Source organism: Virgibacillus sp. CM-4 (genome assembly GCF_000445495.1).
Taxonomy (GTDB): domain Bacteria; phylum Bacillota; class Bacilli; order Bacillales; family Amphibacillaceae; genus Virgibacillus; species Virgibacillus salexigens.
Window position 1 is genome coordinate 57,672 of record NZ_AUQA01000002.1, and the last position, 57,671, is coordinate 115,342.

At 37.1% G+C, this 57,671-nt stretch carries 61 protein-coding genes, 1 pseudogene and 2 riboswitches (1 of these 64 only partly in view); of the genes and pseudogenes, 10 read left to right on the top strand and 52 right to left on the bottom strand.

Going from position 1 to position 57,671, the window contains the following annotated elements; genetic code table 11:
- Both M948_RS24175 and M948_RS24180 read right to left on the bottom strand, forming a co-directional pair.
- On the bottom strand, positions 1-368 hold the start of the coding sequence (locus M948_RS24175; protein ID WP_021288922.1) for a TIGR01457 family HAD-type hydrolase. 412 nt of this gene lie to the left of the window's left edge; only the first 368 of its 780 coding nucleotides appear in the window; the start codon lies at positions 366-368; its stop codon lies off the left edge, out of view.
- An 86-nt stretch (positions 369-454) separates the two neighbouring features.
- On the bottom strand, positions 455-895 hold the full coding sequence (locus tag M948_RS24180) for a DUF86 domain-containing protein (protein ID WP_021288923.1): 441 nt from the start codon (positions 893-895) through the stop codon (positions 455-457).
- Between the two features lie 113 nt (positions 896-1,008).
- Between M948_RS24180 and M948_RS24185 the strand changes: the two genes are divergently transcribed.
- The 3 genes from M948_RS24185 to M948_RS24195 all read left to right on the top strand — a co-directional run bounded on the left by M948_RS24185 (position 1,009) and on the right by M948_RS24195 (position 3,177).
- On the top strand, positions 1,009-1,278 hold the full coding sequence (locus M948_RS24185) for an SAV0927 family protein (protein ID WP_021288924.1): 270 nt from the start codon (positions 1,009-1,011) through the stop codon (positions 1,276-1,278).
- Positions 1,279-1,323: 45 nt separating this feature from the next.
- Positions 1,324-2,766, top strand: coding sequence for an amidase (locus tag M948_RS42475; protein WP_021288925.1), 1,443 nt, complete (start codon positions 1,324-1,326; stop codon positions 2,764-2,766).
- A gap of 150 nt (positions 2,767-2,916) precedes the next feature.
- Positions 2,917-3,177, top strand: a complete 261-nt coding sequence (locus M948_RS24195) for a hypothetical protein (RefSeq protein ID WP_031334941.1) — start codon at positions 2,917-2,919, stop codon at positions 3,175-3,177.
- Positions 3,178-3,185: 8 nt separating this feature from the next.
- Here M948_RS24195 and M948_RS24200 read toward each other — a convergent pair whose 3' ends face one another.
- Positions 3,186-3,470, bottom strand: a complete 285-nt coding sequence (locus M948_RS24200; protein ID WP_021288927.1) for a YutD family protein — start codon at positions 3,468-3,470, stop codon at positions 3,186-3,188.
- A gap of 271 nt (positions 3,471-3,741) precedes the next feature.
- Here M948_RS24200 and M948_RS24205 point away from each other — a divergent pair, with 271 nt between their 5' ends.
- A complete protein-coding gene (locus M948_RS24205) occupies positions 3,742-4,311 on the top strand; it encodes a YhcN/YlaJ family sporulation lipoprotein (RefSeq protein WP_021288928.1) in 570 nt (189 codons plus the stop codon).
- 148 nt (positions 4,312-4,459) lie between these two features.
- Positions 4,460-5,422, top strand: a complete 963-nt coding sequence (locus M948_RS24210; RefSeq protein ID WP_021288929.1) for a M23 family metallopeptidase — start codon at positions 4,460-4,462, stop codon at positions 5,420-5,422.
- Positions 5,423-5,450: 28 nt separating this feature from the next.
- Here the strand turns inward: M948_RS24210 and M948_RS24215 are convergent, their stop codons facing one another.
- The 17 genes from M948_RS24215 to M948_RS24290 all read right to left on the bottom strand — a co-directional run bounded on the left by M948_RS24215 (position 5,451) and on the right by M948_RS24290 (position 23,480).
- Positions 5,451-6,194: an SDR family NAD(P)-dependent oxidoreductase gene (locus M948_RS24215; protein WP_021288930.1), complete on the bottom strand. Its 744-nt coding sequence runs from the start codon at positions 6,192-6,194 to the stop codon at positions 5,451-5,453.
- A gap of 30 nt (positions 6,195-6,224) precedes the next feature.
- A complete protein-coding gene (locus tag M948_RS24220) occupies positions 6,225-7,208 on the bottom strand; it encodes an NADPH:quinone oxidoreductase family protein (RefSeq protein ID WP_021288931.1) in 984 nt (327 codons plus the stop codon).
- 20 nt (positions 7,209-7,228) lie between these two features.
- On the bottom strand, positions 7,229-8,833 hold the full coding sequence (locus M948_RS24225; RefSeq protein ID WP_369759828.1) for a long-chain-fatty-acid--CoA ligase: 1,605 nt from the start codon (positions 8,831-8,833) through the stop codon (positions 7,229-7,231).
- Positions 8,834-8,860: 27 nt separating this feature from the next.
- A complete protein-coding gene (locus M948_RS24230) occupies positions 8,861-10,531 on the bottom strand; it encodes a long-chain-fatty-acid--CoA ligase (protein WP_021288933.1) in 1,671 nt (556 codons plus the stop codon).
- Between the two features lie 43 nt (positions 10,532-10,574).
- Complete coding sequence (locus tag M948_RS24235) at positions 10,575-11,327, bottom strand: 2-phosphosulfolactate phosphatase (RefSeq protein ID WP_021288934.1); 753 nt, start codon at positions 11,325-11,327, stop codon at positions 10,575-10,577.
- The gene (locus M948_RS24240) at positions 11,324-12,394 is read right to left on the bottom strand and encodes a phosphotransferase family protein (protein WP_021288935.1); all 1,071 of its coding nucleotides are present in this window, start codon (positions 12,392-12,394) and stop codon (positions 11,324-11,326) included. Before M948_RS24240 ends, M948_RS24235 begins: the two co-directional genes overlap by 4 nt.
- A 15-nt stretch (positions 12,395-12,409) precedes the next feature.
- Positions 12,410-12,976 (bottom strand): TetR/AcrR family transcriptional regulator, encoded by a 567-nt coding sequence (locus M948_RS24245; protein ID WP_021288936.1) that lies wholly within the window; start codon positions 12,974-12,976, stop codon positions 12,410-12,412.
- Positions 12,977-12,997: 21 nt separating this feature from the next.
- Positions 12,998-13,777 (bottom strand): SDR family oxidoreductase, encoded by a 780-nt coding sequence (locus tag M948_RS24250; RefSeq protein ID WP_021288937.1) that lies wholly within the window; start codon positions 13,775-13,777, stop codon positions 12,998-13,000.
- Positions 13,774-15,000 carry an acyl-CoA dehydrogenase family protein gene (locus M948_RS24255; protein WP_021288938.1) on the bottom strand — a complete coding sequence of 409 codons (1,227 nt, stop codon included), beginning with the start codon at positions 14,998-15,000 and terminating at the stop codon, positions 13,774-13,776. The genes M948_RS24250 and M948_RS24255 overlap by 4 nt, the downstream gene beginning before the upstream one ends.
- Positions 15,001-15,166: 166 nt before the next feature.
- Positions 15,167-15,268: a methionine/alanine import family NSS transporter small subunit gene (locus M948_RS42695; RefSeq protein ID WP_021288939.1), complete on the bottom strand. Its 102-nt coding sequence runs from the start codon at positions 15,266-15,268 to the stop codon at positions 15,167-15,169.
- A gap of 1 nt (position 15,269) precedes the next feature.
- Positions 15,270-16,808, bottom strand: coding sequence for a sodium-dependent transporter (locus M948_RS24260; protein ID WP_021288940.1), 1,539 nt, complete (start codon positions 16,806-16,808; stop codon positions 15,270-15,272).
- A gap of 219 nt (positions 16,809-17,027) precedes the next feature.
- Positions 17,028-18,587 (bottom strand): Na+/H+ antiporter NhaC family protein, encoded by a 1,560-nt coding sequence (locus M948_RS24265; RefSeq protein WP_021288941.1) that lies wholly within the window; start codon positions 18,585-18,587, stop codon positions 17,028-17,030.
- A gap of 175 nt (positions 18,588-18,762) precedes the next feature.
- Positions 18,763-18,938, bottom strand: a riboswitch (Lysine riboswitch).
- Positions 18,939-18,987: 49 nt separating this feature from the next.
- A complete protein-coding gene (yunB, locus tag M948_RS24270) occupies positions 18,988-19,761 on the bottom strand; it encodes a sporulation protein YunB (protein ID WP_021288942.1) in 774 nt (257 codons plus the stop codon).
- A gap of 96 nt (positions 19,762-19,857) precedes the next feature.
- The gene (locus M948_RS24275; RefSeq protein ID WP_021288943.1) at positions 19,858-20,166 is read right to left on the bottom strand and encodes a YunC family protein; all 309 of its coding nucleotides are present in this window, start codon (positions 20,164-20,166) and stop codon (positions 19,858-19,860) included.
- A gap of 66 nt (positions 20,167-20,232) precedes the next feature.
- Positions 20,233-21,636, bottom strand: a complete 1,404-nt coding sequence (locus tag M948_RS24280) for a bifunctional metallophosphatase/5'-nucleotidase (RefSeq protein ID WP_021288944.1) — start codon at positions 21,634-21,636, stop codon at positions 20,233-20,235.
- A 13-nt stretch (positions 21,637-21,649) separates the two neighbouring features.
- Positions 21,650-22,468: a sulfite exporter TauE/SafE family protein gene (locus M948_RS24285; RefSeq protein ID WP_031334946.1), complete on the bottom strand. Its 819-nt coding sequence runs from the start codon at positions 22,466-22,468 to the stop codon at positions 21,650-21,652.
- Between the two features lie 595 nt (positions 22,469-23,063).
- On the bottom strand, positions 23,064-23,480 hold the full coding sequence (locus tag M948_RS24290; protein WP_231378647.1) for a YbaN family protein: 417 nt from the start codon (positions 23,478-23,480) through the stop codon (positions 23,064-23,066).
- Between the two features lie 509 nt (positions 23,481-23,989).
- Here M948_RS24290 and M948_RS24295 point away from each other — a divergent pair.
- From M948_RS24295 to M948_RS24305, 3 genes are read left to right on the top strand one after another with little or no spacing between them, the layout of a single operon-like run.
- On the top strand, positions 23,990-24,373 hold the full coding sequence (locus tag M948_RS24295) for a GntR family transcriptional regulator (protein WP_021288948.1): 384 nt from the start codon (positions 23,990-23,992) through the stop codon (positions 24,371-24,373).
- On the top strand, positions 24,363-25,238 hold the full coding sequence (locus M948_RS24300; RefSeq protein ID WP_021288949.1) for an ATP-binding cassette domain-containing protein: 876 nt from the start codon (positions 24,363-24,365) through the stop codon (positions 25,236-25,238). Before M948_RS24295 ends, M948_RS24300 begins: the two co-directional genes overlap by 11 nt.
- Entirely contained in the window at positions 25,235-25,948 is a 714-nt protein-coding gene (locus M948_RS24305; RefSeq protein WP_155974743.1) for a hypothetical protein, read from the top strand. The genes M948_RS24300 and M948_RS24305 overlap by 4 nt, the downstream gene beginning before the upstream one ends.
- A 427-nt stretch (positions 25,949-26,375) precedes the next feature.
- On the opposite strand, the pseudogene M948_RS43940 reads toward M948_RS24305, so the two are convergent.
- The 6 genes and pseudogenes from M948_RS43940 to M948_RS24335 form a co-directional block, all read right to left on the bottom strand.
- Positions 26,376-26,589 (bottom strand): annotated as a pseudogene (locus M948_RS43940) (hypothetical protein); the annotation flags it as partial.
- Between the two features lie 522 nt (positions 26,590-27,111).
- Complete coding sequence (locus M948_RS24315; RefSeq protein WP_337969991.1) at positions 27,112-27,342, bottom strand: DUF1697 domain-containing protein; 231 nt, start codon at positions 27,340-27,342, stop codon at positions 27,112-27,114.
- Positions 27,343-27,438: 96 nt separating this feature from the next.
- The gene (locus M948_RS24320) at positions 27,439-27,837 is read right to left on the bottom strand and encodes a VOC family protein (RefSeq protein ID WP_021288954.1); all 399 of its coding nucleotides are present in this window, start codon (positions 27,835-27,837) and stop codon (positions 27,439-27,441) included.
- A 98-nt stretch (positions 27,838-27,935) separates the two neighbouring features.
- Positions 27,936-28,910 carry a helix-turn-helix transcriptional regulator gene (locus M948_RS24325; protein WP_021288955.1) on the bottom strand — a complete coding sequence of 325 codons (975 nt, stop codon included), beginning with the start codon at positions 28,908-28,910 and terminating at the stop codon, positions 27,936-27,938.
- A gap of 326 nt (positions 28,911-29,236) precedes the next feature.
- A complete protein-coding gene (ppsA, locus tag M948_RS24330; RefSeq protein ID WP_021288956.1) occupies positions 29,237-31,849 on the bottom strand; it encodes a phosphoenolpyruvate synthase in 2,613 nt (870 codons plus the stop codon).
- 413 nt (positions 31,850-32,262) lie between these two features.
- Entirely contained in the window at positions 32,263-32,715 is a 453-nt protein-coding gene (locus M948_RS24335; protein WP_021288957.1) for a VOC family protein, read from the bottom strand.
- Between the two features lie 472 nt (positions 32,716-33,187).
- On the opposite strand from M948_RS24335, the gene M948_RS43555 reads away from it, so the two are divergent.
- Both M948_RS43555 and M948_RS43560 read left to right on the top strand, forming a co-directional pair.
- Positions 33,188-33,736, top strand: a complete 549-nt coding sequence (locus M948_RS43555; protein WP_231378648.1) for an IS110 family transposase — start codon at positions 33,188-33,190, stop codon at positions 33,734-33,736.
- The gene (locus M948_RS43560; RefSeq protein ID WP_231378649.1) at positions 33,685-34,158 is read left to right on the top strand and encodes a transposase; all 474 of its coding nucleotides are present in this window, start codon (positions 33,685-33,687) and stop codon (positions 34,156-34,158) included. Before M948_RS43555 ends, M948_RS43560 begins: the two co-directional genes overlap by 52 nt.
- Positions 34,159-34,429: 271 nt before the next feature.
- Here M948_RS43560 and M948_RS24345 read toward each other — a convergent pair whose 3' ends face one another.
- From M948_RS24345 to M948_RS24460, 26 genes are all read right to left on the bottom strand, one after another.
- Positions 34,430-34,936, bottom strand: a complete 507-nt coding sequence (locus tag M948_RS24345) for a DinB family protein (protein WP_021288958.1) — start codon at positions 34,934-34,936, stop codon at positions 34,430-34,432.
- 243 nt (positions 34,937-35,179) lie between these two features.
- A complete protein-coding gene (locus M948_RS24350; protein ID WP_021288959.1) occupies positions 35,180-35,743 on the bottom strand; it encodes an NADPH-dependent FMN reductase in 564 nt (187 codons plus the stop codon).
- Between the two features lie 135 nt (positions 35,744-35,878).
- A complete protein-coding gene (locus M948_RS24355; RefSeq protein ID WP_021288960.1) occupies positions 35,879-36,217 on the bottom strand; it encodes an antibiotic biosynthesis monooxygenase in 339 nt (112 codons plus the stop codon).
- A 19-nt stretch (positions 36,218-36,236) separates the two neighbouring features.
- Positions 36,237-36,380 carry a hypothetical protein gene (locus M948_RS43100; protein ID WP_155974746.1) on the bottom strand — a complete coding sequence of 48 codons (144 nt, stop codon included), beginning with the start codon at positions 36,378-36,380 and terminating at the stop codon, positions 36,237-36,239.
- 48 nt (positions 36,381-36,428) lie between these two features.
- Complete coding sequence (locus M948_RS24360) at positions 36,429-37,019, bottom strand: TetR/AcrR family transcriptional regulator (RefSeq protein WP_021288961.1); 591 nt, start codon at positions 37,017-37,019, stop codon at positions 36,429-36,431.
- A gap of 201 nt (positions 37,020-37,220) precedes the next feature.
- A complete protein-coding gene (locus tag M948_RS24365) occupies positions 37,221-37,628 on the bottom strand; it encodes a VOC family protein (RefSeq protein WP_021288962.1) in 408 nt (135 codons plus the stop codon).
- 153 nt (positions 37,629-37,781) lie between these two features.
- Entirely contained in the window at positions 37,782-38,153 is a 372-nt protein-coding gene (locus tag M948_RS24370) for a hypothetical protein (RefSeq protein ID WP_021288963.1), read from the bottom strand.
- Between the two features lie 174 nt (positions 38,154-38,327).
- The gene (locus tag M948_RS24375; RefSeq protein ID WP_021288964.1) at positions 38,328-38,816 is read right to left on the bottom strand and encodes a DinB family protein; all 489 of its coding nucleotides are present in this window, start codon (positions 38,814-38,816) and stop codon (positions 38,328-38,330) included.
- Positions 38,817-39,284: 468 nt separating this feature from the next.
- Complete coding sequence (locus tag M948_RS24380; protein ID WP_021288966.1) at positions 39,285-39,950, bottom strand: hypothetical protein; 666 nt, start codon at positions 39,948-39,950, stop codon at positions 39,285-39,287.
- A gap of 264 nt (positions 39,951-40,214) precedes the next feature.
- A complete protein-coding gene (gene sufB / locus M948_RS24385; RefSeq protein WP_021288967.1) occupies positions 40,215-41,612 on the bottom strand; it encodes a Fe-S cluster assembly protein SufB in 1,398 nt (465 codons plus the stop codon).
- Positions 41,613-41,663: 51 nt separating this feature from the next.
- Complete coding sequence (sufU, locus tag M948_RS24390) at positions 41,664-42,098, bottom strand: Fe-S cluster assembly sulfur transfer protein SufU (RefSeq protein WP_021288968.1); 435 nt, start codon at positions 42,096-42,098, stop codon at positions 41,664-41,666.
- Complete coding sequence (locus M948_RS24395) at positions 42,088-43,308, bottom strand: cysteine desulfurase (protein WP_021288969.1); 1,221 nt, start codon at positions 43,306-43,308, stop codon at positions 42,088-42,090. The genes sufU and M948_RS24395 overlap by 11 nt, the downstream gene beginning before the upstream one ends.
- Positions 43,308-44,615 carry a Fe-S cluster assembly protein SufD gene (gene sufD, locus M948_RS24400; RefSeq protein ID WP_021288970.1) on the bottom strand — a complete coding sequence of 436 codons (1,308 nt, stop codon included), beginning with the start codon at positions 44,613-44,615 and terminating at the stop codon, positions 43,308-43,310. Before sufD ends, M948_RS24395 begins: the two co-directional genes overlap by 1 nt.
- A gap of 17 nt (positions 44,616-44,632) precedes the next feature.
- On the bottom strand, positions 44,633-45,418 hold the full coding sequence (gene sufC / locus M948_RS24405) for a Fe-S cluster assembly ATPase SufC (RefSeq protein WP_021288971.1): 786 nt from the start codon (positions 45,416-45,418) through the stop codon (positions 44,633-44,635).
- 254 nt (positions 45,419-45,672) lie between these two features.
- Positions 45,673-45,843, bottom strand: coding sequence for a hypothetical protein (locus M948_RS43415; RefSeq protein WP_021288972.1), 171 nt, complete (start codon positions 45,841-45,843; stop codon positions 45,673-45,675).
- 250 nt (positions 45,844-46,093) lie between these two features.
- On the bottom strand, positions 46,094-46,924 hold the full coding sequence (locus M948_RS24410) for a MetQ/NlpA family ABC transporter substrate-binding protein (RefSeq protein WP_021288973.1): 831 nt from the start codon (positions 46,922-46,924) through the stop codon (positions 46,094-46,096).
- Between the two features lie 31 nt (positions 46,925-46,955).
- Positions 46,956-47,624 (bottom strand): methionine ABC transporter permease, encoded by a 669-nt coding sequence (locus tag M948_RS24415; RefSeq protein ID WP_021288974.1) that lies wholly within the window; start codon positions 47,622-47,624, stop codon positions 46,956-46,958.
- The gene (locus M948_RS24420) at positions 47,614-48,645 is read right to left on the bottom strand and encodes a methionine ABC transporter ATP-binding protein (RefSeq protein WP_021288975.1); all 1,032 of its coding nucleotides are present in this window, start codon (positions 48,643-48,645) and stop codon (positions 47,614-47,616) included. The genes M948_RS24415 and M948_RS24420 overlap by 11 nt, the downstream gene beginning before the upstream one ends.
- Before the next feature lie 107 nt (positions 48,646-48,752).
- Positions 48,753-48,862: riboswitch (SAM riboswitch) on the bottom strand.
- Positions 48,863-48,932: 70 nt separating this feature from the next.
- On the bottom strand, positions 48,933-49,247 hold the full coding sequence (locus M948_RS24425) for a thioredoxin family protein (RefSeq protein ID WP_021288976.1): 315 nt from the start codon (positions 49,245-49,247) through the stop codon (positions 48,933-48,935).
- 23 nt (positions 49,248-49,270) lie between these two features.
- On the bottom strand, positions 49,271-49,627 hold the full coding sequence (locus M948_RS24430; RefSeq protein ID WP_021288977.1) for a toprim domain-containing protein: 357 nt from the start codon (positions 49,625-49,627) through the stop codon (positions 49,271-49,273).
- 187 nt (positions 49,628-49,814) lie between these two features.
- On the bottom strand, positions 49,815-50,198 hold the full coding sequence (gene gcvH, locus M948_RS24435; protein ID WP_021288978.1) for a glycine cleavage system protein GcvH: 384 nt from the start codon (positions 50,196-50,198) through the stop codon (positions 49,815-49,817).
- A 79-nt stretch (positions 50,199-50,277) separates the two neighbouring features.
- Complete coding sequence (locus M948_RS24440) at positions 50,278-50,634, bottom strand: arsenate reductase family protein (protein ID WP_021288979.1); 357 nt, start codon at positions 50,632-50,634, stop codon at positions 50,278-50,280.
- Positions 50,635-50,793: 159 nt separating this feature from the next.
- Entirely contained in the window at positions 50,794-52,578 is a 1,785-nt protein-coding gene (locus M948_RS24445) for an acyl-CoA dehydrogenase family protein (RefSeq protein WP_021288980.1), read from the bottom strand.
- 47 nt (positions 52,579-52,625) lie between these two features.
- Complete coding sequence (locus M948_RS24450; protein ID WP_021288981.1) at positions 52,626-53,801, bottom strand: acetyl-CoA C-acetyltransferase; 1,176 nt, start codon at positions 53,799-53,801, stop codon at positions 52,626-52,628.
- Between the two features lie 19 nt (positions 53,802-53,820).
- On the bottom strand, positions 53,821-56,220 hold the full coding sequence (locus M948_RS24455) for a 3-hydroxyacyl-CoA dehydrogenase/enoyl-CoA hydratase family protein (protein ID WP_021288982.1): 2,400 nt from the start codon (positions 56,218-56,220) through the stop codon (positions 53,821-53,823).
- 333 nt (positions 56,221-56,553) lie between these two features.
- Positions 56,554-57,474 carry a proline dehydrogenase family protein gene (locus M948_RS24460; RefSeq protein ID WP_021288983.1) on the bottom strand — a complete coding sequence of 307 codons (921 nt, stop codon included), beginning with the start codon at positions 57,472-57,474 and terminating at the stop codon, positions 56,554-56,556.
- Positions 57,475-57,671: the final 197 nt, after the last annotated feature.

Below are 57,671 nucleotides of genomic sequence, written 5' to 3' on the forward strand. Positions count from 1 at the left end.
TCAATTCCAATAACTACAAAGTCACAATCTTCATTTTCTGTTATTGTAAGCCCCTTCTTCTGAATAGCTTGATGAATTCCTTCTTCCCCAATAACATAACAACTTGCATTATGTTTTTGTGCTTTAATATAATTAGCTGTTGCAATACTTGTAGTAACAACTTGATCCTTATTAGCGGTAATTCCCATATACGTGAGTTTTTCAGCAACAGCTTCTTGGGTTTTTGAAGAATTATTAGTGACATACACATAAGGGATTTGTTTTGCATTTAAAGCAGCAACGAAATCAGCAGCAGCTTCAATTGGTTCCTCCCCCTTATACATTGTCCCATCTAGATCAATTAAGTAACCATGGTATGATTTTGTCATCGTAACCCTTCTTTCTTGTTGAACATAATAGAAGACAGATAAATATTGTCATCTGTCTTCTATTAAAACAACGATTTTTATCGTTATCATGATTCATTTGAAAAGGCGTTTGCTACACCTAGCTCATTATCCAAATAGGTTCTTACATGACTAGAGAACTGCTTATAGATATGATAATTACGTTGTACAATTTGTTGCAGCTGTCGATGATCCACAGCATGATAAGAGGACATCAACATCTTTCTAAGCTGAATTAACTGTTTATACGGAGTTTCTTCCTGTAATGGAAGAACTTTTTCATCGATTAAGATGTCAATAATATCATCATAACTACCAGGATCGCGCATAATAAAACCATCGATCATCATATTTCCAACATCTATTGTACATTCTATTACTATATGCACAGCTCTTTCTAACCCTAATTTGTCAATCAATGTATCTGGATCATTCATCTTCAATACATCCAACAATTGATCTAAGTATTCAAGTGTCTGTTCTATCTTACTTCTTTCTACAAAATACATGTAACAAACCTCCAAAATGGAATACATTATTTATCATACCATATCATATGGGATTTTTGAGTAGAACATGGTATAGTAAAGGAAAATGTCAATATTCGGAAAAGAGGGAAATGATGAGTACGAACTATGAACTAATTAAAGATGAAACCATAACCAAGGAAGTACGCTATATTAGCTTTATGGGCAATTTACAGCGTTATGATTTTGCATTTATCCAGAGTGAAGAATGCCCAAATAAAACCATTATCATTAACCTTAGAAAAAATCGGTTTACCGAAATAACGAAGGAGGATTTACAGGATAGAGGGAGAATTGAACATATCTTCCAAGAAACAAATATGGAAGCAGATGAGATCAGAAATTTTCTCAAAGAAGTACTTTGATTGTTACTCCAATTTAAAATTGGCAGATAAGGAGAAGAATGACATATGATGGGATCTGTTGTTTCTTCCAGTGAGGAAGATATACTTGACTTGGATATTACTGCTATATCCCATGCAATTAAAGAAAAGAAATTCTCGATAACATCCATTGTAGCCGCTTATATTCAAAGACAACAACAAATCAATCCGATTTTAAACGCTGTTATTGAAGACCGATATGAAGAAGCTATGGAAGAGGCACAGGAAATGGATAGATATTTAGAGAATCATCCCCCTACTTCCCCTCTGTTCGGTATCCCAATTAGTATTAAAGAATCGATACATGTAGCAGGGATGAAAACAACTGGAGGACTGGAGCACAGGAAGGATCTTATTGCTCGCCATGATGCGGAAGTGATCACGAAATTAAAGCAATCTGGAGCAATAATTTTAGGTAAGACAAATACCCCAGCCTTATGTTTTTGCCAGGAAACGGATAATAAATTATACGGAAGAACGAATAATCCTTGGGATATAACACGAACTTGTGGTGGTTCTAGTGGAGGTGAAGGTGCACTGTTAGCAGCAGGAGGTGCTGTCGCTGGAATTGGTTCAGATATTGGAGGCTCCATACGCTTTCCAAGTCACTTTAATGGTGTAGTGGGATTTAAGCCTGGGTGTAATCAAATACCTTCCAATGGCCATTTTCCATCTGTCACAAATGATATGCAAGCTCGAATGCTAACCATAGGACCGATGGGGAAGACGGTAAGAGATATGGAACTTTTATATTCCATCCTATCATCTTGCGAACCAGAAGACCACTCACTGCGAGAGTTTAAAATAGATATTCTTCCAAGTAATATCTCGCTGCCTCTAAGTTTAGAAACAAAAAATTTACTGAATGATGTGGAAAAAGTAGTCATGCGCTCCTTTTCTACCTATCGTCGAATTCCTCCTTTATTTGAGGAAAGCACGCAGTTATGGCAAGAGATGATATCAAGTAATGGCAGCGATTTAATTGAAAAAGCCGCTTATCATAATGATCGGTCAAATATAATAAAAGCTTTTCTAAAAGAAAAGGTTACCGAGCGTACTAGAATTCGGCCATATTTATCAAAAGCAATTTTAGGATCCAAATTATTCCAACCATCGATTAGCAGAATAAACGAAATCAAAGAGATTATTTCCAATGGCGATCAAAGAATTCACGCCTACCTTAAAAACCGCTTGTTAATCTTCCCAGTATATCATACTGGAGCGTTACCACATGGGAAGGTGTATCAGCAAGTATTCTCGATACGCAGGAAATTTCTTACCTACATGCCTTATGTTGCTTATGCAAATGTATGGGGATTGCCATCACTAACCTTACCAATCGGGAAAGATGACAATAACATGCCTATAGCCATACAAATTATGAGTAACATCGGAAATGAAAATGCCGTATTCCGACTGGGCAAAATGTTAGAAAAGAAATATGGCGGATATCACCGATGTCCCTTATAAATTAATTTATCAATTGCGATTCCTACTAATTAGTATCCAAATTCTAGTTTCTTTTATTTACCAGCCATACGTTTAACAATTAAACAAAAAATACAAACCAACAACCTTTTTGTTTGTATTTTTTAGTGAAGGAGTGATATGAATTTGACGATGCGAAAGAAGAAAGATTATGATAACTTTTCCAATGTAGAAAACGCGCATGATAAATTAATCCCAGAAGAATTTCCAGAAGGCTCATTTGGATCCCCGATAAACAAAGACGAAGCCGTTGAAGGAAAATCAACGCCATGGGAAGAAGGACAGCGAAGAGATAGCGCATTTGTCTATCCAGATAGGGAACAGCATGAGAAAGTACCAAGAAGAATACCTGGTTCACATATCATTCACGATGAAAAAGATGAAGAGCAGTAGCAAGAACGCTACTGCTCTTTTGAAGTCACTTTCTCTAGCACAAAATAGGCACAGCCAAAATTACAATATTCATAAAGATAATCATCCAGCGCACCAATTTTCGCATCAAATGCTGCTTTTTGGTTTTTATCTGTATAAAAACCCTTCAATCGTAATTGTTCATAACCCCAATCTCCGACTATGTAATCGTATTTCGCTAATATATCTGAATATCGCTCTTTGATGACTTCTTCTTGAAATCCTTCTTTATGATTTTCTATAAGCTGATACTTTTTACCTTGCAGCTCAATCATATGAATCCCCCCATACTGTAACTTATTTGTGGGTGTTTTTAGGTTCTACTAAATATTAATCGTCCAAGGCTATAAGACAAGATCGGTCCACCTAGCTTCTCTACTTACAAAAACATCTTTTTATTAAAACAAAACTTCCGTTATTCTGCCGATAAATGTCTTTTTCAGTTTATCATCTTTTTATAAAAGCCACCAGAAAAATACGGGTATGAATTTCACCGAGTATTACAAACTAATGATGATAAAACAACTTAGAGAATGGAGGATAGCCATGGATTGGAAAAGGATGCTTCCCATTGGATTCATGACTATGTTGCTAATAACTGGCTGTGCCAATGATGATACCGCAAAAAATGAAAGTGAGCAAATAAAAGATGAGCTTGATCCAAATAATGAATTACAAGAATCAGAAGATGGCACAGATGATAAGCTGGGCTATGTACGCTATACGAAGGATCAAATGGATAATAATTCCGAGAGAAATCATTCCATAAGCATGGATCGTACTGAAATGGCAAATATGATTACTCGAATTATGTTGCGGAGTGACGCCTTTGAAGAAGTAGCAACGTTAGTAACAGATGAGGAAGTCTTAATTGCATATCAAAAATCGGATGCATATGATGAAGCAAAATCTGCACAAATGGCTAAGAAAACTGCTATGTCTGTAATGCCAAGATACTTTAAGGTATATGTTTCCGATAATGAAACCCTGATGAATGATATCCACAGTCTTCATAATTCAAGAACCACCGATGGAAATTATGATAATACAATCCAACAGATCATCGATGAAATGAGAAAATCACCACAAGGTATGACTGACGAGATGAACGAATAATCGTAATACAGGACTAGCTGGATATTTCTAGCTAGTCCCTTTTTTTCGATTGTGCATAATCCGGTAACTTTGTGGAAAAGTTATAAGCAGTACGTTCAATAATTATAGCAGCATTCCTATTTTATGAATAAGAGTAAGGGTGAGTTTTTTGTATTTAAAACGGATTTTTATGTTATTTATTGTTTTATTCGTTCTGTTAATAAATAGTTCAGTGAATGCTGAAGAATCTGTATACGATGAGCGAATGGCGCTTTTTAAAAAGACAGAAGCCTTAACACAGATTCCTTGGTATTACTTTGCTGCTATTGATAACTATGAACGAAACATAAAAAAGAATGCAGATGATGAGAAAGTGGTATCAATCGATGTTCCACCAGAATTATGGTTTGGACTAGGTAATTCTTCCATGATTCATGATGAACGACTAATTATGTTTTTTAATGGTAAAGGAAAAGACGGAAATGGTGATGGAAAGGCAGATCCAGAAAACCCAGAGGACATTTTACAAACGATCGGTAATTACATTTTGGAATATGGGCAGACAAAAGACGATATAAAAATTGCCTTATGGAATTATTATAATCGCGATTTGTCCGTTCAGACGATCATGAATACAGCAAAGGTCTTCCAAACGTTTCAGGACATAAATCTTACTGACCGCGATTTTCCTGTATCTATTTCTCATAATTACAGTTATCGGAGTACATGGGGAGATCGAAGAGGTTTTGGCGGATTACGGATCCATGAAGGCACGGATATTTTTGCAGGGTATGGAACACCAGTAAAATCAACTACCTATGGCGTTATTGAAATGATGGGCTGGAACTTATATGGAGGCTGGCGCATTGGAATTAGAGATATCTATAATATTTATCATTATTATGGGCACATGAATGGATATGATGATGACATAAAAGTTGGTCAAGTAGTAAAACCAGGAGATGTTTTAGGGAGTGTCGGTTCAACTGGATATGGCCCACCTGGAACATCAGGGAAGTTCCCTCCGCATCTGCATTATGGCATGTATAAAGATAATGGTACAAGTGAATGGTCCTTCGATCCATATCCTTACTTAAAAAAATGGGAACGGATTGCGAAACAGAAAGACTAAAAGAGCAGGGACATCCTTCCCCCTGCTCTTATATGTTCAAGGTGCCTCCATCTACTACTAAGGTCTCGCCAGTAATAAATGAAGATTCATCCGATGCCAAAAAAAGAACAACGTTTGCAATTTCCTCGGGTTTCCCAATTCTCTTTAAAGCATTCGATGTTGATAAGATCGGCCATTTTTCCGACTGTTTCCAATCCTTAATCATTTCCGTATCAATAATTCCTGGAGCAATTGCATTCACTCGAATATTTTTTCTGCCAAACTCCGTTGCTGCCGTTTTCGTAAGCGCAATAACGCTACTTTTTGAAGCTGAGTAAGCAGCAACTAATTTCTGTCCCTTTATCCCTGCAATACTTGCTGTATTAATGATAGAACCCCCAGATTCCATATGAGGAATACCATACTTCATTGCTAGAAAAACACCATTCTGGTTAATGTTTAACACTTGTTGCCACTCATCTATTGTTATATCTGGAATTTTCTTCTCTACACTATTTACGCCTGCATTATTAAATAAAACGTGAATACTTCCATATTTATCGATCGTAGCTTGAAATAAGCTTTTCATTTCCTTCGGATCTGTAATATCTGTTTGTATATAAGTTGCTTCGACACCAGCATCAATGAGTTCATCGATAAACATTACTTCCGACCTGCTTACTCGATCAGCTAAAATAAGATGTGCTCCTTCTTTTGCAAAGCATTTTGCGGTTGCTTCTCCAATCCCACCAGCACCACCCGTTATAACAGCAACTTTATTTACTAATCGCATTTCTTCTCTCCTTGTCCATCGTATACTTATTTATGGAGTGACAATTAATTTCCCATAAGTTCCTCTGTCTCCTAATACTTCTAATGCATGAGGTACTTCTTTAAAATCAAATTCTTGATAAACCAATGGTTTTATAAGACCTTGATCATACAATTTCATCAAGGATTGATGAATAGCGACAACATTGTCCGGATGTTTTTTTCTAAAAAGCCCCCAATGCACACCAACAATGGAATAATTCTTTACTAATGCATGATTCACTGGAGCTTCCGGAATGCGCCCTCCAGCAAATCCAATAACCAGTATGCGCCCATCAAAGGCAACACATTTTCGTGATCGATCAAATACATCAGCACCAACAGGATCAAATATAACATCTGCACCTTTGCCATTTGTTTCTTGTTTAACAATGTCGACGAAATCATCTTTAGTATAATCTATCGCAACATCTGCACCTAGTTCTTTACAAACTTGTACCTTCTCCATTCCTCCTGCAGTAGCAATGACTCTACAACCAATTGATTTCCCTAATTGAATAGCTGCAGAACCTACGCCACCTGCCCCAGCATGAACTAATAGCACGTCATCTTCCGCGATGCCTCCTCGGTGAAATAATGCATAATAGGATGTTTGATACGTGATAAACATTCCAGCAGCCTCAGCAGCAGATAAATTATCCGATATAACATAAACAGCAGCTTCTTTCACGCATACTGTTTCTGTGAGACCGCCACTTGGGAGCTCAGGTGTAGCAATGACCAATTGACCAACTTTTAGCTTACTTACCTCCTCCCCAACAGCACGAATAATACCACAAACTTCCGCTCCAGGAGTAAACGGAATAGGAGGGCGTTCTTGGTATTTGCCTTGACATAGTAATATATCAAAAAAATTGAGCGAAGAAGCCTGAACTTCAATTAAGACATCTCCAGCTGCAGGAACCGGTTCTACTTCTTCTTGAATCTCTAAAACATCTTTTGGTTCTCCTAATGTAGTTACTTTCCAACTACGCATGTTACTTATCCCCCTTTAATTTAATGTAACTCTTCTCTAATTTTGCGACGAAGAATTTTGCCTACTGATGTTTTCGGTAGTTTTTTTCGAAATTCAATAACCTTTGGAACTTTATAAGGTGCTAGGCTACTTTTGCAAAAATTAATTATTTCCTGGTCTGTACATTGACTACCTTCTTTCAACACAATAACCGCTTTTACTGTTTCTCCACGATATGGGTCAAGTATACCAACGACTACAGCTTCTTGAACTGCTTCATGTTGATAAATAACTTCTTCTATATCCCTTGGATAAACATTGTATCCACTTGCGATAATTAATTCTTTCTTTCGATCAACGATATATAAATAACCGTCTTTATCCATGTAAGCTATATCCCCCGTATAAAGCCAGCCATCTCTTAATGTTTGTGCTGTTTCTTCTTCCATATTCCAATAACCTTTCATTACCTGTGGACCTTTAATAACGATTTCTCCAACTTCCCCAACTGGTAATTCCTCTGTACCGTAAACTAAATCCACGATTTTATAGTCCGTTGATGGAAAACCTATGCCGACACTGCCTGGTTTTCTTTCTCCGAAAAGAGGATTACAATGGGTTGTTGGTGAACTTTCAGATAGACCATATCCTTCTAGAATTTTTGCACCAGTTTTACTTTCAAATTCTTTCATGATTTCTCCAGGCATGGGGGCGCTTCCACTATTACAAATCTCAATACTGTTAACTGCATATTCCTTCACTTTTGGATGGTTTATTAAAGCAATATACATGGTCGGGACACCAGGGAAAGAAGTTGGCTGCACATCTTTTATGGTCTGTAATACTTCCTCAATATCAAATTTGGGTAAGAGAATATTCATTGCTCCAGTATATATTGATAAATTCATACAAGAAGTCATACCGTAAACATGAAATAGCGGGATAACACTTAAATATCGTTCCATGCCGAAATCAATATGATCTTTAAAAAATTCATATGATTGCATGACGTTTGCTAAAAGATTTCGATGTGTCAGCATTGCTCCTTTTGATCTCCCTGTCGTGCCACCTGTATATTGAAGTATTGCTATATCTTCACTAGGATCAATCTTGACAGGAGTAAATGATTGATTCACGGATTGCAGAAATGTTGCAAATCCAATTGCTATTCCATCTTCAACCTCGTATCCACTTAGGCTTACTTTTATTACATGTTTAATTGGTGTTTGGTCGATAATTTGATTTAAACTCGGCAATAATGCATCATATATGATAATTGTCTCTGCACCGGAATCATTTAGTATTTCTTCCATTTCTTTCGCAACAAGCATCGGATTTAGTTGGGTAACAATTCCTCCGGCTTGTAAAATCCCATAATAACTAATAACATATTGTGGGCAGTTTGGTAACATAATAGCTGCTCTGTTGCCTTTTTTTAGACCCTGTTGTTGAATCGCACTGGTAAATCGATCTACTTGAACTCCTAATGCTTGATATGTTGTTTCCTTACCATAAAAACACAAGGCTGGTCTTTCACCATAGTTACCAATTGTATCTGTTAGCATGTCTGGTAATGTTTTATTAGGAATTACTATCTCCTTGGCAATATGATCTGGGTAATGCTTATGCCAGACTTTCTCCATTATCATTCCTCCATCCCATTAAGAATACGCTTACATATTCAAGCTAGATGATTCACCTTGTTCTTGTAACTGACGCCATAATATTTTTCCACTACTAGTGGTAGGAAAATGATCAATAAACTCGATAACTCTAGGATATTTATAAGCTGCCATCTGTTGTTTAGACCACTCAATTATTTCCTTTTCTGTTACATATCCTTTGTAAGTCTCCTTGATGATAATGAAAGCTTTTACCGTTTCTCCACGCTTTTCATCCGGTGTACGAACCACACATGCTTGTTGTACAGCTGGATGATTATATAAGATTGATTCTACTTCTGTTGGCCAAACTTTATAACCCGAAGCATTAATCATCCTTTTTAACCGGTCAACTAAAAAATAGTATCCCTCATTGTCCATTTGTACAATATCACCCGTACGAAAGAATGTTTTCCCATCGATTTGAATATGCGCCTCCTCGTTCTCTTCCACACGATTATAATAGCCTTCAAACACTTGTGGTCCAGAAACAACCAACTCTCCATTTTCATAAGGTCCCAGTATTTCCTTGGTATGCAAATCAATGATTCTAGCATCCAGATCAAAAGTTGGGATTCCTAAACATTGCAGCTTGGAACGATGCGGGGGATTAAAATGAGTATGTGATATGGTTTCTGAAAGTCCATAACCCTCTATATATCTTAGTCCAGTTCGATTAAACAAGGCTTCCCCTACTGCCTCGGGTAATGGCGCTCCTCCTCCACCAATAGACTGTAAGGATGATATATCATAGGTACTCAGTTTAGGATTGGCTAAAAAATCAATCAGCATGGTACTTATATTTGTCCAATGCGTACAGTTATATGTTTCGATTACCTTTCCTGCCACATCTCGATCCCATCTCGTCAAAATCACCATGCTGCTCCCACCAAAAATCGGCGTAAGAGCACTATGCACCAAACCGGTAACATGATATAACGGCAAGGTCGTTAACACGACGGTATCTGATGTAAAGTTCATCCAATGATAAGCACTAACTGTATTTGCTTGCACAGTGCGATTTGTATGCTTGCATCCTTTAGGGAGCCCAGTTGTTCCAGATGTATATGGAATAACCGCAAGATCATCGCTTTTTCCATGATATGAAGAAGCTTGATAGTTATAAACTAATGCCTCCTCCCACCAGACATCTTGCTCAAGGGTAATTACAGGTAAGGTAACTTCTGAGGGCAAATCTTCTAAATGATGATTAGGGTGAATATAACTAGCATAAGAAGTGACAAGAATGTTTTTAAGAGAAGTTGTCTCTTTTAATGGAAGTACTTTTTCATATAGTTCCATTCCTACAATTGCATGGCTAATTTGGCAATCTTCTAAATAAAAATGGAGATCTTTTGTTATACTCATGGGGTTAATTGGTACAACCACTGCACGCAATCGTAGGATAGCAAAAAAGCTGATAAGAAATTGTGGAGAGTTTTGCATAAATAGTAAGATTTTATCACCTTTTGCAACATGACATGTTTGTTCCATATATCCTGCAAGTGCTTCAACTTCTTGTAATAACTTCTTATAAGTATAAGATTGACCATAATAATAGATGGCAACTTTTTCAGGATATTGTTTACTAGTAAACAATAGGTTATCAAATAAGGTAGTTTCCGGGACTGTTAGCGTTCTAGATAAACGTTCTGGCCAATACGCAAAATGATTTGTATACATGTTCCTATCGCCCCCTTATTGATTACATTTACTTTGTCGTTCCTCAATAGGCATGATCTACAACTGTATCTTCTAACATTACATATTTTTGCTTCCATAACTTAGGAACAATTTGATACACTCCACAACGGCTTATATATTCAACAGCATCATAAGCATTACTTTCCAGCATTTTGCCGATTCGAGTATGAAGGAGCAGTTGGACGCTGGAATCTACTGTATTTTCAAAAAACAGCTTTGCTGCCAGCGCGCTATCCGTCAATTCCACATTTTCAAAACCTATTTGCTTTACCATACAGCTGATAAAGTAGCCTGCACCATAGAAGTCCTCTATACAAAATTGATTTTTAGATCCCGAACACACTGCAACAATAGTTTCATTTGTATAAGTAGTTACAATGTGATTACTAACAGCATCAGCATTTAATAACGAAGCTACGTATATGCTTTTAGCGGAAGTTGATTTACGTATTGCCACGGTACCATTTGTCGTTGAAAGAATCACCTTTTTCCCTTTCACATGCTCTTGTAATCTAGTTGGATTGGGATCATGGAATCCATCAATGGTTATGCCATTATATTCCCCTACTAACAGTATTTCTTCAGGTGAATGCCTTTCCGCTTCTATTAAAGCTTCTTCCTCATTTAATACAGGAATGATACTTTTAGCTCCTGCTTTTAAACAAGCTGTTATTGTCGACGTGGCTAACAATACATCAAAGACAACGGCGAGTTTTTCTTGATTCATTTGTACAGGATCTATTTCTTCCTTTTTTAAAAGGAGGTGAATTTTCATTTCACCACACCCTTGCTATAACTTCGAGCATATTCAATTAAACTTGCTACATAATGATTAAGATGACGAAATCGTTCATCATTCGTTTGACCTTGATGATAACGGTAATAGATTTGTTGGCAAATAACAGCAAGTTTAAAGTAGGCGAAGGTAAGGTAGAAATGCATATTTGATAAATCTTTCCCGCTTTTCTTTGCATATTCATTCATAAATTCTTCTCTCGTAAAGAACCCTTCCTTTATTGTCACAGGCGGCTTGCCAAAACCATTTTTTATCATTTCTGGATCGGTAGATTCCATCCAATATACTAAAGCAACTCCTACATCTGCCAATGGATCACCAACAGTTGTCATTTCCCAATCAAATAACCCTTCTAATGTTGTAAAATCTTCCGAATACATCGCGTTATTCATCTTGTAATCATAATGGATAATCGCTGGGTTTTCAGAAGTGGGAATATTTAATTTCAACCAATTTGTTAATTCATCTACACCTGGAATTTCTTCTGTTTTAGCTCGTTCATATCGCTTTGTCCATCCACCTACTTGCCTTTCCATAAATCCATCAGGTTTTGACATTGTGACTAAATCCGTTTTCGTATAATCTATTTGATGTAATTCAGCCAACTTTTCTACCATTAATTTGGAAATACGTTTTCCGATCGCCGGGGTATACGTAATATTATCTGGAAATTCAGTATCAACCACAATTCCTTTCCGTCTTTCCATGATAAAGAAATTACTCCCGACAATTGATATATCATCAGAAAAAATGTATGGTTTAGGAGCAGCGGGATAGAAAGGATGTAAGCTAGCTAATATCTTACATTCTCTTTGCATATCATGAGCTTTGGGAGCGACCGGACCAAGGGGAGGACGACGTAATACAGCCTCCCAATCGCCAATTCGCAATAAATAGGTCAAATTTGAATGACCCGCGCCAAATTGCTCAATTTGTAACTCACCCTCAGGTACCTCAGGAAGATGACCTGTAATAAATGCAGCTAACCTATCTTTATTTAGTTCTTCCCCTTTACGGACTTGAATCGTTTCCTGTGAAGCTTTCATACTATCCCTCCCTAATCATTCGTTTAAAATACCATGTAAAATCATTTGATAATATATTCTAGCTAATTCTTCTGGGGTAACATCCCCATCTGGATTAAACCAGTTATAACTCCAATTGGTAATGCCAACAACACCAAATGCGACCATATCTCCCCGAAGTGTATTTGTGAATTCCCCTTGATTTATACCTTCTTGCACTACATTCTTTACATTTTCAAGAAATTCCCTGCGAACCTTTTTAATTGCTGCTACATTGCCCTCAGATAAATGTCGTAATTCACGGAAGAAAACTCTTGCGCTAGACCCATGATCTTGAATATCTATAATTAATAACCGAATAATCTCAATCAGCTTTTCTTTTTGGGACAGCGATGACCTACTAATAATTTTTAATTGACGATCTAGTAGATTCGTAATGTAGTCATCGTGAATTTCCATTAGCAGCTGCTCTTTACTTGTGAAGTAATAATAGAACGTTCCTTTTGTAACATTTAACTTTTTCACAATATCTTGAATAGATGTTGCATTAAACCCTTGTTTTTCAAACAATAATATGCTTTGTTCAATTAATTTTTCTTTCACATATATCCCTTCTCGTTTCGCTTAAGCATAAGCACTCGATCCACCATCTACTCGCAATATATCACCTGTTACAAAGTCAGATGCCCGTGAGGCCAAAAACAGTGCAGCTCCTTTAATATCTTCATCTTTACCAAAACGATTCAACGGGGTACCTGCCAAAATTTTGTCTCCTCCTTTATCTAACAAACCTTTGGACATTTTCGTTGGAAAAAATCCAGGCGCAATTGCATTTACCTTAATATTATATTCACCCCATTTAACAGCTAAATCCTTTGTAAAAGTCATCACAGCCCCTTTACTTGTATTATAGCCAATGGTATTCATAACAGTTGGGTCAGACCCACCAAAGCCTGCAACCGACGCAAGATTTATAATTTTCCCTTGTTTTTGTTGAATCATGATTTTTCCTACTTCCAAGCTCATCAAATAGGTGCCTGTTATATTTACATTTATCACCTTTTCCCATGCCTCAAATGGCATTTCAATAACTGGAGCGCCCCACGTTGCCCCACTATTATTTACTAAAATATCAATCCTTCCAAAGTGTTCTACTGTTGCCTCTACAACTTTTTTAACATCTTCTTGTTTAGAAATATCGCATTCACATGCTAGTGCATCGATGTCAAAGCGTTGCATAAGTTCTTCACTTTTTTCCTTACAAGCATCTATCTTTCGAGAACATAAGATGACATTTGCTCCACTTTCTGCATAAGCCTCGGCAATATGTGCACCAAGTCCACGCCCTCCTCCGGTAATAATCGCTGTTTTCCCTGCAAGATTGAATAATTCAGTAACACTCATGACAACTCCACCTTTTGTTTATATTTTCTCATTTCTAATTTAGCTATCTGACGCCGATGAACTTCATCTGGCCCATCTGCTAATCTAAGTGTACGTGCATTTGCCCATCCAGCGGCTAAGTGGAAATCATCACTCACTCCGGCAGCACCAAATGCCTGGATAGCTCGATCAATCACCTGTAAAGCCATATTAGGTGCTACAACTTTAATCATTGCAATCTCAGCTTTTGCATCTTTATTTCCTACCGTATCCATCATATAAGCTGCTTTCAACGTTAATAGCCTGGATTGTTCTATCTCAATGCGTGAATTAGCCACCCATTCTTGAATAACGCCCTGCTCTGCTAATTTTTTTCCAAAGGTTTCACGCTCTTGAATACGCTTACATAATTGTTCTAGTGAACGCTCTGCTAAACCAATTAATCGCATACAATGATGGATTCTTCCTGGTCCTAATCGCCCTTGAGCAATAGCAAATCCTTTTCCCTCTCCCCATATCATATTTGCTTCAGGAACTCTCACATTATCATAGGTGATTTCAGCATGGCCATGCGGTGCATCATCATAACCGAATACAGGAAGCATCCGTTCAACTTTCACACCTTCTGTATTTAAAGGTACAAGGATCATTGATTGTTGTTCATGTTTTCGAGCTGTCGGATTCGATTTCCCCATAACAATAGCAATTTGGCAACGAGGATCTCCAGCACCTGACGACCACCATTTTCGACCATTGATAACATACTCATTTCCTTCTTTTTTAATACTCGTACCAATGTTCGTTGCATCACTTGAGGCAGCATCTGGCTCCGTCATAGAAAAACAAGATCGTATTTTCCCTTCTAATAATGGTTGTAACCATTCTTCTTTTTGAGCTGGGGATCCATAACGTTCAAGTACTTCCATATTTCCAGTATCTGGAGCACTGCAATTAAATACCTCGGGTGCGATCGAGGACCTTCCCATAATCTCACATAGAGGAGCATATTCTAGGTTGGTTAATCCCCCACCAACATCACTATTAGGTAGAAATAAGTTCCATAATCCCCTTTCCTTCGCCCTTTCTTTTAACTCTTCCAGGATTGGCGGGATACGAGACCAACGGTTTGCTTGGGATTTAAGTTGTTCCTTGTATACTTGCTCATTCGGGTAAATAAACTCTTCCATAAACTGATGTAGCTTGGTTTGTAAATTTAGTACCTTATCAGAATACGAAAATTCCATTTTCTTTCCTCCCATCCTCATATATAAAATAACATACCTACCGAATAGTATGTTCTGAATCTTATGTATATTATAACAAAATAATGACGATTGGCAATACCTATTCCCAACCTAAAAAAAGACTGTACTGATTTTGCTCAAGTTCAGTACAGCCTTTATGTTTAATCTATTGCTTCGATTTTTTAACCGCATAGGTAATACTAGCAGCTAAACCTCCCCAAATAATTACAACTGAAAGAATCATAAGTAAGATGGCACTACCACTCATATTATTTGGCCTCCCTTTTATCTGACTGTTGATTCGCTTGGGTTCCATTTTGCTTCCATTTCGTCAGGGACATAATGACACCAATTATCAATGCAGCTGCTGCAACAGCCCAACCACCATATAGAATAAACACATCTGGATAACCTTCATAGTTGCCTGTTGGAGTATCAAATTGCTTCATCAAATTTTGACGGAATAAATCAAACATCATATATCCTAAAACAATGGGTGTAATAACATTTAGACTTAAAGTCCACCACCAGCCTAAACGAATATCGGAGACTTCGTCTGCATGTGCTTTGATATTCTTCACTTCACGGAGTATCCATGCAATAAGCACAACTTCTACTAATCCAACTAATGCCACGCCAAATTGATTAATAAAATAATCTGCTGCATCTAGGAAGTATAACCCACCTTGCGTAGCAAATAGTAAGGAAATAATGGCAGCTGTTCCACCACCGAATAATACTGCTTTCGTTCTAGAGATTTTAAATTTATCAACTAAACCTGCGATATACGTCTCTGTGATTGACATTAACGACGTTAGGCCGGCTAAAACCAACGATGCAAAAAATAAGAATCCAAATAATCCATTTAGTCCAGGAAATTCATTAATAATAGCTGGGAATACGACAAATGCTAATCCCACTCCACCGGAAACAACCTCATCTACCCCCACCCCAGATTGTGTTGCCATAAAGCCTAGTACAGAGAATACCCCTATACCTGCAAGTAACTCAAAGCTTGAATTACCAAATCCAGTGATAAATGCATTATTTGTAATATCTGATTTCTTAGGTAAATAGCTTGAATAAGTAATCATAATCGCAAATGCAATCGAGAGACTGAAAAATATTTGACCGTATGCTGCTACCCATACTTCCCCAGACCAAATCTTACTAAAATCTGGTGAAAAGAAGGCTTCCAATCCAGCCAAAGCACCGTCTAAAGTTACGGCTCGAATAACAATAATAAGGAAAATAATTACTAATGCAGGGATAAATATCCGATTGGCTACTTCTATTCCTCTCTTTACACCTTTGAATAAAATACCCAATACCACAATCCACACAATAATAAGCGGTATTAGTACTCCTGGCACAAGACTTCCTGCTTGACCTGGGTCTACCGTTCGATTTAAAAAGTCATTCATTAAAAATCCTTCGGTGTCTGATCCCCAGCTTAAATTAAAGGAAAAAACGGAATAAGATATTGCCCAGGCAATAATAACAGAGTAATAGGTAGATATTACGAAGGCTACTAAAACAGCCCACCAACCAACGAATTCGGTTTTTTTATTTAATCGCTTATAGGATAATGGTGCAGATCCACGGTATTTATGACCTAGTGTGAACTCCATAATAAGTATAGGAATTCCAGCGGTTAATAATGCAAATAAATATGGAATGATAAATGCTCCTCCACCATTCTCATAAGCAACCGCAGGAAAGCGCCAAATATTACCTAAACCGATTGCTGACCCAACAGCAGCCATAATAAACCCTGCTCTTGTTCCCCACTGTGAACGAGTATCCATACGAAGACTTCCCCCTTTTCCCCTTTTTAAACTATTTATATGTTCATAGTTTAAAGGAATGTTTTAAAAGTTTGTTTTTTTCTGATATTTATGCTTGTATTATAACGGTACTTTTCGCCTATGTCAAAGAAATTATTTAAAATTCAAGATATTGCCAATTGACCGATATTGATCTTGACAAAAACATCCATCCTCTTGAAGAAAAGGATGGATGTACGATTAATGTTTACTTGATTTTGTATTTTTCAGGAAATGAATAAGTACAGCAAAGGCTGTAATGATAGCAATTGTTACTAATAACGGCAGGATCACTTGGTTGGTAAACCCAATTAATAAATATCCTACTGCAGCCGAAACTGCTGCTAAAATAGCATATGGCAACTGTGTAAGCACATGATCTATATGATTGGAGCCGGCACCAGTAGAGGATAAAATTGTCGTATCAGATATTGGTGTACAATGATCGCCAAATACAGAACCTGCAAGTACGGCTGCCATGGAAGGTAATAACATATCTATATCTGTAATCACAGTCACTTCTGCTGCTATTGGCAGCATAATTCCAAATGTTCCCCATGACGTTCCTGTTGCTAATGCCATAAAGCCTGCAATAATAAAAAATAAGAATGGCAATAGTGAAGGGCTAATGGATGAATTATTCACAATTTGTGCCAAGTATTCTCCAGTTTTTAATGTTCCGATAATCGACCCAATCATCCAAGCCAATAAAAGAATATAAATTGCTGGCAGCATCGTCTTTATACCTTCAACGATAATTTTTTCTGCATTATTTTTTGGTTTCCCTTGTACTGCATGGAAGATATAGGCAGTTAATACTGCTGTAAGCCCACCAATAAATAGAGAAAGGTTTACGTTTGTATTTGCAAAAATAGTTAATATACTTATTTCACCTTCACTAGCATTTGCTCCAGTTATTAGCATTGAAATGATCGTGGCTGCAATAAGTACTCCAATTGGAACAAGCAAATGATATATTTTCCCAGATTGATGAGCTTCAAATGTATCACTTAAATCTCCTGGTACATTATCTTGTTCTGGATCTATTAATGCTCCAGTTTTAACCGCCCTTTTTTCATGTTTCCTCATTGGGCCAATATCCATCTTGAGATAGGCTACAAGAAACACAAGTAAAATAGCTCCCAAAGCGTATAAATTAAAAGGTATCATTTTAATAAATGCTTCTAATGGTTCCATTGATGTGATACCATTTGCTGCAAGTAATCCACCTATAATACCGATGATATATGCTCCCCAACTAGAAATTGGTGAAATAACAGTTACCGGTGCTGAAGTTGAATCGATAATGTAAGCAAGCTTTGCTCGAGAAATTCGATGTCGGTCTGTTAACGGACGAGCTATTTGTCCTACTGCTAAACTGTTAAAATAATCATCAATGAAAATGATAATACCTAGCACTGCACTCATCGCTTGTGCACCAACACGCGTCTTCACTCGTTTAATCATCCACTCTCCAAAAGCACGGCTTCCTCCTGAGGCTTGTAGAAAAGCAGTCATCATTCCAAGTAAAAGGAGAAATCCTAATAACAGTAGATTACCAGTATTTGGAGCCCCGTCTGTAACAAAAATAGTATATAAATTATTTCCTATTTCTTTTAGCGAATCCCAAATTGCAAAATCATGAATGAGTAACGCTCCTACTACAATTCCTGTCCCTAGAGACAGTAAAACATTTCTCGTTAATAGTACAAGTACCAGCATTAATACTGCTGGGATAAGTGAAAAAATGGTTCCTTCCATTGCTGTTACCTCCATATAAGATTGTTTACAAAAGGAAAGAAAACATACTGTTCAAGAAAATGGGATAAGTAACTGTGGGGGGTGTCCGTTAGAAAGGTAGCTTTTGTAGACAGAAAAAAAGACAATGATAGAAAATAACCTACCATTGCCTTTACAATATACGTTATCCTCCATTTCGATCAGTAGTTCTCCATGCGACTTCTTTGCATGACAGTATACTTCTTATTCAAAAGCATACCAGTAACAATAAGCCTGACACCTATTGTACTTCGGCAGTAAATCCTTTCCTCCATCATCCTAGTTGTCATCCTCCGACTGAGTACTCATATCTATTGCACCTCTACCTCACCGATCTGATAAGGTTTATTATTCAAATTATTATATTAAGTATAGCAAGGTTTTAATTATTATTCAAGTCATCTTTTGGTACTGAGATATTTGGTCCATCCTCGTCACCCCCATAAAAGTCAGGGACATCTCCCATTAATACTCGAGAGTCAACATAGACCCTAGTACTTATCTCCGATGGTTCAGTCGTAAATGGAACAACAATTTGTGCATTGACAGTGACTGGGATATAAATCTCAATTAATACTGCGTTTATCCCAAATTTCTTTACCTCATACTCTACATCTGATTGAATACTACCGACAATTTCAAAATGGACAGGAACTTTTGGACCTAAATTAGATAATATTGTACTTCCTGTAGCTTGCCCAATCGGAATCTCTACCACAGTAGGATCTTTATCAGCTAAATCATTGGCTGTATCCCCATAGTCCTGCGGCTCCATATCCGGATCATCTGTGTTCAGCGTTTCACCTTTATTCATTCCATATAAGAAGTATTCTGCTCGTTTTGTAGCTGTTCGTAAGGCGCGATTGACAGCAGATGATTTCCAGCCAACAATTGCTGGACTGCCATTATCCTTTGTCGTTACTTCCATTAAATCATCGAAGCTAATATTTTCCGTTGATTTAACTGCTTCATTGATTGTCCGTGTCGCAAACTCTTGTGTTTTTTGATTTGCTATCTCCATTAAAGGCGGGGTTATCCCTTTATCCACGATGATGATACTAAGGGAGGTCAAGATTACAAAAGCAATTGTCGTCATTAAAAAAACAACCTTTACTGGAGATGTTGTTCGCAGTTTAAATCTTGGTCGTCTACCCATACGAAAACCCCCTTGAAACAAACTTATGCTTGTTTCAAGTTAGTTAGAATTTAAAATCTACATAAATAAAATGCCTCCCTCTTAGGAGACACTAACTTAAGATATTCGTATTAAGGCATCCTTGCCAATCATACCTTCTTCCCAACCATATTGTTCCTTTGCAGAATGAGTTACCTTCTCTAGTGGTGCATGTAGTAAATCATCAATCGTACGAACACCTACTGCACGACCTGCAATAACTTCTCGATCTGCCAATTTTTCACTTAACAAATCCACATCTAATGCAGCACACATAATGTAGCCAATTTCATTCGAGATAATTAATAAATTCGTCTTAGGCAACTCAACACAAATAGCTGTAAAGAACATACCATCCTCTACTTCTAATGGATTTACTGTAATCATAAGTGTAAACGGCCTCCCCTTCATCCTAGTCACCATATCTATATGCAAAAGGAGGCCATGGCGTCACTACCCTTCGTTAACAAATTGTTGCAATGTTTCCGCTAGTATGTCTCTTAAAAATGCGGGTAAATAATATTGTTTTACTTCCGACTTAGCTACTTCTGGCAACAATCTACCAAATGTAAAGGTATCTGCAGTGGCTACTCTATACGTTTGATTAGCCTCTAAGGCTGATTGTCCATCAAGGAACGCTTGCCTTATAAAAATATCTCCATTCGTTAATTCTTCGGTAGCGAGTTCTATTCCAGAGAATGTCATTTTCCCTAAAACTTTTCCACGAAAACCAAAGCCTTTCAGTTGAAAATTCATAAAGTCTTCTGTTTGTGAAGTACGAATAACTTCTAATAATTCATTACCGGTCAATTCAACAACACATGTATTAATTGGATGTGGGCAGATTCGATGAATATCTCCATACGTTACCTCCCCTTCAGGAAGGCCCTCTAACAATACACCGGCATTGAGCATAGAACAATCGGCGTTTGTCTGCAATTTTATTGAATCTGCCAAAGCCTTAATAATCGGTGTTTCTTCCCACCAATTAACTGCTAGCGGTTCGGTTAAGTTTACCACTGGTTCGGCTAAATGAACGGTTGCTTGCTCTAAAAGCTTGGTAACCTTGTCTTCCGTTTGGTTATCTTGCGGTAAGTGTGAAATATTTGTAGTATAGGCTTCTTTATTTACGAGTTTTTGTGTTTGATGATCCCAAGTTAATATAACTTCACCAACATAATTACAATGCTTTCCTGCTGCTGTAATTAATGTATCATTTATATATTCTCCTGTTCGTAACAGGTGGTGCGTATGGCCACCAATAATCACGTCAATTTCTGTAAATCTATCAGCAATTTCTTGATCTTCACTGAAGCCTAAATGAGACAATAAGATAATAATATCTACTTTTCCCCTAATATCATCTATGATTTTCTCTAATTGTTCATATGGTGGAGAGACGTGCCAATCCAATAGTTCATAAAAAGCATTAAATGGTGCCGTGAGCCCAACTACACCAATGGTTACATCATGAACAGTTTCTAGTACTACGCTAGGCTTCAACCAGTCCGGCTCCACCTGATCCATACTATGTAAATTACCACAAACGACATCAAATTGAGCATGATCGTAAAGCTGAAACAATTCATCATGTGATAGGGTTATCCCCTCGTTATTTCCTAAGGTAATTACATCATAATCAGCTTCATTCATTAATTCGACATTTGCCTTCCCCTTGAAGGCATCTGCAATAGGATGCATACGATCCACATGATCTCCAATGTCAATTCTCCAACTCGAATTCCCCATTGCTTCACAACGTTTTTTTGCATCCTTTAAATAACTTGTAACACGAGACCAGTTATTAAAGTTGCTATGTAAATCATTTGTATAATAAAAATAAATTTTCTCTTCCATTTTGTTATGCTCCTTACGACAGCCCTTGAGAAATCATTCGAATTCCTATTATAATTAATAAAATCCGCAAGATCCATACAAGCACCTTTCCTGTTAATCGTTGATTAACCCAAGCACCAAGTTTCCCACCAACCCATGCACCTGGTATAAAAAAGAGAAGATACTCCCACTCGATATGGCCGAGGGCAATATGAGTTGCCGCTCCAATTAAGCTAATAAAAAATATCATAAACATCGATGTAGCTGTAGCAATGTGAGCTGGGAAACCAAATAATAAAATCATAGCTGGAACCATAATAGAACCGCCGCCTATACCAAACAACCCAGATAATATACCAACGGCTAAAGATAAACCAAAGGCTATCCATTTTGAAACGGTATAGTGATAAGTAGTTCCATTAAGATGAAACGTTCGTACACCTTTTAATTCACTATTCATGTGAATAGATGGTTCTTTCCGTTTTATAAAAAAAAGAAGAGATATGACAATGGTAATGCAACCAAAATATAAAAGAAATTCATCAGCTTCTACAAATTGATTTAACCACGATCCGAGTATCCCGCCAGGTATACTTCCAGTTAAAAATAAGATCCCTGTTCGAACATCAACACGACCACGTTTATAATAAGATACTGTCGAAGACATTGCTGTAAATACCATTGATACTAAAGAAATACCTACGATTGCTTGTGGTGTTGCCCAGGCAAAAGCATCTGAGGCTTGATTCAGGAACAGCAAACTAGGTATAAGTACAATCCCCCCGCCTAATCCCATTAAACCTCCTACAAATGCTGTTATAATCCCTATAACTAAACAAACAACAAAGACCAATATCTATCCCTTCCATCTACATCAAAATACGTTCTTCATTTAATACTAGCATTGATTTTTAACATTTCCCACATGTATACCTTAGCTTTTAATAAACATTTACACATAGGAAAACCAATTATAACATGAGACTTTTTAAAACCTTGAACCTCAAAAAAATTCTCTTAATAAAAATAGCACTTAACCATACATAGGTCCAGTGCTATCATTACAAGGTTTTTAACTAAATAACGATTTTTTTCCATACAGAACTTCTTTCTCCTCCGAATCAAACAACTCATTTCTGGAGATAATAAATACAAAAGGAGGGAAAGGAGGGATGTGAATGATCTATATTCAAGTTAAAGAGAATATTATATTTATAAAGACCTGGCCCATAATTATGACAATCCTACTCATCAAACAATTATGGGCACTACTTTGAAGAGGGGCATGTCCCCTCTTTTCACTTATAGTATGGATGAATTTAAATATAATTATACTAAAAGAATGAAATTTACTAGAGAAATTCATTTCAACGACTGGTTATCCCTGCTGCAACGCTCTAGTAAATCTATCAGTCTTAAATATTTATCCTTTAATTAATACCTTTCCTCTATTCAGAAACATAATTGTTTGCATTCTCTTTTTCAGGTTTAATCGTCTTCATTTTATAAATAAAATAGTAATGCTTATAGATGGCCAGAAGCGCTAATAGAACCTGAATGAAAAGGATGTCCATATACCAAATTGAAAACAAGATAAATGCATCTGCTATGAGATTAATTCGAATTTTTTCTTTCCGAGACATCCCTTTTTTCTCTTTGAATCGGACAACGTATTTCTTATAGAAAGCGGTCTGTTTAAACCAATTATCCATACGTTTAGAACTTTTGCCAAAACAAAAAGCTGCAAATAGAAAAAAAGGGCCTCCCGGCAAAACAGGGAGTATAATCCCACCAATTCCTATCCCCAGTGATATACACCCAAGTAGAAAAAACAACATACTTTTTATATTTTTAATGGTAATCACCTTACTTCATTATTTTTCACGATCATAGGAGCGCTCGACCAAATCAACACATAGAAATGGAATCTCAAACAATAGTATGCACGGACGATAATTTTTAAACGTTCAAGATGAGAGCTACTTCAAAATAACTATACTCCTATTATACAATCGCATTACTACGTTCAACAAGCCGTTTACTTTCCATTAACTCCCTTCGTCTGCAGATAGAAATCACACCGTAACCTCCCTCCTTCGTAATCTAGCAAAAACTAATTTTTTCACGTGCTGTTATTTACACTGCTTGTACGTTTACCCTTTTATACCATTGCTGTTTCTACAACATTTGTTAACGTCAACACAAAACAATATTGATCTATACAGTATAAAAGTTAAACCTTAGAGCTTTTGGCAAAAACATAATTTATTAGAGAAACAAACGAACGTTAAATTATTATAAATTCACACTTGCATTTATATGGTTATATAGCTTACTATATAACCATATAACAAACAATAAAGGCGTTGATGATATGGCTCAACATTTTCAATCGGAAAAACCAATATTTATACAAATTCGAGAAAAAGTAGAGGATCAAATAGTTCGAGGGTCTCTCAAAGAAGGAGAACAGGCACCTTCCACAACGCAACTCGTAAATTTCTATAAAGTGAATCACGTTACTGTTGCAAAAGGTATGAATCAATTAGTCGAAGCAGGGATCCTTTATAAAAAACGAGGAATTGGTATGTTTGTCGCAAAAGGAGCACAACAGAAATTGCTCCAAAAAAGAAAGGAAAATTTTGCTTCTGTCTATTTAATAAATATGATCCTAGAAGCTGAAAAACTGAAACTTTCAGAAGAAGAACTATTTGATTTAATCAAGAAAACAAAGGAGGAAATCCATAATGACGCATAAACTTGAACTAAAAAATATCTCTTTAACTTATGGAAAACAACAAAGTCTTAATGATGTTACAACTGTATTGGAATCTGGAAAAATCTACGGCCTAATCGGAAGAAATGGAGCTGGAAAAACATCATTGTTATCATTAGTTGCTTCTTATCGCCTTCCTACATTAGGTACCATTACCTTTGATGGTAATGAGCTGTTTGAACACCCTAATCATATGAAAAATATTCACTTTGGTTACGACCGTGTTTATAAAGATGAGGCAATTGAAAATGCAAATAAATATCTCGAATCAGTTAAATTACACCGACCACACTTTGATGAAACATATGCAGATCAATTAATTTCCAAATTCAAAATTGATGTAAACAAGCCACTCAGTAAATTTTCAAAGGGAATGGTTGCTGCTTTCCACATTATGCTTGGGCTTGCAAATCGCACACCAGTTACCATTTTTGATGAGGTATATTTAGGGCTTGATGCACCGACAAGAGAAATGTTTTATCAGGAACTATTAAAAGAACATGAAAGAAACGATAGAATGTTTATTCTTTCCACCCATTTGGTCTCTGAAATGGAGCATCTATTTGATCATATTCTCATTCTACATCATGGCAAACTAGTAGCCGATGAAGATTTTGAAACCTTCACGAATCGAGGAGTAAAACTTATTGGAGCTAACGAGATCGTCGATGAATTTACTGCAAACAAACATATTTTGCATGAGGAAAAGCTAGGTGGTACCAAGGCTACAACAATTTATGGGGAATTCAAGGAGGAAGACTGGAGACGTGCTAAATTAAAAGATCTTGAAGTTTCTCCGATCTCCTTGCAACATTTATTCACATATCTCACAAAGGAGGAAGCATGATGCGTCAGCATTTAAATAAAACTGTTATTAGGGAGCTCTATAAAGAATGGTTGAAATGGTCAATTTGGTTATTTGCTATTATTATCATCCTTCGTGTTTTGCATTGGATTGGAGATTATTTTGGTGAAGTAGAACCAGCGATAGATCACTTTATGTATTTTATGAATGAATCTAGCCCTATTTTTATGCTCGTTGTTGGGATCATGATGGTATTCACGTTTCTTCGATATTATACGGAACATGGACTTACACGGAGAACCTATTTTATAGGCGGGGCTATCGCTTCGCTCATGATCACTATAACCATTGGGGTCATTAGTATGCTTCTTCCTGTAATAGAAGGAATCGTCCTATCACTATTTGGTAATCATTATCCAGAACATTTACAATTCCACAGTTTCGGATATTGGATCAGCTACTTTCTATTATTTATAATAACTTCATGGCTTTACTATATCATTGGTTGGTTTATCGGCCATGTTTTCTATCGATATAACTGGTGGAAAGGCATATTCGCAAGTTTTTTTGGCTTTGTCTTAGTGATGCTAGAAAATGTTATCAACGGAGAAACGGTGACCGTGTATGGTGTTCATTTTGAAGGACTTTCACTGTCTATATTCACTTCTATAATCATCTTACTGCTGTTAAGTGCAGGTATGTTAGTAATCAACTACCGATTAGTAAAAGATATTCAAGTGAAAATGAAGTAAACACCTTGCACCATGATTAGATACACATTAGGTATAAATCACAAACTAAAACCCTTGCCACAAACATTGCTGTGACAAGGGTTTTGTCTATTTTAATCGATGGAACCTTCCATTTCGAATTTGAATATTTTTGAATTTCAATTCATATCTTATCTGGTCAAAACGTTTATGATATGCGTTTTTGCCATTATTAGCCTTCAAACTAATTCATACTTTATCAAACTGACCGGGCACAAGAACACTATTACGGGGGTAACATGAACTTTGGACAAAACATATCCATTCCCCACCATATATTGTCGAGTCATTTCGCCTTGTCCTGTTTTAGTCCAATTGATTTTAACAAGACATGTAGCAAGAGTGATTTATTCACTCTTAGAAAAATTGATACCATATAAAAAGAATAATTTTTTAACTTTAAAGACCCTAATACTGTTTTATAGGTTTCCTTTTTGTGGATAAACGATTCCCGACCACCCTCTAATATAGACTCATGCTTTTGATTCTGATTTTGTTGTTTACTATTTTTTTTTAATCATTTCAGCTAGTACTTTCCTTGGAATAATCTTTTGTCCGTTTACATCTACCTCAGCCTTATCATCTGGATAACCTTTTTTCAAAAGCCACCCACGTTTATTATCAGGAAGCTTCGGTTATCGGATTTGAACAATTCGGTATCGGGCATGACCGCTCAGCTGCCGGTGGAGGAACTCGTCTATTTCGAACTGCATATAAAGAGGGGGCGGAGTATGTTCCACTACTAAAAGAAGCGCATCAATTATGGAAAAACCTAGAGATAATTTGCATTATATGTTATTGCACTTTGGCAGTTAGTCTAGCAACTTTTTTTTATGAAATTTGCCTGTATATGGATACCTCGCTTCGCAAGTTCTTCAAAATAAATGTTCGTGGGAATGACCTCTTCGGAAGCAAAAAATCCTTTTTCTATAATGTGATTGCCTCCAAGCAGTCTAGTAGTTATACCGGCAGGAAAACCAACAGAAACACACCTTGAGACATATGCGGCCATTTTTCGTACGGCCGCCTACCCCTACTACATCCCCTTTCGTCTAATGTTTCAGTACTTTGAACCATCTTATTAATAAAAGCTTTTCCTTAGCAACTTTAATTTCTATTTTATTCAAATATCGATTTACGGTCCTCTAAAAGCCGAATTCTTCCTCAATTCTCTTCTCGGTTTGTTTCTGCAACGATTCTTCCCTTTCATTCGATTCAAACAAGATATTACCGCTTTGAATATATGTTTGAACTTGGCTAAAGCCAATTGCTTCAAGAGCGCGCCTCAATTCGGCCATTTTGATTTTATTTCTTCCACCTCCGTTAACACCATGCAACAGTGCAATATAAATCATCATTCTACCCTTTTCCGGCATTACGTTTCGCATCATTCAGATAGAGCGTACTTTGCAATAAAAGCACCCCCCATTTAGACAACTACGTACACAGAAAGAAAAATTAAAACACACTTATTATTCGTCTCCCCCCAGCATTGTATAGATTTCAATCAAGTTTCCATCCGGATCACGCAAATGAGCAATCCGAGCGCCCCACTCTGTACGATCATGGGGCTCGTTCACAAACGTAATGTCCTTTTCACGAAGATGCTTGTAAGCCTTATCGACATTTTCCACCTTAAACTGAAATAAGAATGATGATTGTGTTTCCACATCCACAGGCTTATTTTCCTCACCGACTCCTCTAGCCATCACGTTTCGAGGTAAAAGTTCAATTTTGGTTTCTCCCGTGTCAAAGAGAGCATACTCCATGGCTTCCTCATACAAGCTAATTGGTAATTCAAGGTGTTTTTTGTAAAACGAAACGCTTTTTCTAAAATCTTTGACCAAAAGTCTAATTTGCAGTAGTTTCAATTCCATCACCTTCCAAAAAGTAAGATTGTTTGATCGTCATTCATTCTCTTATCTGACGACCTTGTCTTACTATAAAACAACTTGACTGACAATTGCGGTCAGTCAAGTTCAGATTTTTGGTGATGATAAAGTAATTTTGAAACAGCATCAACTAATTTTTGCTTTAAAAAAGTAGGTTCTAAAACATCAACCGTTGTTCCATAAGTAAGCAAAAAATTAGGAACATAAGTCGAAATGGCACTTTCATCAAGTTTAAAATAAGCCCGATTTTTCGATCGTTCCACAATCGCGTGTCCAAATAACCAATGATTACACAGATCATTAATGGCATGCGGAGTACCTTGAATGCAAACCGTCAGTAGTTGGTTCTGATTTTCCCTATCAGGTAAAAGATTTTGAAGGAAAAACTGCCGAGTTGAAAAACTTTCTGGCTTTTTAAATATAATATCTGTGATGGATAAGGATTGAATGCGATCCACTCGAAAACTGCGAATATTACGGCGTAAATGGCAATAGGCGATGACATACCATTTTCCCTTCCAATACGTCAATCCATATGGATCAACCCGACGTTCCTGCAAGGAGGCTTGGTATCCTTTTTGATACACTATAGTGAGCGTTTTGCCATCTGCCACTGATATTTCCAACTCCTGAAGAAAAGAATTCAAGGAAGAATCAGGTTTAGGACTAATCACATCAATTCCCTTTTCGTGACGGTCAATTTCCTCTGATTGATTCGGATTTGTGTATCTTTTCAGCTTGGAAACCGCTCGATTTAATGCGTCACCGAAGGGGTAGCCAGCCTCTTCTGCAAATTTGGATGCATGGACAAGTGCCTTCTGTTCATCCATGCCAAAAAAAAGTGGAGCTTTAGTCAAGTCATAAAGCAAACGGTACCCACCGTTATGCCCGGAATCAGCTATAATTGGAACGCCGCTGGCACACAACGAATCAATATAGCGATAAACACTTCGAATATGGATTTCAAGTTCATTCGCCAATTGTTTAGCAGTCATCTGTTTTTTCGTTTTTAACAACCATAAAATGGCGAGCATCTTATCAGCCTTGGACATACTACACCTCTTAAAGACAAAATTTTAAACTATTGCCATCTTTATCTCATAAATCATAAGAGTATTTTCGTACAACCCTTCTAGAAATCAAGAGTACCGCGTTGTTCGACAATCTGGCCCGATTCAGGAAAGAACTTATTCCAGATTTGCGCCCTTTAACGTAAGACTCGATTTCAAGATAAACTTAATATACATTAATATCTATCTTTAGTTACTGTTCCCTTATATGTCCCAGTGACAAAGTTCTTACCCTAGACCGCAAAGCACCACATTGTTAATGATTCTCCTAATTCAAACGTTCTTCTTTTATGATTTAATTGAATCAATTATAGTATTTCTATATACCCATCTGCTCCGTTCACCCTGATCCTTTGTCCATCCTTGATCAGCTTCGTAGCATTTTCCACTCCAACAACTGCTGGCAAGCCATATTCACGTGCGATAACCGCTCCATGGGTCATCAGTCCGCCAACTTCGGTGACTAGACCTTTTATGGATACAAACAATGGTGTCCAGCTAGGGTCGGTAAAGGCTGTGACTAATATATCTCCATCTTCTAGATCAGCATCTCCCATGTTTAAAATGACCCGAGCGCGTCCCTCTATAACTCCGGAAGAGACAGGAAGACCTAAAATAGCATCTGCTGGGAGATTTTCTCGTTTGTATGCTCCTGTAATGATTTCACCATCAGACGTGATCACACGTGGAGGAGTTAGTTTTTCATATAATTTGTACTCATCTTTTCGTTTACTAATGATCTGATCATCCAGTTTATGTGTGCGTACGATTTCACGAAGTTCTTCAAAAGTGAGATAGTATATATCTTCTTTTTCATGAACCACGCCTACTTGTACGAGTTGTTCGGCTTCTTTCAGTAAAGCCTGTTTATAAACAAAGTAGCGATTAATCATACCGTATTTTGGATATTCCCTAAACCCGCTGAAATTCCGAATTAGGTCAATCATTCGTTTTGTTTCTTTAGCTTTTTGGCCACCATCCGGTAATTGCTTCAATCGATCTAATAACTCTTGTTCTTTTTTCAAAGCAATACGTCGACCTTGCTCAAATTTCTGTTTGCTGGCATTAGACTCGAAGTTTTTGATATTACTAAGAATCATAGGGACAAGTGTAATTGGTTTTTCGCTCCAACGGGTTTTCGTAATATCGATTTCTCCAACACATCGCATTCCGTAGTTGTTAAGATAAGCTATTATGGCGTTCTGAGCTTCCTTTCCACCGTCAAACTTAACCAGTTCATCCAAAAAGTTATTGTCTTTTACTTGCTGTAAAAAATCAATTACTTCCGGATAAGGGCGAATCACATCGGCAACATCCAAAAGCGCCAGACCCATTTCTGAAGTAATATTGTTTGGTACAGATTGAGAAAGCGTGTCTGCTGCGTTTTTTTCGCCTAACCACTTATTCATTTTTTCATTGATCCATGATGAAGCATCCATCGCATCCATAATCACACTCATACGTGGGTCAAATAGATCCTTCTTTAATCGCAGTATATCTTCTAGAATAAAATCAAATAAATCTGAACCTGATTTCGTTTGGATGTTTTGTTTTAACCCTTCTATCGATGTTTGACTGCTCTTAATCAAATCAGAAACAATTTTCAGTTCTTTTTCGATTTGTGCTTGAGAATCCATAACCGATATACCTTTATTGCTTTGTTCAGGACTCTGTACTTTTATATCATTTGGTGATGATTTAATAAAGTCTTCTCGCTCTACGATAGTCATAAGTGCGTCTTTTATGAGGGGATCGGATTGTCCTAGGGCATCTATTATATTCTTTCTGCTGTCAGGTGATGCCAGTTGATGGGAGACATCAACAAACAACCTTCCACCAGCTTTACGCATGGGTGCAGGAGTCGTTAACAGGAAAAAAGACAATCCCAATGGTTTCATGGCTTCAGTCATCATTTGTTGATGCCCAACAGAAACATAAACGTGATTTTCTTGATCAGTCGCTTCAGGGATGGGATATAAAGTCGTGATTGGACGACTCTGAACAATATAACATGTATCGTCAACCAAACACCATTCGATATCTTGTGGGCAACCAAAATAAGCTTCGATCCGTTTTCCGATGCGTGCCAGATGTAAAATTTGTTGTTCAGTAAGTGTTTGAGTCTTTTGCTGATCCGCATCTATCTGCTGGGTCTCTGTTCCGCCTTCTTTTCGTCCGTATATGGCCAATTTTTTGATTGCGATCATTTTATCGATGATTTCCTCTTCCTGTACTTTATAACAATCGGCGGATACCAAACCAGAGACCAATGCTTCTCCAAGTCCAAAACTGGCATTGATTGATAGCAGCTTTCGATTGGAGGTAATGGGGTCAGCAGTAAATAAAATTCCTGAAGCATGTGGGAAAACCATCCTTTGAACGATAACGGATAAATACACTTGTCTGTGATCAAATCCGTTTTGCATTCGGTAGATTACCGCACGATCCGTAAATAGGGAAGCCCAACATTTTCGGATGTGACTCAAAATAGCTTCTTTTCCGATAATATTTAAATAGGTTTCTTGCTGACCGGCAAAAGAGGCATATGGTAAATCTTCAGCAGTTGCACTGGAACGCACTGCATAAGCATGTTCATCGCCAAATTGGGAGAGATAGTCAGCGACTGCGCCCATAACATCGGAAGGAACCTCTGTTTCCATTATGGTTTTTCGAATCCTCCTGCTGATTGCACCAATTTGATCTCGATCCTCTACTTTAAGCAGTGTTAGTTGATCCAACAATGCGTAGAAGGCTTCATTTTGTTCGAGAGCTTTTTGATAGGCTTCTGTCGTAACACAAAATCCTTCCGGCACTTGTATTCCATGAATTTTTGATAATTCCCCTAAATTAACCCCTTTGCCTCCGGTCGCCCTTTGTCTTGTTTTATCAATCTCCTGAAGCTCTAAAACATATTGATTCATTTCTTTCCCTCCCATTTAATAGCTGCAGACTGCGTCAAAGAAGCAACATTACTTGATTTATGCTAACAATTTTTAAAAATAAAAAACAGTCTAAAAATGGTCAGGAAACTATGGTATAATTAAACTAGGGAAAGGGACAGTTGCCGATTTTTATCTTACTATCTTTTTTAGTAACAAATACTATTGAACTATCCTGCCCATTAACTTAATACCATTACTTCATACGACTGCCAAGGATTTCTTCTCGATTGCTAAAAATCTTTTTTACTCCACAATCTGGCCATATGAGCCAACAGCGGGCGTATTCTTTAATTCCGTGAGCGCGCCCTTTTATTGAATAAGAATTTTTTTCAAATTGAGACGGATTGGCATATAACATTTCAGTAAAGGCTTTATATAAAAACGTTACTTACTTATTTGTTACCGAGTTGTTCCGCTAAACCGATTAGAATTCCTTCGGTTCCACGAATGTAGCAGAGCCGATACGAGTCCTCGTACTGAACCACTTCGCCAACGATCTGAGCACCATACTTAGTGAGTCTGGATACCATTTCGTCAATATCTTCAACGGTGAACATGACGCGTAGATAACCAAGCGCATTTACAGGAGCAGTCCGGTGATCTGATATAGTAGGTGGGTTGAGAAATCGTGAAAGTTCAATTCGGCTGTGACCATCTGGGGTAACCATCATAGCAATCTCTACGCACTGAGAACCCAATCCGGTTACGCGACCAGCCCATTCACCTTCGACAGTGGCTCGTCCTTCGAGGTTCAAGCCAATCTCCTCAAAGAAAAGGATTGCGTTATCAAGGGATTCTACAGCGATGCCGACATTGTCCATTCTTAGTAATTTGTTTTTTGCCATAGTTTTATCTCCTTATGTGTAAAATTTATTACTATAGACTTCTTCTAGATTACTAAAACAATTCCTTTATATCTATACCATTTCTTTTATTCGATTAAATGACCCTTTTCATAAATAAAGAGCACAACTCTTATTCTGAACTGCACCCCAATTGTTAGACACAACTAACAAATTGGAGGTGCAGTTCAATTCGGGATAAGCGCCCTTCGTATATTATTATTAACCAGATTTTTTCTGGTGATAAATCTATGTACCTTTCATTCAAGGTATAATGGATTTAAATCAGAGAGAGGATGCCGTTCTGCGCCCTTGAAGCATTGTCTTCGTGCAATAGACTGGCACCTCTTTCTTTATAGACCTATTCGAATGAGCTGGATGACACGTGGTTGTCGTATATCGAACGAGGTTGGGTATCTATCAAGTTTTAGAGGTTTTCCTTCTACTCTGGTTAATTTTACTTTGAGGTGTTGTTATGATCTATCTTGGAATTGATATTGGAAAACGTCATCACGAAACTGGATTGATTAACGAAAAAGGCAATTCTATTGGAAAAACAGTACGTTTCGCTAACTCTAAAACAGGTAGTGATAAACTCCTTAAATTCCTGAATCAACACCAAGCTACACCCGAAAATTGTGTTTGTGGTATGGAAGCCACCGGTCATTATTGGTTATCTGTTTTTTCTTTCCTTCATAAACTTGAGTTTAAGGTTACTGTTTTTAACCCGATGCAGTCCGATGCTTTACGGAACTTTTATATTCGTAAGACAAAAACGGATGTGAAGGATGCCTTTCTCATTGCTCAGGTAATTCGCATTGACTCCCCGAAAGAAACGCCTTTTATAGAAGAAGATTTACTTCAACTTCGGCATCTTGAGCGATTACGTTATACCTTAGTTGACCAAAGCCCCGATGTTAAACGGAAAATCATCGCTTTCTTGGAGTTTCCATCGGTACAGACGTTTTTAGGATGCAGATCCAACTTTTATTGGAACAAATCATGTTACTTGAAAAACAATTAGTACAAATCGAGGTAACAATGATGGAGCTCTCGAATCAACAAAAGCATTTTTTAACGACCATTACTGGAGTGAGTCACCTAACAGTTGCCGTCATATTAGGTGAAATTGGATCCATTAATCGCTTTGAGCGTCCTGGACAGTTAGTGGCGTTTGCCGGTCTAGATGCGTCCGTCAACCAATCGGGCGAGTTCAACAGTTCCTATACCAAGATGTCAAAACGTGGCTCGCCTTATCTGAGACGCGCTATTTGGCAAGCAGCATTTGTGGCTAGTTTTCATGATCCTGCATTATCCCTTTATTATCAAAAATTAAGAAACCGAGAAAAAGTTTATGGAACTGCGGTAGGCGCCGTCGCTCGGAAATTAACGCACATCATATTTGCGATTTTGAGAGATGGACAGCCTTATGAACCTCGAGCTTAATCAAAGAATTATAAACAACTTATTCATCCAATTTCTAAAATCACCCAAACGGGTGGTCTATTTGTCGTACAAAAATGCGTAGAAAAAAAGGATTTACAGGAAAATAATTTACAAATAATGCTTGACTTTTTATAGCTGGTCTATTACGGAATAACTCAGGGTCGTTGAAATTAGTTCAAATCTTAATCAACATTAGTACTACCAAAGTTGAAGAACTGTTCTAAACAACCCTTTAAATTGAATAATCATGAAGTTTGGTGCTTGAGTTACTCTACCTATTTTGATATAGGTAAAGTCCATAATCTTGCATGACAGAGGTGTGTCCCATTTGCCGCAACATGGTGGCTATATTCCCACGGTGATAGGATCCGTGAGTGACTACGTGTAGTACAGTTTCAGAAACAGAAGTCTCAAGCAACCCTGCATATGGATTATTAACTGAAATTACCCTTTCCAGATTTTCTTGGCTGTTGAGAAGTGCATTATATCGCTCAGATAAATCTAAGTATAACTTTTCCACTTCATCAATATTTTTTGTCTCCACTTGTTCACTTAATTCATTCGCAGACGTCATCGCTTCACTCATACTTTTACCTGAGATAACACCAAACCAGGTACAGTCTACGATGTAAATATGGGATAACACCTTTGATACCGAAGAGAAACCACTTTGAATTTCCTTATGATAAATGTCCTCTGGCAGTTCTTTTAAACGATCAATGATCACTCTATTTGCCCATGCGTGGTAGTCGTACATTTTTAAAACGGGATGCGTCATTTTAAAGATCCTCCTATTTCACTTTTTAAAATTGATCATTTTACAAATAAATGATTAAACAACTTCCTTGACAATTGTTGTCAGTACCCTTATACTTCTAATTCTAGTTTAACTATAAAAGTCCTTCTTCAACTAAATTGTCCTATTCAAAAATAGAGCGCATTTCAACTTCGGAAATGCGCACGATAACGGAAACTCATTTACTAATTTTTATACAACAATAATTAGTATTCAACGATAAATCTACTCAATATTTCGAAGAACTCTCAATGCATTGCTCCAAGAAATGACTTGGTCAATTACTTTGTTGACAGACTCCTCTTGAAAGGATTCAGGTTTAAAATCACTAAAATTTTTAAAGTCAGTAAATAGTGATAATGCGACTTGAGCACGCACGTCGGCAACCATAAGTTCACCCATGATAAGCCGTAAGTTCTCGACTGCACGAGTACCTCCATTGGCACCATATCCTACAAAACCAGCAGCTTTATTGTTCCACTCCTTATATAAATAATCAATAGCATTCTTAAGAGCGCCGGATGTTGCATGGTTATACTCGGGAGTAACGAAAACATAGCCATCAAAAGAAGTAATCTTCTTAGACCAATTTTTTGTATGAGATTTGGTATACTGCCCGGATGCTGCTCCCATGGGCTCGTCGAGCAATGGTAAGTCATACTCTGCAATATCCACAATCTCGAACTCGGCATCACTGCGTCTATTTGCTATTTCATGTACCCAACGTGCTACTGCCTCCCCATTGCGACCCGGACGCGTACTCCCAATAATAATTGCTATCTTAATCATGTTTTACTCCTCCAATAAAAATATATACTTTCTATCCAGGGGAACAAGCTCCTGAATTTTAACTTTGTTGCTTTTAAACAAAATTGTTTTTTGAAATAAGCATTGTATTATTGATAAAGAGCTACTTTTTTGTCTTCATGTTTTCTCGATCACTCGTGTAACTTGAAAGGTATCGACCTCTACAGTCCTGGCCCCACAGCGCTTAATAACTTCAGCGATGGATGCTTTGGCTATATCAAAACCAGTTGCTGGAGAGCTACTCTCCCAAGCTTCCTTTGACAACCATTGCCCATAGTTCACCACCCGACTTCCATTTTCACTTGCATGAAAGCTTGCTGAAACAAATCCAGTGAAATGGGTAAAGTGTTGTTCGACTTGATCAGCAATTCCATCAATCAATGCTTGTTGATATGTTGGGTCGACCTCGAACTCTACCATTACCGTAAAAAATTCGTTCTCTTTTATTCTCGGCATATTAATTAACCTCCTCAAATTAAATAACAACTTTGTCTGGTAACGCGACTTTACTACAATAAGTGATTGCCATCTCCAAACTGATCACATAAAACCATAAAATACTTCCAACTAAACGGTCAGGGTGCACGATGACAAGAATAAGTATTTGATTAGTAACCATACCCACCTTTGATCGTCACTACTGACTGACATATTTTTCAAAAAATGACTAGGGGGTTAAACCCCTAGTAAATATCGAGACACTTTCTTCGATAAAGGTTTCAATAGGAATAACTTCTAGTATTGGGTCCTTATTGATTCGTCCCATAGCTGCACCATAATTCATGTATAGAAATGCAACAGCCTGCCTTTTAGGATCCGTTTTAATAACTTTTCCCTTTTCACACATTTCTCTGAAGTATTCAGTTAAGAACTCCTTTAACTGTTGAGGATGCTTATGAGTAGCCTCCTGAAATCCAGGAAGATCTTTATGTCCCCTTGCACTAATTTGAATCATTTTTCGATTCTGATACATGATCCTGTGATACGTTTGGCTTATCATTAGTAAGTCTGCATGAAGATCCCATTTTATGTTCTCATCAAAGAGATCTTTCATCCTTCCTGCATAATGATAACGTTGAAAGGCTGTCTCTAACAGATTTTGTTTGCTTTTAAAGTGCCTAAACAGCGTTTTTTCACTAAACCCGGCTTTTGTTGCAATTTCTTCAGTCGATACGCCATTGTATCCTCTATCTGCCATAAGATCTATAGCAACGTTCATGATTTTATCAGAAGTATCCTGTTTTCTACTTGAAGTCATTCAAATAACCTCTATTCTTTTTAACTGTCAGTACTGACTGTAACAAATATAAAAGATTATCTGTTTGTTGTCAAGTTCAATTCTAAAATTTTTTTTGATACCTTGCTTATTCCATTAAATGGCCCTATAACAGAAGGACGCGTTATTCGATAAACGCGCCCGTTAATGAAATAAGCCAGCTAAAAAAACAGAGTTAATAATTTATTGGACATAAGACCTGTTCATTAATACTATTCGCCAACCGTCGGGATCTTCTATTGTAATCCCTTGTTCCTTCCAGTATCCATTCTCCGGTTTAACCTCTGTATATCCCATTTTCCTTAACCGTTCTGATACTTTATTGATTTCATTTTTACTAGTTATATAAAATACTAAGAGATTATCTTTTGTTGGGGCAGGGCAAGGACTACCATCAATATGGCGGGTAAATTCTAAATGATAATCAACATCTGGTAATCCAAATATGACTCCTTCATAACCCCTATGCCCTTTAAATTGTTGAATTTGTTTAAGTCCTAAGCCATATTGATAAAAATTTATGATTTCTTCAAATTTATCAGTAGGTCTAGCTATTCTTACCTGTGCTGCAGTGAATTCCTTAAATTCCAAATTTAAAACCAACCTTTCTTAATAGAACTTTTAAACTTTAAATTGCTTTCTTGTTCAACAAAATGGTCCAATTCCCGCACAGAGGTGGTTAATCAACAACTGCACCCGTTAGTTGAGGGGGTTGATATACAACATGAATCATATTTTCTAATATTACTGTTGCTTTTCCTGTAACTGAACAGTAAATGGTTTTGACTCATAGGACTTAGCAACCTTCTCAAAGGTTTGTTGTATATCCTTTTTTGTGGCCTTTCCTTTATTTTCAGTTTCCGAGATTACCACAATATACTTTATCCTTTTTTCATAGTCTTGACTCATGATTAAACCAGTTGAGCTATAACCTTTAGATTCCAATTTTTCAGCAACCTTTTCTCCAAATTCAGATTGAGTTATATCTACACTTTTAACTTCTGTAGAGTCATTTGCATTCACTTGACTCTGCGGCTTCCCATTATTATTCATAAAGTTGAATATGACTACAAGAATTGAACTAACTGTCAGAACTCCAAGAAGAATTCTTTTCATTCAAACACTCTTATTTCATTATAGTATATCCAAGAGTTTTTATTGAGAAGTAAAAGAGAGCACGGTGGTTAAGTAAGGTATAGGCAGGGTTAAATCTATAATGAAAATAAGCGCTAATCCTTATTAAAGAAAAGCGCCCGGTAAACGAATAACTGTAAAGCTAATGAAGCTTTTTTAAAAGCTGCGTTTCCCTGCCCAGGCTCCTTGCATTTTACTGAGGAATACAATTTGCCCAATATGATATGCGTTGTGCATTGCTAAACTCTTCAGTTCAAGCACTAATGGATTATCATCAGGAATCGGTCTATACAAATCTTCTAGTTCTGATTTTGCTAGTATTTTTTCAAGTTCACGATGAACAGAAAAGTATTCTTGTTTTGTTTCCTTCCAATTTTGAAAGGTCTCAGTTGGTAATCGATATGTAGCGTCATTATTTTCTGCCTTTGGTTCATTTGCTGTTTCACCAAGAAAGCGTAACAGAATTCTCTTTTCATAGAAAAGTAAATGACAAACTAATTCCCAAATGCAATGTTCCCCCTCAACTGGTGTCCAAATTGCCTGTTCCAAAGTAATATTCTCTAGTACTTTTTCAAGCGGTGGAAACCAGTCTTCTTTATCTAAGCAGCTTGCCCATTGTTTTAACAAAAGTGTCCTTACATCCATTTTCTATTCCCTCCAATGCGGCGTATTGTTTTGGTACAACTTACAATTTCGAGATGAACCATCTGATTACCTCCCTTACTCAACAATCTGCTCCTAATATGGCATACGCTTGTTCTGGAATTGCACCCGATTGCTTATTTTTTTGTGTTTGAAATCCTTAGCCTTTTCTGCAAGTATATCACGGCAAAAGCAATGGCAAGGATGTACAATACCCCATCTATAATTCTAATCGTTACTGTGTATTCAAAAAATGTCCCAGCCAAGAATTGCAGTACACCAATAGCAACTAAGTCAATTATCATCACCCATTTATAAAACTTGTAACTAATAATAATCCCCCCGTCTTCCGCGAAAGGGTCCTTATATGAATATTGGCGCGATGCTTATTAGTTAATCGCGCCCGATTGTTTAAAAGTAAAAACAAATTTTTTAAAGTCATATACTTAGAGTTGATTTGATAACTTTGTTTTAATCATCTTTTGTTGCTTTCTCATAAATCCTTCCATCGGTATCCGTAATAATAATCTCAGACTGCACTCGATTTAGTCCAATGGCAATGACAGGGTTCGCTTCAACTGAGTTATTATAAAATGTTCTTATTTTTATTTCAGTTGTGTTTCCGTATTCCTCGACATCTAGAACTTCTATGTTGTTACCTGCCATTTCTTCACCTAAAGATAAAATAACAGCTTTATTTCCCTCTGAAATAGTAAAGGTTTCGTATCCTTGAATAGTTGTATCTGTCTGAAGTTGCTCCGTATATGAACCAAAATCATCTCCACCAGAATATTGTGTTTTTTTCACTATCCAGTAATCAACTTGATTGAAATAGATCAATGCACTATACGAAATTATAAACAAAATGACAATGGTATATATTAACTTTTTCCCTAATGAACTTTGGCCAAACAAAGCTAATACAATTGAAATTGCCAGAATTCCTAAACTTAATACTCCAAAGGGCATACCTTCAAATCCACCTATTACAGTAAGACTTCCAATTAAAGATAGACCTCCAATTATCGCAACCACTAAAACCCTTTTCTTATTATCCATTGCTTTTACAAAAAGATAAGTAAGTGCATAGATTGCAAGGCCTATTAACAACCCTATTAAAAACATATATACAAACAAATTCCCACCACCTTTTATTTTTCCGAGCAACTCTTATGTAAACTACAACATATCAAAAGCAAGTATTGTGCCACGATCTGGCCCGTTTGTTGTATTGTCACATCCCATATTGTCAATGTCCTTGTATTAAAATTTTTTATAAATTATCAGAGTCATCTGTAACATGATCTAAGAAAATCTACAGGGCATAAATCGGGCACAAACATATATCCCATTATAAAAAAACCTTGCCACAAAATTGCTGTGACAAGGGTTTTATCTGTTTTAACCGATGGAACCTTCCATTTCGAATTTGATCAGACGGTTCATTTCGACTGCATATTCCATTGGAAGTTCTTTTGTAAATGGCTCAATGAAGCCCATTACAATCATTTCAGTCGCTTCTTCTTCTGATAAGCCACGGCTCATCAAGTAGAAAAGCTGTTCTTCTGAGACTTTAGATACTTTTGCTTCGTGTTCTAATGAAATATTGTCATTGTTAATTTCATTATATGGGATCGTATCTGAAGTTGACTCGTTATCCATAATCAAGGTATCACATTCAATGTTGGAACGGGCACCAGTTGCTTTTCTTCCAAAGTGAACCAGACCACGATAAGAAACTTTTCCACCATGTTTCGAGATAGATTTGGAAACAATCGAAGAAGAAGTGTTTGGTGCTAAGTGATGCATTTTTGCACCAGCATCTTGTAATTGACCTTTACCAGCCAATGCAATGGAAAGTGTCATTCCGCGAGCACCTTCTCCTTTTAGCAGAACAGCTGGGTATTTCATTGTTAATTTGGAACCAATGTTTCCGTCAATCCATTCCATCGTTGCATTCGCATCACAAGTTGCACGTTTTGTAACTAAGTTATACACATTATTTGCCCAGTTTTGGATGGTTGTATAGCGGCAGTATGCATCTTTCTTAACGAAGATCTCAACCACAGCACTATGCAATGAATTTGTTGTATAAACAGGAGCTGTACAACCTTCAACATAATGCACGGATGCACCTTCATCAACAATAATTAATGTTCGTTCAAACTGTCCCATATTTTCCGAATTAATACGGAAATAGGCTTGTAATGGTGTTGAAGTCTGTACCCCTTTTGGAACATAGATAAATGAGCCACCTGACCAAACAGCAGAATTTAATGCTGCAAATTTATTATCGGTTGCAGGAATTACTTTACCAAAATATTCTTTAAAGAGTTCTTCATTTTCTTTTAATGCTGTATCTGTATCTTTAAAGACAATACCAAGCTCTTCAAGATCTTCTTTTAAGCTGTGATAAACAACTTCAGATTCATACTGAGCAGATACGCCTGCCAAGTATTTTTGTTCTGCTTCTGGAATACCTAATTTATCAAATGTCTGTTTAATCTCATCAGGTACTTCATCCCACGTTCTTCCTTGTCGTTCAGATGGTTTTACATAATATACAATCTCATCAAAATTCAACTCAGATAGATCACCACCCCATTGTGGCATTGGACGCTCGTAAAAATGCTCTAGTGCTTTCAAACGGTAATCAAGCATCCACTGTGGCTCTTCTTTCATTTTAGAAATCTCTTCAACTACTTCACGTGTTAGCCCTTTGCCTGAGCGAAAAACCGAAACGTCACGATCATGAAATCCATATTTGTACTCTTCGATTTCTGGCATATTTTTTGCCATTCGTAAACCCTCCTTCAGGTATTGGTAGAAATCAACTATTAAACACTCACGTTACCCTTCATTCACTCCCTTTTCCATCGCTTTCCAAGAAAGGGTTGCACATTTAATTCGTGCAGGAAACTTCGAAACTCCTTGTAATGCTTGAATATCTCCAAGATCAATACCTTCTTCGTCTACTTCCTCACCTAACATCATCTGTGAGAACATGGTAGACATCTTCATTGCATCCTCTATCTTCTTGCCCTTAATTGCTTGTGTCATCATTGAAGCGGAAGCCATACTAATAGAACATCCTTCTCCTTGGAATTTCGCATCCTTGACAATCCCATCCTCCACTTGCAACTGGAGTTGTATACGATCACCACAAGTAGGATTATTCATATCAACGGTTAAAATATCCCCTTCTAGACTTCCTTTATTCCTTGGATTTTTATAATGATCCATAATAACTTGTCTGTAAAGTGTATCAAGGTTGTTAAAAGACATTACCAAAATACTCCTTTGTTTTTTGAAGTCCATCTACTAAGCGGTCAATATCTTCTTCAGTATTATAAAGATAGAAACTTGCTCGAGCAGTTGCAGTTACATCAAGCCAACGCATCAAAGGTTGAGCACAATGATGGCCCGCGCGAACAGCAATTCCTTCTGCATCAAGTACAGTGGCTGTATCATGTGGATGAACATCATCTAGATTAAAGGTAACTAGTGCAGCACGTTCCTCTGGACCAAAGATTGAAATACCATCAATGGTACGCATTTGCTTCATTGCATACTTAGCTAACTGCTGCTCATGCGCTGTAATTTGATCCATGCCGATTTCGTTAAGAAAATCAATTGCTGCGCCTAGCCCGATAGCCCCAGCGATAATTGGTGTACCACCCTCAAACTTCCAAGGAAGTTCTTTCCAGGTAGAGTCATATAAATTAACAAAATCAATCATCTCTCCACCAAATTCCACTGGTTCCATCTGTTCAAGTAATTTCTTCTTGCTATATAAAACACCAATTCCAGTTGGTGCTCCCATTTTATGACCAGAAAATGCGTAAAAATCACAATCAAGATCTGTTACATCTACTTTAATATGCGGTGCACCTTGAGCACCGTCAACAACTATGACAGCACCGTGCTCATGTGCAATGTTTGCAATATCTTTAATTGGGTTAACCGTCCCTAATACGTTGGAAACGTGTGTAACAGCAACAAGTTTCGTTCGGTCCGTTACGGTTTGACGAACATCTTCTAGACTTAATGTGCCATCCTCTTGCAACGGAATATATTTTAATGTAGCACCAGTGGCTTTTGCTGCTTGTTGCCAAGGAATGATATTGCTATGATGCTCCATCGGAGTTATAACAATCTCATCCCCTGCTTGTAAGTTTGCTCTTGCATAACTGTACGCAACGGTATTTATTGATGTTGTGGTACCACGGGTAAAAATAATCTCAGCAGTGCTTTCAGCATCAATAAACCGACGTACCTTGTCTCTGGCACCTTCATACGCTTCTGTTGCCTTCGTTCCAAGTGTATGAACACCACGATGCACATTTGAATTATAGCTTCGGTAGTAATTATCTACAGCTTCTATCACAGAAATTGGCTTCTGTGATGTTGCTGAAGAATCTAAATATACAAAAGGATGACCATTCACGTCCTGATTAAGAATCGGAAATTGTTCTCGAATGGCCTTTACATCCATTAGTAAACCTTCCTTTCAATTACCTGAGTTAATTGATTTTTAACAGCTTCAATTGGTAATTGATTAACTACTGGTGCTAAGAAACCATGAATAATCAAGCGTTCTGCCTCTTCCTGCGTAATACCACGACTCATTAGATAATACAATTGAACTGGGTCTACTCGGCCGACAGATGCGGCATGACCAGCTGTAACATCATCTTCATCAATCAGCAGAATAGGGTTTGCATCACCACGTGCCTTTTCACTTAACATCAGTACACGAGATTCTTGTTCTGCATTTGATTTAGAAGCACCGTGTTCAATCTTTCCAATACCATTAAAAATGGCTGTTGATTTATCCTTCATAACACCATGTTGTAAGATATACCCCTCAGAGTTTTTACCAAAGTGAACGATTTTAGCAGTGAAGTTCTGTGTTTGATTTCCTCGACCAACCGATACCGTTTTAGCATTGGATAGGGAATTCTCACCAACTAAATGTGTGATGTTTTCAGATACTGTATTCCCATCATTCATTTGTCCTAATGCCCAATCCACCGTTGCATCACGGTAAGCTACGCCACGACGATTATTATAAGCAGTCGTACCTTGAGCAAAATTATCCACTGCTCCGAATGAAATTTTTGCATTATCTTGTGCAATCACTTCGGTTACAACGTTCGCAACAGTTGCTTCTTGTTCATTGTGCGAGATATAGTTTTCCACATAAGTTAATGAACTACCTTCATCCGCTACAACAAGAACATGGTTAAACAGTGCTAGCTCTGGGTCTTCTTGCCAAAAAATCGTCTGTAATGGAACCTCCACTTCAACATTTTTTGGTACATATACAAAGACACCGCCGTTCATTAAAGCAGCATGTAATGCAGTCAAACGATGCTCATCAATCGAAACTGCATCTTTCATGTAATAACGCTTTACTAAATCACCATGTTTTTCTAAAGCTGTGAAAATATCCGTAAAGATTACTCCTTTGTCTTGGAGGTCTTTACTTAATGTACTGTACGCAACAGAGTGATTTCGTTGAATTAGAAGATTCTCAGGTAGATTATCCTGATCGAGAAATTCTTGTAATTCACTTGGTAACTCACTCAGCGACTGAATAGCATCACCAGGGGCTGTATGTTTGAATTGGCTAAAATTCCACTTACCGATCTTTGTTTTATCAGGTTTGGGTAATTCAAGAGCATCAGCTTGTTCTAGTGCTTGGAGGCGTAATTCACGCATCCATTCTGGTTCATTTCTTTCTTTCGAAAACTGATCAATATATTCTTTATCGTATGGCAGTTTTGTTTCCACAGTCATATTACCCCTCCTTACCATTACGCATTTTGCTCGATAGTTTCGTCTTCAATACCTAATTCTTCCTTAATCCATTCATAACCTTCCGATTCAAGGCGTTGTGCAAGTTCAGGACCACCCGACTTAACCACACGGCCTTGCATCATTACATGTACTTTATCAGGCGTAATGTAGTTAAGTAAGCGTTGATAGTGGGTAATGATTAAGCAACCAAAGTTTTCATCACGTAGTTTATTGATTCCTTTAGATACAACTTTTAAAGCGTCAATATCTAGTCCAGAATCAATTTCATCTAAAATCGCAATCTCTGGTTTCAATAGCATGAGCTGAAGGATTTCGTTACGTTTTTTCTCACCGCCGGAGAATCCTTCATTTAAGTATCGTTGGGCCATGTTTTTATCAATTTCAAGATAGTCTAAGACATTATCCATTTCTTTAATGAAGTTCATTAGTGAAATTTCATTACCTTCACCACGACGAGCATTCATGGAAGAACGAAGGAAGTCTGAAGTTGTAACACCACTAATTTCACTTGGATATTGCATAGCTAAAAATAAACCTGCACGTGCACGTTCATCAACTTCCATTTCCAATACATCTTCACCATCTAAAAGAACCGATCCTTCGGTAATTTCATACTTAGGATGCCCCATAATTGCAGAAGCCAAGGTAGATTTCCCTGTACCATTTGGTCCCATTACTGCGTGGAATTCTCCACCTTTTATAGTAAGGTCTACACCTTTAAGTATCTCTTTATCTTCAATTGAGACATGTAAGTTTTTAATTTCTAATGTTGATCCTGCCATATTGATACCTCCAAATACAAATAGTTTTATTGTTACTCTGTAAGGAATGTAAGATTCATTCTCACTTTATTCTCATTACAATCTTAAATCATTTCGAATTTATTATCAACTCTTTTAAACAGAGACCTTGAAGTATGGAAAATCCTTTGTTTATAGGATATCATGCCACCATGATAAAGTTCAAAATAAAAAGGTGCGAATACGCATTGTATTCGCACCTTTTTTCGTTATCATATATAGTTAATAATTATTCTTCACTTTTTCATATGCCCTTCATATTCAGCAGCAAAATGCTTACACTTCTCATGCTCTTGTTGACGCTTTTTCTCAATTGCTAGGCGTTTATCTAATTTTCTTTCGTATTCAGCAAAACCAATGTGATGGGTTTGCTGCATTGCCTTTTCCATTTCTGAAGTGTAATTCATGTCTATTCCACTATTAATAGGGAATCATCCTTTCTTGTTTTTGACACTAATAAGCGTATCACAAGTTTATTTCCCTAAACAAAGTGAATTAAAACGCATTTATCCATTTATATAATAAATTTTCCTCTATAACTTTGCTGAAAAAATTCTGTTCCGCTTTTTACGATCATATCCTTCATTATTCTCCCAATTACAAAATTGTTTAAAAATTAAGGCTATCCCCTTAAAAAGAGATAGCCTTTGTCCATCATTATTTTTGATTCCCACTTACCGGTACAACTGCACCACCATATTCCTCTTCCATAAATTGCTGTATTTCATCTGAATGTAATACTTCCACTAGTTTATTTAATGCTTCATTATCTTTATTCTCTGCTTTCACTGCAACTACATTCACATATGGAGAATCTTCATCTTCTACCATTAATGAATCCTCTAGCGGATTTAAGCCAGCCCCAATTGCATAGTTTGTATTAATCACAACTAATGCATTCTCATCTGATTCATAAAAATCAGGAAGCATTGCTGGACCATAATCTGGCGAAAACTTCAGGTTCTTCGGATTTTCCGTAATATCATCAATGGTTGCTTCTGCTTTCTTTACATTTTCATCTAATTTTATTAAGCCATTTTTCTCAAATAAAGATAGTACCCGGCCATGATCTGCTACGGCATTACTCATTACAACTTCTGTTCCTTCAGGAATAGCTTCTAAGCTAGAAATCCCTTTCGAATAAACACCCATTGGCTCAATGTGAATCCCATCAATATAATCTAAATCATATCCTGTATCTTCAATTGTTTGTTCCAGATAAGGAATATGCTGAAAATAATTGGCATCAATTTCGCCATTTGCTAAGTCATCATTAGGAAGAACATAATCCTCATATTCTTCAATTTCAAGCGTAATTCCTTGTTCTTCAAGGATTGGCTTGGCTTGTTCAAGAATTTCTGCATGAGGAACGCTTGAAGCGCCTACTTTTATTGTATTTGGATCTGAAGAACCTTCTTCTCCTCCACATGCAGCTAAGATAATACCTAAACTAATAAAAAGTACGATTGAAGTAATTAGTTTTTTCATTGTTTTCGCTCCTCTTGCTTGTCTTATTTTTCTAACGCTTATCTAATTTTCGTGTAATAAAGTCCCCAAGGAATTGGAAGATAAATACGATGACCACAATAATAACGGAACAGATGAGTACGACATCAAAATCTCTTCGTTGGAAACCAGAATAATATGCATAACTTCCTAACCCACCTGCACCTATTGCTCCAGCCATAGCTGTGTACCCGATTAATGCAATTGCTGTTACCGTAATTCCCGAGATTAATGCTGGCATGGATTCTGGTAACAACACCTTAAAGATGATAGTACTTGTTTTGGCTCCCATTGCTTTGGCAGCTTCTACAACCCCTTTATCAACTTCACGTAAAGCAATTTCCACTAGCCTTGCATAGAATGGCGCAGAACCAATAATTAATGCCGGCAAAGCAGCCTTTGGCCCACGTATGGTACCCATTAAAAACTCTGTAAATGGAAATAACAATAAAATTAATATGATAAATGGAATCGCGCGAAAGATATTAACAAACGATGCTGTTGTGACGTTCAGTACTTTATTTTGCCACATACCGCCATTTCTAGTAAGGAATAATAATAAACCTAATAATATTCCAAATACGAAAGTTCCAATTAAAGCAATAATTGTCATATAAAATGTTTCATATGTTGCCGTCGTTAAGTCTTCTAATTTAAGATTTGGAAATAATTCAGTCAGCATCACGGACAACCTCCAATTCTACCGAGGTTTGTTCACGAATAAACGTAATCGCTTGGGTGACATCATCTGGATTACCACCCATTTGGATGAACAATGTGCCATAAGCCCCTGCCTGAGTTTGTGTGATTTTCCCCTGCAATATACTCACATCTACCTGATATGTTTTAATAATTTGGCTGATCAAAGCATCGTTGGTTGTTTCCCCAACAAAATGAAGCCTAATAATTTTCCCTTGCTCGTTGTTTTTAATTAATTGGTTAATATCATTATCTTCCTCGTCAGATCCCATTACCTGCTTCACAAATTTTTTGGTAACCGACTGCTGTGGATGCAAGAATACATCTAAGACATTTCCTTGTTCAACCACTTTCCCATTTTCCATCACTGCCACTTGATTGCATATTTTGCGAATGACATGCATCTCATGGGTAATTAAAATGATCGTTAGACCTAATTGTCGGTTAATATCCACTAATAAATCCAAAATCGCATTTGTTGTTTCTGGATCTAAAGCCGAAGTTGCTTCATCACATAATAGAACAGATGGTTTATTAGCTAATGCACGCGCAATTCCAACACGTTGTTTTTGGCCGCCGCTTAATTGTGAAGGATAGGACTGTTCTTTTCCTGAAAGCCCAACTAAATCAATTAATGAATGTACACGCTCTAAACGTTCTTCTTTCGATACACCTGCTATTTCTAATGGAAATGCAATATTCTCTTCCACCGTACGTGACCATAACAGATTAAAATGCTGAAAAATCATACCAATATCTTGTCTAGCTATTCTAAGATCCTTTTTATTCAATGCTGTCACGACTTGATCGTTAATAACTACTCGTCCATTCGTTGGTTCCTCTAAGCGATTGAGTAATCGAACGAAAGTACTTTTACCAGCACCGCTATAACCGATAACACCAAAGATATCTCCTTGATCAATCGAAAGGGTCAAATTATCGACGGCTGTTGTGTCTGTCTTGTTTGATGTAAAAATCTTACTCAAACCCTCTATCGATATCACATGTCTTCCTCCTTCATTTCAAACTATCTATTATTGTACCCTATAAAATAAATAAAAACGCCTTTCTGTAAGAGAACAGAAAGACGTTTGAAATTCGTCATTTCGTCCTCTCATCTGTCAAAGCTATGCTTCGCAGGAATTAGCACCTTTCGAATAAACTTCGTCGAAGGTTGCCGCGGTTTCATAGGGCCAGTCCCTCCACCGCTCAAGATAAGAGTAAAGAATCTATTTATTTTCGATAAACTAAATGTTAGCATGCCGTTATACCCATGTCAATGACTTTTCACTTATTTGTTTGCAAACATTTCAGGTTTGTAAGTTAGTAAAAAGTTATAGATGTTCGGAATATCTTTGAAAGCATAAACCTTTTCTATAATTTCACCATCTCTTTTTATACATAAACAAGGCACACTCTCAATTTGATGTTCTTGCATAAACTCTGGATGGAGGGATGCATTCATTTCATAAAAAATGTCTTCTTGATGCACCGACTCTATTTTTGAAAGCATCGTCCTTGCAAGATTACATGTTCCACAAAAAGGGGTAAAAATATAAAGCAGATAGTTATCCTGTTTCAGCTGATCATTCGTAATTAATTGCAAAATATCACCTTACTATATGAAATTTAAATCAAAAAGATCGGATTAACAGCGATCCGTTTGCTCACTAATGTTTGAGCAAGTATATTTTCAGGTGTTGTAGCTACTTCTCGGTATTCACTACTAATATAAATATGGTTAGCATGTGGTAATTCTCTAGCCAATTGTTTGCGTAACTTTATTCCAGATTCATCTTCATCCACTAGGATATAAACGTCTTTATAATCAAGTGCATAATCTTCTAAAAGTTGATCAAAACGTTCTACACCTAAAGTTCCATTTGTACAAATGATGGTTAGGTCTTCAGAAATCACCTTTTTAATCTGTTTCTTATCTGTCAATCCTTCTACAATGATTATTTTTTCTAATTCATCCGTTATCATCACATAGCACTCCTCAGAAAATCAAGCGACAGGTTTTCATATATTATATGATGAAAAACTGTTATTTAGTGATTGTTTTCATAATAAATGTACAAGTTCTGCTCTGAATAGAATCATTTTCTTCATTGTAAAAACAAGGCTGATTGCAATTGAATTGCATATCAGCCATTACTGTAACTAAATTTAATTAATCCTCGCTTATTATTTCTCCATAACCATCAGCAGATAATAATTCGTCTAACTCTGATTTTTGGCTTGGTTCTACTACTACCATCCAAGCTTTTTCGTAAGGTGACTCATTTACATATTCCGGGTTGTCCTCCAATTCTTCATTCACTTCGACAACCTTGCCACTAATGGGAGCATATAATTCTGAAACGGTTTTAACAGACTCTACACTTCCAAAGGGTTCATTGATCTCTAATTCATCACCTGGTTCAGGGAGTTCAACAAAAACAATATCTCCTAGTTCATCTTGGGCAAAATCCGTAATACCAATACGTACATTGCCATCCTCTTTTTTTACCCATTCATGTTCTTTTGTGTAAAATAATTCCTTTGGTAAGCTCAAAACAATCCCCTCCAATATATCATTCCACTTTCACTATACAAGTTTCCATGACATTTATCCAGCATTTCTTTTTAAATTTTTATAGCCAGTGATCTTGAAACAATTCTTCTTTAAAACCAACCGTTACTTTAGAGCCATCTGTAACAATTGGACGTTTTATTAACATCCCATCCGATGCAAGAATTTCTGCTATTTGTTCATTTGTTGCTTCTTTAATTTTATCCTTGATATGTTGCTCACGATATTTTTTGCCGCTCGTGTTAACAAATTTCTTGGCTGGAAGCCCGCTTTTTTGAATTAGATCAAGCAATTGTTCTTTACTAGGTGTCTCTTCAACGATATGTATCGGTTGATATGTAACCTGATTATCTTCGAACCATTTTTTTGCTTTTTTGCATGTCCCGCAATTTGGGTACCAGTAAAATATTACTTCCATATATAAACCTCCTAATCCTATATTGAGCATTATTATAGCAAACGAGCTGTGAAAAGATCGAGCAAAAGAGAGCAGCTATCCGTATTCTTTTTCATATGTCACATAAATCACAAATAAAATATCCCTTGCACTATGGCAAGGGATGAACAGCTCGATAAATTAAAGGACGTATTTTTCAGCCTCAATAATAGCACCGGCAATTTCACGTTTTTTCGTTATTACATTTGTTGGTGTATGTCTTGTTAATTTACGTAAAGAAGAAAGCATCATTCGTAAGGTGTCTCCCTCTTCAACAGCAATTAATGTTTCTTTTGCATCTGCTTCTATTCGGTTAAATGCTTCTTGTACGTATACTTGTGTGTATAGCAGCTTTTGTTTATTCTTTTCTTCACCCGTATGATTAATCGCTTTTTCGGTACGAAGAATTGCAGATTCCATATTATAAACCTCAGCCACCATGTCGGCAAGATTTACTAAGATTTCTTGTTCTTGCTCAATTTTTTGCATATATTTTTGAGCCGCAAGTCCAGCTGCTAATAGAATGATTTTCTTGGCATTTTTGAGTAAATGTTTTTCCTGTTCCAATGTTTCCGTTCCAACTTCTTCTGGCATTAACATCATTAATTCTTCTTGGAGCCCTTGTGCTTTCTGAAGTAAAGGAAGTTCTCCCTTCATTGCCTTCTTCAATAAGGTACCTGGCACAAGCAATCGATTAATTTCATTTGTACCTTCAAAAATACGATTAATTCGAGAATCACGATACATACGTTCTACTTCATATTCTTGCATAAAACCGTATCCACCGTGTAATTGGACTGCTTCATCCGCAACATAATCCAACAGCTCTGTACAAGTATATTTGTTCATGGAGCATTCAATTTGGTATTCTGCAATGGCACGAGCAACTTCTCTTCCATCATTTAATTGTTCTTGTGTTAACGAACCCATGCGTTGCTCAAAAAGTCCCACTGTACGATAAACAGCACTTTCATTTGCATATGTTTCCGATGCCATCGTAGCCAATTTCTCTTTCGTTAAAGCAAAGCTAGAGATAGGTGTATTAAATTGCTTTCGCTCATTTACATATTTTGTAGCTATTTCTAAGCCTCGCTTCGAACTACCAACACCGCCAATTGCCAATTTATAACGACCAACATTCAAAATATTAAACGCAATAACATGACCTCGACCTTTTTCTCCTAATAGATTTTCAATTGGTACTTCAACATCTTCTAATATTAAGGTTCGTGTAGAAGAACTTTTAATTCCCATTTTCTTTTCTTCTGGGCTTGTGGATACACCAGAAAATGCTCTTTCGACAATAAAAGCTGAGAAATGCTCTCCGTCAATTTTTGCATACACTATAAACACGTCGGCAAATGCAGAGTTGGTGATCCATTGTTTTTCTCCGTTTAAAATATAATGGGTGCCTGCTTCATTTAATTTTGCTGTTGTTTTTGCACCTAAGGCATCTGATCCAGAACTAGGTTCTGTCAACGCATAAGCAGCAAGCAATTCCCCAGATGCTAATTTAGGAAGGTATTTTTTCTTTTGCGCTTCGTTACCAAAAAACACTATCGGTAAGGACCCAATCCCAACATGAGCACCATGCGTGACAGAAAAACCGCCAGCACGTGAAAATTTCTCGGTGATCAAGGAAGAGCTAATTTTATCTAAACCCAATCCGCCGTATTCTTCAGGGACATCTGCACCCAGTAAGCCTAAGTCACCAGCTTTTTTTAATAGATCTACCGAATATTCAAATTCGTGGTTCTCTAAATTATCTACTTTAGGAAGTACCTCTCCGTTTACAAACTCCTCGGTTGTTTTAGCAATCATTTTATGTTCTTCTGTGAAATCCTCTGGCGTAATAATATCTTCTGCCGTTAAATCTTCTACAAGAAACCCGCCGCCTTTAAAAACTTTTTCTTTTGTTTCACTCAATATCATCTACCCCTTTTTGTTATTTATTGAAGAGAAAAGTTCCATAGTTAAACAAGTTCAAATACTCCAGCAGCTCCCATTCCACCTCCGATACACATGGTTACGACACCAAATTGTACGTTTCTCCGCTTCATCTCATGCATCAAACTTAATGTTAATTTTGTCCCTGTCATACCGAGCGGATGACCAAGAGCAATGGCACCACCGTTGACATTGACTTTTTCAACATCCAAATCTAACGCTTGAATCACTCTTACTGATTGAGAGGCAAATGCTTCATTTAATTCAAACAATCCAATATCAGATAGTTCTAAACCTGCAATCTTTAGAGCCTTTGGAATAGCAGCAATTGGGCCGACCCCCATAATCTCTGGTTCGACACCTGCCACCGCAAAAGAACGGAATTTAACCAACGGTGTTAACCCTTCCCCTTCTGCTTTTTCACGGTCCATTAATAAAACGGAAGCCGCACCATCACTCATTTGCGAAGAATTACCTGCAGTAACCGTTCCTTCTATATGGAAGGCTGGTCGCAGTTTTGCTAAAACATCTATGGTGGTACCTGGCCTTACTCCTTCATCTATTTGAAATGTCACTGTTTTTTCTTCTGGCTTATTATTTGTATTAATAAACCGATGGGTTACTTCTACTGACACGATCTCGTCTTTAAATTTCCCTTCCTCTAAGGATTTTGCTGCACGCTCATGACTGCGCACAGCAAACGCATCTTGATCTTCTCTAGATATGTTGAATCGATTGGCAACTTCTTCTGCTGTATGTCCCATTCCCATATAGTAGCCAGGAGCATTTTGCACAAGGGATGAATTTGGTTTAATCACGTGTCCTCCCATTGGAATTAAACTCATTGATTCTGCTCCACCAGCAATTATAGAATCACTTGCTCCTACCATAATCCGCTCGGCAGCATAAGCAATGCTTTGTAATCCAGATGAACAATAACGATTAATGGTTATACCTGGCACATCATGTTTTAACCCTGCAAGGCCAGCAATATTTCTGGCCATATTCATTCCCTGCTCTGCTTCTGGCATTGCACATCCAATGATGACATCGTCTATATTTCCATCGTAATCCCCTGCACGCTTTAACGTCTCTTTAATTGTTAATGCTGCTAAATCGTCTGGCCGTGAATGAGCTAACGATCCTTTATTCGCTTTTCCTACAGGGGTTCTTGCACCTGCTACAATTACTGCTTCCTTCACATCATTTCCCCCTTTGCTTTTAGTTACGTAACGGCTTCCCTTTTAATAACATGTGCTGCATACGTTGTTGGGTTTTTGGTTCCCCAATTAAACTTAAGAAGGCTTCTCTTTCTAAATCAAGCATGACTTGCTCATCGATTTCTGTACTATTGGTAATGCGTCCCCCAGACAATACATAGGCTAATTTTTCAGCAATTTTAAGATCATGTTCCGAAGCATAACCACTTAATTGCAATGACTTCGAACCAAGTAACATAGCTGCATAACCAGCATCACCAACAACTGGAATTTTTTCACGCATTGGCGCTTGATACCCTGCATTAGCCAATGCAAGGACATTCTCTTTCGCATCATGAAGTAAGTGATCAGGATTTACACTAATCTTGTCACTTTGATCTAAAAATCCATTTTCACGTGCCTCAGCTGCAGAAGTAGAAACGGTAGCCATCGCTATCTTTTCAAACACATCATTGGCAACTTTGCTAAGGTCAAAATGAATACCCTTTGGTAAATTACGAAGCTGCTTTAAATACAACTCCTTCGTACCACCACCACCGGGTATTAAACCAACTCCAAATTCAACAAGCCCCATATATGTTTCTGCTGAAGCTTGAATGGAAGCTGCTGGCAAGGATACTTCTGCACCACCACCAACTGCCATATTGAACGGAGCAGTCACAATCGGTTTATTGGAATATTTAATCCTCATGGCCATATTTTGAAATTGACGAATAACCATATCTAGTTCAAAGAAATTATCATCTTGTGCTTCCATTAGCATCATACCTAGATTAGCGCCAACACAGAAATTCTTTCCTTGATTTCCAATCACAAGTCCTTGATAATTTTCTTCTACTTCATCGATGGCTTCATTTACCATTTGAATAATATCTAGACCAATAGCATTGCTTTTGGAATGAAATTCTAATCCCGCAACTCCGTCTCCTAAATCTATCAAACTAGCACCCGCGTTCTTTTTTATAACCCCATTTATCTCTTTTAATTGCTTTAAATTTATCTCTTTCTTATTAAATGTTTTTTGTTTATAGGTTTCATTATCGTAATAATATACATTTCCATTATCCGATTTATAAAAGGATTCGTTCCCTTTTTCCAACATATGGATAATCCAGCTTGGAATCACTTCCCCTTCTACTTCCATTCGTTCAACCGATTTACGTAAACCGATTGCATCCCACGTTTCGAATGGTCCCATTTCCCATCCAAATCCCCATTTCATCGCATTATCAATGGCAACAATGTCATCGGCAATTTCCCCTGTAAGTTCTGCTGCATAAATGCACACGGGTTTTAGAATTGACCATACAAGGTCTCCTGCGCGATCTCCTTCGTTTGATATAAGCGTTTTCAATTTTCGGTGCGCGCCTTTTTCTTGGTTGGCCATCTCTGTTGCAGCTGTTTTTAATTTTTTACGATCCTCGTATTCTAGTGTTTCAGGGTTCAATTCATAAATCGTACTACCTGTTTTATCTTTTTTCTTCAAGAAAAATCCTTGACCAGTCTTTGCCCCTAGCCATCCATTTGCTTTCATTTTTGAAATAAATGCTGGAATGGCAAATACTTCTTTCTCCTTCCCATCGACTTGATCATAAACATTGTTGGCAACATGGATAAATGTATCTAAGCCGACAACGTCTAATGTACGAAAAGTTGCACTTTTAGCTCGACCTATCATTGGACCAGTTACCGAATCAACTTCCCCAATACTATAACCACCATTTAACATTTCTCTTACCGTTACTAACAATCCATACGTACCGATACGATTAGCAATAAAATTAGGAGTATCCTTTGTTTCAACGACACCTTTACCTAGAACATTTTCACCAAATCTTTTCATAAATGCTACGACTTCAGGATCTGTATCCTTCGTTGGTATAATTTCTAAAAGTTTTAAGTAGCGTGGTGGGTTAAAAAAGTGTGTCCCCAAAAAATGTTTTCGAAAATCATCCGAACAATCACTAGCCATTGCTTCAATCGAAATTCCTGAAGTATTGGAACTAATAAATGTACCTTCCTTGCGATATTTATCTACATCTGCAAATACCTTTTTCTTAATGGCGAGGTCCTCTACCACCACTTCAATAATCCAGTCTACATCCACTAGTTTATCCATATCGTCATCCATATTCCCAATTTCAATTAGATCAAGACTCTTTTTGGTTGTAATTGGAGATGGCTTCTGCTTTTTTAGTGCTTGCTTACTTTGTGCTGCTATACGATTTCTAACTACTCGATCATCTAAGGATAACCCTTTCTTTTCTTCTTCTTTGGTTAATTGCTGTGGTGCAATATCAAGCATAAGTGTTGGTATTCCAAGATTAGCTAAATGAGCAGCAATTCCAGACCCCATAACACCAGAGCCTAAAACAGCGGCACGCTTGATTGATTGCTTCATAGTTTATCCCCCAATCCATTTTGAATGAATACTCATTCATTTTTCTGCGAAAATAAAAAGATAGTTCCCTATCCACTTAATTATTACTATATAGTATTTACAGACTTTTCGCAATCCATAATTGAAAATAATTTTGTTGATCTTTACAAGACTTTAATACTGGGAATAGAGGTATAAAATCAAAATTAATAAATCTACTATTCTATGGAACCCATGCGGAATTCACTCAAAAGATAATCTGTCTACACGGCATGCAATTACGATACATAGACGAATCATCCAATAATCACAAAACGTGTGGTGGAGTGTACATATACTTCCGCCTTCGGTTACCTACTTTTGTTTGATGATTCCTCTTAATACAAACATCACATTCGCCGGTCGTTCAGCCAGTCTACGCATATTGTAACCAAACCAATCCTTTCCATACGGCACATATACGCGTACCTTATAACCTGCAGCAATTAGTTCGTTCTGTAAATCAATACGTATCCCATAAAGCATTTGGAATTCAAATTGCTCTCTAGGAATACGAAATTCTTTCTCACATTTTTTCACAAAATCGATAATGGCTTCATCATGGGTTGCAATCGCTGTATAATTTCCTTGGAGCAAATTCTGCTTAATAATCCTCCGGTAATTTTCATCGACATCTTGTTTATTTGGAAAGGCAACCTGTTCTGATTCTTTATATGCTCCTTTTACTAATCGAAGATACGGGTCATATGCATTTAAGTCTTCAATATCTGCTTCTACTCGATATAGATATGCTTGAAGAACTGTCCCAACGTTCTTATATTCACTTCTAAGCTCCTTGAAAATCTGTAACGTTTGCTCAGCTCGCGAAAAATCTTCCATATCGATGGTCACAATCAAGCCATGTTTCTTTGCAGCATTTAGGATGAATCGCATATTGTTCATTACTAGTTCTTGCGAAATATCTAATCCAATGGAAGTTAATTTTAAAGATAATTCAGCATCTAACCCCTCTTCAGCAAAAACATTTATTGCATGAATACATTCCTCCACGGCCGCTTTTGCCTCCGCCTCATTATCAATAAATTCTCCTAAATGATCGACCGTAACCGCAAACCCATCTTCATTCATTTGTTTAATTTTTGTTGAAGCCTGTTCTATCGTTTCACCAGCGACAAACCTTCCTGCCCCAAACTTAAATCCATATGATTTTGCTAATTTGGTTAACGTTCGATTATTTGATAAAAATAAGAAAAAGTTTCGCAATAGTTGATCCAACCATAATCCCCCCTTGAAACTTCCAATAATTCATGATTAAGCTTAGTTTACCATCATTAGACAAATGATGGCTATTATTTTCTCAAACTTACAAACTTTCTTTTATTCACATTATATGAGTCATTCACATACCTGTGTAGTAGATAGTCTAGCAACCTATATTTATAAAATCGTAATCGTTCCTATTTACATTTCGA

What these genes read in the sequence shown, in the direction of transcription:
- M948_RS43555 (WP_231378648.1), top strand. Translation starts at nt 33,188, where the DNA reads ATGATCTATCTTGGAATTGATATTGGAAAACGTCATCACGAAACTGGA.
- M948_RS24305 (WP_155974743.1), top strand. Translation starts at nt 25,235, where the DNA reads ATGATGCGTCAGCATTTAAATAAAACTGTTATTAGGGAGCTCTATAAA.
- sufU (WP_021288968.1), bottom strand. Translation starts at nt 42,098, where the DNA reads ATGTCTTTTAACAACCTTGATACACTTTACAGACAAGTTATTATGGAT.
- sufC (WP_021288971.1), bottom strand. Translation starts at nt 45,418, where the DNA reads ATGGCAGGATCAACATTAGAAATTAAAAACTTACATGTCTCAATTGAA.
- M948_RS24410 (WP_021288973.1), bottom strand. Translation starts at nt 46,924, where the DNA reads ATGAAAAAACTAATTACTTCAATCGTACTTTTTATTAGTTTAGGTATT.
- ppsA (WP_021288956.1), bottom strand. Translation starts at nt 31,849, where the DNA reads ATGAATCAATATGTTTTAGAGCTTCAGGAGATTGATAAAACAAGACAA.
- M948_RS43560 (WP_231378649.1), top strand. Translation starts at nt 33,685, where the DNA reads ATGCAGATCCAACTTTTATTGGAACAAATCATGTTACTTGAAAAACAA.
- M948_RS42475 (WP_021288925.1), top strand. Translation starts at nt 1,324, where the DNA reads ATGATGGGATCTGTTGTTTCTTCCAGTGAGGAAGATATACTTGACTTG.
- M948_RS24415 (WP_021288974.1), bottom strand. Translation starts at nt 47,624, where the DNA reads ATGCTGACTGAATTATTTCCAAATCTTAAATTAGAAGACTTAACGACG.
- M948_RS24230 (WP_021288933.1), bottom strand. Translation starts at nt 10,531, where the DNA reads ATGTATACAAATCATTTTGCGTATTGGCCAGAACGTTTATCTAGAACG.
- M948_RS24280 (WP_021288944.1), bottom strand. Translation starts at nt 21,636, where the DNA reads ATGGAAGAGAAAATTTATTTTTATTATACAAATGATTTACATAGCAAC.
- M948_RS24195 (WP_031334941.1), top strand. Translation starts at nt 2,917, where the DNA reads ATGCGAAAGAAGAAAGATTATGATAACTTTTCCAATGTAGAAAACGCG.
- M948_RS24260 (WP_021288940.1), bottom strand. Translation starts at nt 16,808, where the DNA reads ATGGATACTCGTTCACAGTGGGGAACAAGAGCAGGGTTTATTATGGCT.
- M948_RS43100 (WP_155974746.1), bottom strand. Translation starts at nt 36,380, where the DNA reads ATGGTTACTAATCAAATACTTATTCTTGTCATCGTGCACCCTGACCGT.
- M948_RS24360 (WP_021288961.1), bottom strand. Translation starts at nt 37,019, where the DNA reads ATGACTTCAAGTAGAAAACAGGATACTTCTGATAAAATCATGAACGTT.
- M948_RS24300 (WP_021288949.1), top strand. Translation starts at nt 24,363, where the DNA reads ATGACGCATAAACTTGAACTAAAAAATATCTCTTTAACTTATGGAAAA.
- M948_RS24265 (WP_021288941.1), bottom strand. Translation starts at nt 18,587, where the DNA reads ATGGAAGGAACCATTTTTTCACTTATCCCAGCAGTATTAATGCTGGTA.
- M948_RS24440 (WP_021288979.1), bottom strand. Translation starts at nt 50,634, where the DNA reads ATGGAAGTAATATTTTACTGGTACCCAAATTGCGGGACATGCAAAAAA.
- M948_RS24180 (WP_021288923.1), bottom strand. Translation starts at nt 895, where the DNA reads ATGTATTTTGTAGAAAGAAGTAAGATAGAACAGACACTTGAATACTTA.
- M948_RS24205 (WP_021288928.1), top strand. Translation starts at nt 3,742, where the DNA reads ATGGATTGGAAAAGGATGCTTCCCATTGGATTCATGACTATGTTGCTA.
- M948_RS24370 (WP_021288963.1), bottom strand. Translation starts at nt 38,153, where the DNA reads ATGAAAAGAATTCTTCTTGGAGTTCTGACAGTTAGTTCAATTCTTGTA.
- yunB (WP_021288942.1), bottom strand. Translation starts at nt 19,761, where the DNA reads ATGGGTAGACGACCAAGATTTAAACTGCGAACAACATCTCCAGTAAAG.
- M948_RS42695 (WP_021288939.1), bottom strand. Translation starts at nt 15,268, where the DNA reads ATGAGTGGTAGTGCCATCTTACTTATGATTCTTTCAGTTGTAATTATT.
- M948_RS24315 (WP_337969991.1), bottom strand. Translation starts at nt 27,342, where the DNA reads ATGCCGGAAAAGGGTAGAATGATGATTTATATTGCACTGTTGCATGGT.
- M948_RS24345 (WP_021288958.1), bottom strand. Translation starts at nt 34,936, where the DNA reads ATGACGCATCCCGTTTTAAAAATGTACGACTACCACGCATGGGCAAAT.
- M948_RS24200 (WP_021288927.1), bottom strand. Translation starts at nt 3,470, where the DNA reads ATGATTGAGCTGCAAGGTAAAAAGTATCAGCTTATAGAAAATCATAAA.
- M948_RS24455 (WP_021288982.1), bottom strand. Translation starts at nt 56,220, where the DNA reads ATGAAGCAATCAATCAAGCGTGCCGCTGTTTTAGGCTCTGGTGTTATG.
- M948_RS24350 (WP_021288959.1), bottom strand. Translation starts at nt 35,743, where the DNA reads ATGATTAAGATAGCAATTATTATTGGGAGTACGCGTCCGGGTCGCAAT.
- M948_RS24215 (WP_021288930.1), bottom strand. Translation starts at nt 6,194, where the DNA reads ATGCGATTAGTAAATAAAGTTGCTGTTATAACGGGTGGTGCTGGTGGG.
- M948_RS24355 (WP_021288960.1), bottom strand. Translation starts at nt 36,217, where the DNA reads ATGCCGAGAATAAAAGAGAACGAATTTTTTACGGTAATGGTAGAGTTC.
- M948_RS24235 (WP_021288934.1), bottom strand. Translation starts at nt 11,327, where the DNA reads ATGAAAATTCACCTCCTTTTAAAAAAGGAAGAAATAGATCCTGTACAA.
- M948_RS24295 (WP_021288948.1), top strand. Translation starts at nt 23,990, where the DNA reads ATGGCTCAACATTTTCAATCGGAAAAACCAATATTTATACAAATTCGA.
- M948_RS24250 (WP_021288937.1), bottom strand. Translation starts at nt 13,777, where the DNA reads ATGAGTGTTACTGAATTATTCAATCTTGCAGGGAAAACAGCGATTATT.
- sufD (WP_021288970.1), bottom strand. Translation starts at nt 44,615, where the DNA reads ATGACTGTGGAAACAAAACTGCCATACGATAAAGAATATATTGATCAG.
- M948_RS24240 (WP_021288935.1), bottom strand. Translation starts at nt 12,394, where the DNA reads ATGAAAGCTTCACAGGAAACGATTCAAGTCCGTAAAGGGGAAGAACTA.
- M948_RS24255 (WP_021288938.1), bottom strand. Translation starts at nt 15,000, where the DNA reads ATGGAATTTTCGTATTCTGATAAGGTACTAAATTTACAAACCAAGCTA.
- M948_RS24185 (WP_021288924.1), top strand. Translation starts at nt 1,009, where the DNA reads ATGAGTACGAACTATGAACTAATTAAAGATGAAACCATAACCAAGGAA.
- M948_RS24395 (WP_021288969.1), bottom strand. Translation starts at nt 43,308, where the DNA reads ATGGATGTAAAGGCCATTCGAGAACAATTTCCGATTCTTAATCAGGAC.
- M948_RS24325 (WP_021288955.1), bottom strand. Translation starts at nt 28,910, where the DNA reads ATGTCCAAGGCTGATAAGATGCTCGCCATTTTATGGTTGTTAAAAACG.
- M948_RS24375 (WP_021288964.1), bottom strand. Translation starts at nt 38,816, where the DNA reads ATGGATGTAAGGACACTTTTGTTAAAACAATGGGCAAGCTGCTTAGAT.
- M948_RS43415 (WP_021288972.1), bottom strand. Translation starts at nt 45,843, where the DNA reads ATGAATTACACTTCAGAAATGGAAAAGGCAATGCAGCAAACCCATCAC.
- M948_RS24335 (WP_021288957.1), bottom strand. Translation starts at nt 32,715, where the DNA reads ATGGCAAAAAACAAATTACTAAGAATGGACAATGTCGGCATCGCTGTA.
- M948_RS24430 (WP_021288977.1), bottom strand. Translation starts at nt 49,627, where the DNA reads ATGATAACGGATGAATTAGAAAAAATAATCATTGTAGAAGGATTGACA.
- M948_RS24275 (WP_021288943.1), bottom strand. Translation starts at nt 20,166, where the DNA reads ATGATTACAGTAAATCCATTAGAAGTAGAGGATGGTATGTTCTTTACA.
- sufB (WP_021288967.1), bottom strand. Translation starts at nt 41,612, where the DNA reads ATGGCAAAAAATATGCCAGAAATCGAAGAGTACAAATATGGATTTCAT.
- M948_RS24220 (WP_021288931.1), bottom strand. Translation starts at nt 7,208, where the DNA reads ATGCGTAGTTGGAAAGTAACTACATTAGGAGAACCAAAAGATGTTTTA.